This is a genomic window from Psychrobacter sp. Ps3, assembly GCF_022129275.1.
In the GTDB taxonomy this organism is placed as follows: domain Bacteria; phylum Pseudomonadota; class Gammaproteobacteria; order Pseudomonadales; family Moraxellaceae; genus Psychrobacter; species Psychrobacter submarinus.
Genome location: NZ_JADQAL010000016.1, coordinates 1 through 57,671, shown reverse-complemented (window position 1 = coordinate 57,671; position 57,671 = coordinate 1). Strand labels below are relative to the sequence as shown.

At 45.5% G+C, this 57,671-nt stretch carries 49 protein-coding genes and 1 tRNA gene (1 of these 50 running past the window's edge); 28 read left to right on the top strand and 22 right to left on the bottom strand.

Annotated features, from left to right (window positions below; all coding sequences use genetic code 11):
• The 8 genes from I3248_RS06930 to I3248_RS06895 form a co-directional block, all read left to right on the top strand.
• A protein-coding gene (locus I3248_RS06930) for a hypothetical protein (protein WP_238063079.1) crosses the window boundary here: on the top strand, positions 1-1,518 show its 3' portion. It extends 165 nt beyond the left edge of the window; the window shows 1,518 of its 1,683 coding nt (coding positions 166-1,683); its start codon lies beyond the left edge, outside the window; the stop codon is at positions 1,516-1,518.
• Positions 1,519-1,537: 19 nt separating this feature from the next.
• Positions 1,538-2,548 (top strand): NAD(+) diphosphatase, encoded by a 1,011-nt coding sequence (gene nudC / locus I3248_RS06925; RefSeq protein ID WP_201602250.1) that lies wholly within the window; start codon positions 1,538-1,540, stop codon positions 2,546-2,548.
• Positions 2,549-2,644: 96 nt separating this feature from the next.
• Complete coding sequence (locus tag I3248_RS06920) at positions 2,645-3,520, top strand: RnfABCDGE type electron transport complex subunit B (RefSeq protein WP_238063078.1); 876 nt, start codon at positions 2,645-2,647, stop codon at positions 3,518-3,520.
• 54 nt (positions 3,521-3,574) lie between these two features.
• Positions 3,575-4,270, top strand: coding sequence for an endonuclease III (nth, locus tag I3248_RS06915; RefSeq protein ID WP_201602245.1), 696 nt, complete (start codon positions 3,575-3,577; stop codon positions 4,268-4,270).
• 22 nt (positions 4,271-4,292) lie between these two features.
• On the top strand, positions 4,293-4,889 hold the full coding sequence (locus tag I3248_RS06910) for a DJ-1/PfpI family protein (RefSeq protein WP_238063077.1): 597 nt from the start codon (positions 4,293-4,295) through the stop codon (positions 4,887-4,889).
• 184 nt (positions 4,890-5,073) lie between these two features.
• Positions 5,074-6,240, top strand: coding sequence for a methionine adenosyltransferase (gene metK / locus I3248_RS06905; protein WP_025645793.1), 1,167 nt, complete (start codon positions 5,074-5,076; stop codon positions 6,238-6,240).
• Positions 6,241-6,343: 103 nt separating this feature from the next.
• Positions 6,344-6,700 (top strand): DUF3144 domain-containing protein, encoded by a 357-nt coding sequence (locus tag I3248_RS06900; RefSeq protein WP_025645791.1) that lies wholly within the window; start codon positions 6,344-6,346, stop codon positions 6,698-6,700.
• Positions 6,701-7,075: 375 nt separating this feature from the next.
• Entirely contained in the window at positions 7,076-7,411 is a 336-nt protein-coding gene (locus I3248_RS06895; protein WP_238063076.1) for a hypothetical protein, read from the top strand.
• A 143-nt stretch (positions 7,412-7,554) separates the two neighbouring features.
• Here I3248_RS06895 and I3248_RS06890 read toward each other — a convergent pair whose 3' ends face one another.
• From I3248_RS06890 to I3248_RS06840, 11 genes are all read right to left on the bottom strand, one after another.
• A complete protein-coding gene (locus I3248_RS06890; protein ID WP_201557733.1) occupies positions 7,555-9,216 on the bottom strand; it encodes a BCCT family transporter in 1,662 nt (553 codons plus the stop codon).
• Between the two features lie 266 nt (positions 9,217-9,482).
• Positions 9,483-11,132 carry a BCCT family transporter gene (locus tag I3248_RS06885; RefSeq protein WP_201557741.1) on the bottom strand — a complete coding sequence of 550 codons (1,650 nt, stop codon included), beginning with the start codon at positions 11,130-11,132 and terminating at the stop codon, positions 9,483-9,485.
• Between the two features lie 196 nt (positions 11,133-11,328).
• Positions 11,329-12,561 carry a PQQ-dependent sugar dehydrogenase gene (locus I3248_RS06880; protein WP_238063083.1) on the bottom strand — a complete coding sequence of 411 codons (1,233 nt, stop codon included), beginning with the start codon at positions 12,559-12,561 and terminating at the stop codon, positions 11,329-11,331.
• 177 nt (positions 12,562-12,738) lie between these two features.
• The gene (clpB, locus tag I3248_RS06875) at positions 12,739-15,336 is read right to left on the bottom strand and encodes an ATP-dependent chaperone ClpB (RefSeq protein WP_238063075.1); all 2,598 of its coding nucleotides are present in this window, start codon (positions 15,334-15,336) and stop codon (positions 12,739-12,741) included.
• A gap of 303 nt (positions 15,337-15,639) precedes the next feature.
• Positions 15,640-16,209 carry a L,D-transpeptidase family protein gene (locus I3248_RS06870; protein ID WP_238063074.1) on the bottom strand — a complete coding sequence of 190 codons (570 nt, stop codon included), beginning with the start codon at positions 16,207-16,209 and terminating at the stop codon, positions 15,640-15,642.
• A 96-nt stretch (positions 16,210-16,305) separates the two neighbouring features.
• Complete coding sequence (locus I3248_RS06865; protein WP_238063073.1) at positions 16,306-17,091, bottom strand: SDR family NAD(P)-dependent oxidoreductase; 786 nt, start codon at positions 17,089-17,091, stop codon at positions 16,306-16,308.
• Between the two features lie 173 nt (positions 17,092-17,264).
• A complete protein-coding gene (locus tag I3248_RS06860) occupies positions 17,265-18,395 on the bottom strand; it encodes a DNA topoisomerase IB (protein WP_238063072.1) in 1,131 nt (376 codons plus the stop codon).
• A 204-nt stretch (positions 18,396-18,599) separates the two neighbouring features.
• Positions 18,600-18,884 carry a pyrimidine/purine nucleoside phosphorylase gene (locus I3248_RS06855; RefSeq protein WP_238063071.1) on the bottom strand — a complete coding sequence of 95 codons (285 nt, stop codon included), beginning with the start codon at positions 18,882-18,884 and terminating at the stop codon, positions 18,600-18,602.
• A 246-nt stretch (positions 18,885-19,130) separates the two neighbouring features.
• Positions 19,131-20,226 (bottom strand): peptide chain release factor 2 gene (gene prfB, locus I3248_RS06850; RefSeq protein WP_198013319.1). Its coding sequence is split into 2 segments (ribosomal slippage): positions 19,131-20,153 and positions 20,155-20,226, totalling 1,095 coding nucleotides; the frame shifts between segments, so codons are not numbered across the junction.
• Between the two features lie 177 nt (positions 20,227-20,403).
• Positions 20,404-21,111, bottom strand: coding sequence for an HAD family hydrolase (locus I3248_RS06845; protein WP_025645769.1), 708 nt, complete (start codon positions 21,109-21,111; stop codon positions 20,404-20,406).
• 95 nt (positions 21,112-21,206) lie between these two features.
• Entirely contained in the window at positions 21,207-21,743 is a 537-nt protein-coding gene (locus I3248_RS06840) for a gamma carbonic anhydrase family protein (RefSeq protein ID WP_201602224.1), read from the bottom strand.
• Between the two features lie 486 nt (positions 21,744-22,229).
• Here I3248_RS06840 and I3248_RS06835 point away from each other — a divergent pair, with 486 nt between their 5' ends.
• The 11 genes from I3248_RS06835 (at position 22,230) to I3248_RS06785 (ending at position 36,196) form a co-directional block, all read left to right on the top strand.
• A complete protein-coding gene (locus I3248_RS06835) occupies positions 22,230-22,781 on the top strand; it encodes a phosphatase PAP2 family protein (protein ID WP_238063070.1) in 552 nt (183 codons plus the stop codon).
• 271 nt (positions 22,782-23,052) lie between these two features.
• On the top strand, positions 23,053-24,300 hold the full coding sequence (carA, locus tag I3248_RS06830) for a glutamine-hydrolyzing carbamoyl-phosphate synthase small subunit (protein WP_201600802.1): 1,248 nt from the start codon (positions 23,053-23,055) through the stop codon (positions 24,298-24,300).
• Positions 24,300-25,454, top strand: coding sequence for an AAA family ATPase (locus tag I3248_RS06825; RefSeq protein WP_238063069.1), 1,155 nt, complete (start codon positions 24,300-24,302; stop codon positions 25,452-25,454). The genes carA and I3248_RS06825 overlap by 1 nt, the downstream gene beginning before the upstream one ends.
• Positions 25,447-25,872 (top strand): PIN domain-containing protein, encoded by a 426-nt coding sequence (locus I3248_RS06820; RefSeq protein WP_201600806.1) that lies wholly within the window; start codon positions 25,447-25,449, stop codon positions 25,870-25,872. Before I3248_RS06825 ends, I3248_RS06820 begins: the two co-directional genes overlap by 8 nt.
• Positions 25,873-29,127, top strand: a complete 3,255-nt coding sequence (carB, locus tag I3248_RS06815; protein ID WP_238063068.1) for a carbamoyl-phosphate synthase large subunit — start codon at positions 25,873-25,875, stop codon at positions 29,125-29,127.
• Between the two features lie 330 nt (positions 29,128-29,457).
• On the top strand, positions 29,458-29,934 hold the full coding sequence (gene greA / locus I3248_RS06810) for a transcription elongation factor GreA (protein ID WP_025645760.1): 477 nt from the start codon (positions 29,458-29,460) through the stop codon (positions 29,932-29,934).
• 345 nt (positions 29,935-30,279) lie between these two features.
• Positions 30,280-31,367, top strand: a protein-coding gene (locus tag I3248_RS06805; protein ID WP_238063067.1) for an IS3 family transposase whose coding sequence is annotated in 2 segments (ribosomal slippage) — positions 30,280-30,532 and positions 30,532-31,367 — 1,089 coding nt in all. Because the reading frame shifts where the segments join, the coding sequence is not laid out codon by codon here.
• A 40-nt stretch (positions 31,368-31,407) separates the two neighbouring features.
• The gene (locus I3248_RS06800) at positions 31,408-32,220 is read left to right on the top strand and encodes a hypothetical protein (RefSeq protein WP_238063066.1); all 813 of its coding nucleotides are present in this window, start codon (positions 31,408-31,410) and stop codon (positions 32,218-32,220) included.
• A 184-nt stretch (positions 32,221-32,404) separates the two neighbouring features.
• Positions 32,405-33,673 (top strand): putative DNA modification/repair radical SAM protein, encoded by a 1,269-nt coding sequence (locus tag I3248_RS06795; protein WP_238063065.1) that lies wholly within the window; start codon positions 32,405-32,407, stop codon positions 33,671-33,673.
• 200 nt (positions 33,674-33,873) lie between these two features.
• Positions 33,874-34,746 carry a TIGR03915 family putative DNA repair protein gene (locus tag I3248_RS06790; protein ID WP_238063064.1) on the top strand — a complete coding sequence of 291 codons (873 nt, stop codon included), beginning with the start codon at positions 33,874-33,876 and terminating at the stop codon, positions 34,744-34,746.
• A gap of 160 nt (positions 34,747-34,906) precedes the next feature.
• Entirely contained in the window at positions 34,907-36,196 is a 1,290-nt protein-coding gene (locus tag I3248_RS06785) for a glycosyltransferase (RefSeq protein WP_238063063.1), read from the top strand.
• Positions 36,197-36,377: 181 nt separating this feature from the next.
• Here I3248_RS06785 and I3248_RS06780 read toward each other — a convergent pair whose 3' ends face one another.
• Together I3248_RS06780 and I3248_RS06775 are read right to left on the bottom strand one after the other, a co-directional pair.
• Positions 36,378-37,841: an NAD-dependent succinate-semialdehyde dehydrogenase gene (locus I3248_RS06780; protein ID WP_238063062.1), complete on the bottom strand. Its 1,464-nt coding sequence runs from the start codon at positions 37,839-37,841 to the stop codon at positions 36,378-36,380.
• 418 nt (positions 37,842-38,259) lie between these two features.
• Positions 38,260-39,483 (bottom strand): acyl-CoA dehydrogenase, encoded by a 1,224-nt coding sequence (locus I3248_RS06775; RefSeq protein ID WP_238063061.1) that lies wholly within the window; start codon positions 39,481-39,483, stop codon positions 38,260-38,262.
• A gap of 286 nt (positions 39,484-39,769) precedes the next feature.
• Between I3248_RS06775 and I3248_RS06770 the strand changes: the two genes are divergently transcribed.
• Positions 39,770-41,530, top strand: coding sequence for an FMN-binding glutamate synthase family protein (locus I3248_RS06770; protein ID WP_238063060.1), 1,761 nt, complete (start codon positions 39,770-39,772; stop codon positions 41,528-41,530).
• Entirely contained in the window at positions 41,530-42,357 is an 828-nt protein-coding gene (locus tag I3248_RS06765; protein WP_238063059.1) for a phosphodiester glycosidase family protein, read from the top strand. The genes I3248_RS06770 and I3248_RS06765 overlap by 1 nt, the downstream gene beginning before the upstream one ends.
• Before the next feature lie 49 nt (positions 42,358-42,406).
• On the opposite strand, the gene I3248_RS06760 is transcribed toward I3248_RS06765, so the two are convergent.
• Entirely contained in the window at positions 42,407-42,778 is a 372-nt protein-coding gene (locus tag I3248_RS06760; RefSeq protein WP_238063058.1) for a hypothetical protein, read from the bottom strand.
• A gap of 170 nt (positions 42,779-42,948) precedes the next feature.
• On the opposite strand from I3248_RS06760, the gene ychF reads away from it, so the two are divergent.
• The 4 genes from ychF to I3248_RS06740 all read left to right on the top strand — a co-directional run bounded on the left by ychF (position 42,949) and on the right by I3248_RS06740 (position 46,951).
• Positions 42,949-44,040: a redox-regulated ATPase YchF gene (ychF, locus tag I3248_RS06755; protein ID WP_201600830.1), complete on the top strand. Its 1,092-nt coding sequence runs from the start codon at positions 42,949-42,951 to the stop codon at positions 44,038-44,040.
• A gap of 203 nt (positions 44,041-44,243) precedes the next feature.
• A complete protein-coding gene (locus tag I3248_RS06750; protein WP_238063057.1) occupies positions 44,244-44,681 on the top strand; it encodes an MliC family protein in 438 nt (145 codons plus the stop codon).
• Between the two features lie 65 nt (positions 44,682-44,746).
• Positions 44,747-46,162: a deoxyguanosinetriphosphate triphosphohydrolase gene (locus I3248_RS06745; protein ID WP_238063056.1), complete on the top strand. Its 1,416-nt coding sequence runs from the start codon at positions 44,747-44,749 to the stop codon at positions 46,160-46,162.
• A gap of 108 nt (positions 46,163-46,270) precedes the next feature.
• On the top strand, positions 46,271-46,951 hold the full coding sequence (locus I3248_RS06740; RefSeq protein ID WP_201557785.1) for a TetR family transcriptional regulator: 681 nt from the start codon (positions 46,271-46,273) through the stop codon (positions 46,949-46,951).
• Positions 46,952-46,984: 33 nt separating this feature from the next.
• Here the strand turns inward: I3248_RS06740 and gspK are convergent, their stop codons facing one another.
• The 8 genes from gspK to tsaA form a co-directional block, all read right to left on the bottom strand.
• A complete protein-coding gene (gene gspK / locus I3248_RS06735) occupies positions 46,985-48,034 on the bottom strand; it encodes a type II secretion system minor pseudopilin GspK (protein ID WP_238063055.1) in 1,050 nt (349 codons plus the stop codon).
• Positions 48,035-48,037: 3 nt separating this feature from the next.
• Positions 48,038-48,853, bottom strand: coding sequence for a prepilin-type N-terminal cleavage/methylation domain-containing protein (locus I3248_RS06730; protein ID WP_238063054.1), 816 nt, complete (start codon positions 48,851-48,853; stop codon positions 48,038-48,040).
• Complete coding sequence (gene gspI, locus I3248_RS06725) at positions 48,850-49,404, bottom strand: type II secretion system minor pseudopilin GspI (protein ID WP_238063053.1); 555 nt, start codon at positions 49,402-49,404, stop codon at positions 48,850-48,852. The genes I3248_RS06730 and gspI overlap by 4 nt, the downstream gene beginning before the upstream one ends.
• 3 nt (positions 49,405-49,407) lie before the next feature.
• Positions 49,408-50,067 (bottom strand): prepilin-type N-terminal cleavage/methylation domain-containing protein, encoded by a 660-nt coding sequence (locus I3248_RS06720; protein WP_238063052.1) that lies wholly within the window; start codon positions 50,065-50,067, stop codon positions 49,408-49,410.
• A 66-nt stretch (positions 50,068-50,133) separates the two neighbouring features.
• Positions 50,134-50,823 (bottom strand): TetR/AcrR family transcriptional regulator, encoded by a 690-nt coding sequence (locus I3248_RS06715; RefSeq protein ID WP_025645725.1) that lies wholly within the window; start codon positions 50,821-50,823, stop codon positions 50,134-50,136.
• A gap of 312 nt (positions 50,824-51,135) precedes the next feature.
• A complete protein-coding gene (locus I3248_RS06710; protein WP_238063051.1) occupies positions 51,136-51,924 on the bottom strand; it encodes a TatD family hydrolase in 789 nt (262 codons plus the stop codon).
• A 111-nt stretch (positions 51,925-52,035) separates the two neighbouring features.
• Positions 52,036-53,814, bottom strand: coding sequence for a GspE/PulE family protein (locus I3248_RS06705; RefSeq protein ID WP_201557799.1), 1,779 nt, complete (start codon positions 53,812-53,814; stop codon positions 52,036-52,038).
• A gap of 35 nt (positions 53,815-53,849) precedes the next feature.
• The gene (tsaA, locus tag I3248_RS06700) at positions 53,850-54,641 is read right to left on the bottom strand and encodes a tRNA (N6-threonylcarbamoyladenosine(37)-N6)-methyltransferase TrmO (RefSeq protein ID WP_238063050.1); all 792 of its coding nucleotides are present in this window, start codon (positions 54,639-54,641) and stop codon (positions 53,850-53,852) included.
• A gap of 217 nt (positions 54,642-54,858) precedes the next feature.
• Between tsaA and I3248_RS06695 the strand changes: the two genes are divergently transcribed.
• The 3 genes from I3248_RS06695 to I3248_RS06685 all read left to right on the top strand — a co-directional run bounded on the left by I3248_RS06695 (position 54,859) and on the right by I3248_RS06685 (position 57,312).
• A complete protein-coding gene (locus I3248_RS06695) occupies positions 54,859-55,632 on the top strand; it encodes a ferredoxin--NADP reductase (RefSeq protein ID WP_025645717.1) in 774 nt (257 codons plus the stop codon).
• Positions 55,633-55,766: 134 nt separating this feature from the next.
• A tRNA-Leu gene (locus tag I3248_RS06690) sits at positions 55,767-55,853 on the top strand.
• 181 nt (positions 55,854-56,034) lie between these two features.
• On the top strand, positions 56,035-57,312 hold the full coding sequence (locus I3248_RS06685) for a tyrosine-type recombinase/integrase (protein WP_238063049.1): 1,278 nt from the start codon (positions 56,035-56,037) through the stop codon (positions 57,310-57,312).
• Positions 57,313-57,671: the final 359 nt, after the last annotated feature.

Genomic DNA, 57,671 nt, shown 5'->3' with positions numbered 1-57,671 from the left:
CTCGAATCAGTCGAAGTCCTAACCCAGTTATCGCGTATTTTTGAGCTGATATCGCTTAAAGGCGGTCAAGTATTAAGCTTAGCGATCGCCCAAGGCTTACAGCAGCTGCATGACAGTCAAGACAATACCAATATCGCGTTGATTATGGATCTCTCAGAGGCGATAATGACCTTAGATCGTTATGTTGAATTCGTGCTATTGACTGAGACCGTAGAGCCAAGCTTATTACTGCCTATTATCCATAAGCTACAAGCTTATGGCGATGAAGCACCTATTGATACTGACTACTTTGCCGACTTTGGCCGTAGCAGCGTGATCATCGCAAACCCTGAAGAGAATTTTCAATCCTTGGATACACTCGGGCTTGATAGTCATTTATTAACCAACGTTTATCGTAACGGTCTTAGCATTTTATTGGCTAATACAGATTGTAATATCTCGACCCGTGAAGCTAAGAAACTCGAAGCAATGAGCGCTGCCTGTGCTTATATCGCAGGCCACAGTAACAGCTTATTTTGGCAAGCTGCTGCAGCAGCAATAGTCGATATTGAAACTCAGCTTCCTTTGTCTCTAAGCCAAAAACATACCTTAATCTACTTAGAGCAGCAGTTTAATAGCTATCTGCCAGTGATGGATATTCGTTTTGCTGATCTGGTCAGCTTCGCTTGTAGCCGTGATAATGAGCAAGCGCAAAAGCTGCGTGAGCAGTACGCCAATAACCAGCTTGAGTCATCACAGCGCGAACAGATGAAACGCTTTTTGTTTGGCCCCAACCGCGCCATCACTGACATCTCAAACGAGCTCATCCAAGAAAAGATCAACCTCATCAAAGAGCAAGTGGATAGCTACGCACGCAGCAATACTGTCACCGCTACCCCTATCGAGCCTACTGATATCGCAACCAAAATAGCTAAGTTGAGCTCTGCCCTGCACCTATTAGGTCTAAGCGACACCGCAGCTCTGCTCACTAATACAGCTAACGCAGTTGCTAAGTGGGACGACCCAAAACCTGAAGATTTTGACGAGCTGCTGTTAGCGCTCATGTCGGCCGAAAATGCTTCGATTACAATGGCAAAAATGCATACGCCTGGCGCGACTAACTTATCGCTGAATAACCAGCGAATCTCCTTGCATCAGCTTGATACGGCCTATGATGTTTTAGTACAAGAGAGCCGTAGTAACATCACAAAAGCCGAGCACGCCATCACCACTTATATCACTGCAGATGACGCGCATCTGTCCATGTTAGATGGGTTTCCAGAGATGATCTGCCAGGTCGCAGGAGCGCTACGTTTCTTAGAATTACCTGCTTTGGCAAATATGTTTAGTCAATTGGCAAGCTTCACCCAGACCTGTCTAACAAACGCACAGCCTCTAAGCGAGCAAACCCTCAGTCACATGGCGGATGTACTCATGTCCGTGGATTATCGCCTAGATGGTTTTGAGAATAATCGTCCCGTAAATAAACGCTCGCTAGATGTCGGTCAGCATAGCTTAAGCCAACTACTAGCCGCCTAAAGATTTTGGATAGATGTCAATGAGTGCTGCTTTTATAATCGAAAAAGATACTGTCTTATGTCGCAGGACGCCTAAAGGTTGGCAGCCCTTATCTATCGACTTCTCGGCTGATTCAGACCGCAACCTACCCCCTTATCAGTTAGGCTGTGTCGAACTGTTAGAGAGCTTAGCGCCAAGCCATTGGCAGCAAAGTGCACATTGGCAAAGAGACAGCAGCAATAGCAGCATAAGTGATGAAGCTGTTCATCCAGCGAATAATGCTCCGGCCGCGTATGCTATCAGCTATCACTATGCAAAAACCAATCAACTCACGCTACCGACTATCCGCGATGATATTGAGTCCATCTCAGCGGCAATCAACCAAACTGACATTCAAGCAAATGATGCTGATGACAATGGCGCTATAAACGCTTTTATCTCTTATCGGCAGCTGCTCACTCAGATTCCAGTAGCGCTCGCCGATCAGATCAGTCAGGCCATGCAGCTGCTGCGATGGCAAGCGGATACTCAGTTTTGTAGTCGCTGTGGTGCGGCGGTCCGTGCAGCGGACTCTGGCGAGCGGGCGATGGTATGCAGCGTTTGCCGCTTACGCCAGTATCCGCGAGTACAGCCATGTGTGATTACGGCCATTACTCGCCCAAATCCTAAGTCCGGCGAGATGCAAATACTATTAGCGCATCATCACCGCTATGGTCAGACCACTCTGCCATTACAATATGGTTTGATTGCAGGCTTTGTAGAAGTTGGGGAAAGCTTAGAGCATGCAGTGGTAAGAGAAGTGTTTGAAGAAGTCGGTATTCGCTTATCAGACATTCGCTACGTCAGCAGTCAGCCTTGGCCGTTTCCTTCTAACTTAATGCTCGGCTTTCGGGCCAGTTATGACAGTGGCGATCTTGTACTGCAAGAAGATGAGCTGTCGCACGCAGACTTTTTTGATTTATCAAACCTGCCAAAGATACCCTTCAAAGGCAGCATTGCTTACGACCTCATTGCTCAAATTGCTGAAGAGCAAGGGGTTACGCTTGCATAAAAGTCTATTTTGACTGCTAGTCATTATCTATATTATTTAACCTCTACTATTTATTCTGTATTATTTATTACATGCCCGTTTTAAGGCCAGTACTCCATGTCTGACAATCATACTCACCCTTTACCGACTCGCCTAGCTGATCTGCCGCTATTATTCGATACTCGAGCGTTAGAGTCGCTACCAAAGGCGACGCAAATTAAAATCGCTCAGATCGATGCTTGCTTACCACAGACCCAATGCGGGCTTTGTGACCATCCGGATGGCTGCCTGCCTTATGCAAGAGCGATCGCCGTCGATGACGAACCTCATAACAAATGCGTGCCTGGCGGACAGCCGGTCACCGATGCGATTGCCCAAATTCTGGTAGATAGCGATAGCAGTCATAGCTCTATTAGTAGCGGCAGTGCCGACACTCCTGTCATGGCCGAGCCCTCCAAGTGGCCGATAGATGACACGACGATGCGCCCAACCGAAGTGCGTGCCATCATCCGTGAAGACGATTGTATCGGCTGTACTAAGTGTATCCCTGCCTGCCCGGTCGATGCTATCGTCGGTACCGGTAAGCATATGCATACGATCTTTACCGATCTGTGTACTGGCTGCGAGCTATGTCTAGCGCCTTGTCCTGTCGACTGCATTGATCTAGTGACAGTGCATCGCGAGCTGACAGCTGCCGAGCGCGAACAAGAACAAGACGATCTGCGCCAGCGTTATCATACTCATCTAAGGCGGGTCACCAAACAGCTGGCCGATAGTAGTAATGCCAAGCCCGTCGTCAGCATGGTAGAGGCTAAGCTCAATAATGCCGCGAGCCAAGCTCTCGATATCAGCGAGCAACAAGCCAAAAATACTATTGCGGCAGCAAAACTACGCAGCAAAATCAAAAAGCTAGAAAAGCAGCTAAGCGTACGTCCCAATGCCGCTAAGCAAAGCGAGCTTAGCGCCTTACAAGAAGAGCTTGCCACCCTTTAATGGACGCTATAACGAACCACGTGATAAAAATCAGTCAAACTAAGACATCATCTTATGAGTAAAACCGTTAAACATAAAACCGCTAATACGCCGCCATCGAGACTGATGCCTAAGCGCAATGTGCGGCCATTCTTTGAAAAGCTGGCGGCAACGATAGATGAGCCCGTCACTGAGCTGCACTTCAACAGTAACTTTGAGCTGCTTATCGCCGTTATTCTCTCCGCGCAAGCCACTGACGTCAGCGTCAATATTGCGACAAATCAGCTTTATCCTGTCGCTAATACGCCCGAAGCCATTTATGCTTTGGGTGAGGAAGGACTCAAACCTTATATTCAGAACATTGGTCTTTATAATTCAAAAGCTAAAAACGTGATAAAGACTTGCCGCGACTTGATTGATAAGTTTGACAGTCAAGTGCCTGATAATCGTAAAGACCTTGAGTCATTGGCAGGCGTCGGCCGCAAGACTGCTAATGTGGTGCTTAATACGGCATTTGGTCAGCCCACTATGGCGGTCGATACCCATATCTTTCGGGTCGGTAATCGTACTGGCCTTGCAACTGGCAAAAATGTGCTCATCGTTGAGCAAAAGCTAGTCGCGCGTATTCCAGAAGATATGCTAGTAGATGCCCATCATTATCTGATCTTACACGGACGCTATACTTGTCAAGCGCGCACACCGAAATGCGGTGCTTGTCCGGTGTATGAGGAATGTATGTTTAAGGATAAAGCTAAATTTTTGGAGTTATGACCTTTTATATTGAGTCAATTCAATGCAAACAATAACTGCACTCTTATTTGATAACTTTGAAACCTTAGACCTATTTGGTCCTATTCAAATGTTTGGGAGCTTACCTGAGCATTACCGGATTCAATATAGTTCACTGTTAGGTGGTGTTATTAGTAATAATCATGGCATTGCTATACAAACGACGGCCATTGCTGAATTGGACTATTCAACGGTTATCTTATTAATCGTAGGCGGCATGGGTACGCGGCAAAAAATTAGTGATAGTGAGTTTTTACAGGCTTTAGTCTCATTGAGCACTCACGCTGATTGGGTGCTCAGCGTCTGTACCGGCAGCGCACTATTAGCCAAAGCAGGTGTGTTGGACAATAGAAAAGCCACTTCTAATAAACTAGCTTTGCAATGGGCAAGCACGCAATCTGAGGAAGTACACTGGGTCCAAGAATCGCGCTGGGTAGTTGACGGAAAGTTTTATACTTCCTCAGGAGTCAGCGCAGGAATAGATATGGCGCTCGGGTTTATTGCCGATAGACATGGTATAAAAACTGCTCAAAGGATCGCTAACTATACTGAGTATCACTGGCAACAAGATAGTAAACTTGATAGCTTTTATGAGCCTTGATATCAAACAACAGCATCCTAACTATTATAACTAAAGCTCTATCCTATTCGTAAAGACGCTCTAGAGTTTTAGAGCAAATCACGGTAAGATATGGTAATTTTTTTGACTCATTTTTCTATTTTTATAACCTTTAATAAATACTGACTCGTTTTTATAACAGTCCCTGCCATTAAGCGATCCCATTATGCGTGAATACAGTTTATTTACCTCAGAGTCTGTCAGCGAAGGCCATCCTGATAAAATGGCTGACCAAATCTCTGATGCCTTACTCGATGCCATTTTGCGTGAAGATCTGCACGCGCGCGTCGCTTGTGAGACTTTAGTCAAAACAGGCGCGGTCGTATTAGCTGGTGAAATCTCTACTACAGCTAACATTGATATCGAGCGTATCGTTCGTGATACGGTCAATGGTATCGGTTATCATCATTCGGACTTAGGTTTTGATGGTGAGACTTGCGCGGTTATCAACATGATCGGCAAGCAGTCGCCTGAGATTGCCCAAGGCGTCGATCGTAGTAGCCCAGAAGAGCAAGGCGCTGGCGATCAAGGTCTAATGTTTGGTTATGCCAGTAACGAGACGGATGTATTGATGCCCGCTCCTATCGAGTATGCCCACCGCTTGATGCAGCGTCAGTCTGAGCTGCGCCGTGCAGGCGAGCTACCATGGCTCCGACCTGATGCCAAAGCACAAGTAACACTCAACTATGATGGCAATCGCCCTGTCGCTATTGATGCGGTAGTACTATCGACTCAGCATGATCCTAGTATCTCACAAGCGGACTTGCAAGAGGCTATCATGGAGAACATCATCAAGCATGTGCTACCAGCTGATCTGCTGCATAAAGGCACGCGCTATCACATCAACCCAACCGGTAAGTTTGTGATTGGCGGGCCTGTCGGCGACGCGGGTCTAACCGGCCGCAAAATCATCGTTGATACTTATGGCGGTATGGCTCGTCATGGCGGCGGGGCTTTTAGTGGTAAAGACCCCTCTAAAGTCGATCGTAGTGCCGCTTATGCGGTGCGATACGTCGCCAAAAACATTGTCGCAGCTGGCATTGCTGATCGCTGCGAAGTGCAGGTCAGCTACGCTATTGGTGTGGCAGAGCCGACTTCTATTTCTATCAACACCTTTGGCACCAACAAAATCGATAATGACGAGATTATTCGCCTGATTCGTAAGCATTTTGACTTACGTCCTTATGGCATCACGCGTATGCTCAATCTGCTGCAGCCCATGTATCAGCAAACTTCAACCTTTGGTCATTTCGGTCGTCCTGGGTCTGAGACCGCATTTACTTGGGAAAAAACTGATAAGGCTGAGATACTCAAAGCCGATGCCGGTCTGTAGTCCGAAAAGCAAGATTACTATCTATTCTATAAAATTTAGACTATTGAAATAACATACTATTTAACTCATTTACTTAACGGAGTCTTTTATGTCTGACGCCAATATGCCAAACGATACTACCAATACAGACAATATCGAAAACAATGTCGAGATCACTCCTGAGATGCAGTCTTTTTATCAGCGCGCTGATGAGATTATCGGCGTTGCTAATAGCCAACTCGGCGAAAAGGCACACTCAGGCCAAGTCGGCGCTTCCCTACTTTATGCTGCCGCGCGTTACAGCGCTTCGGTCGCCTCTATTGGCTTTGTAAAAGGGGAGGATTTTGCCAAAGAAAAAGAGGACATTATCGAGTTTTATACCAAGCAGTACCGCCAAATGCTCAGCGACAATCTTACTGACTACGCACAAAACTTCGATAACTATGTGCAGCTTAATAAAAACGATACAGTAGGCGAATAAACAAATTCTTAGCGTTTGCCTAGCTTGTAAGTTGCATTAAAGTCTTATGCTCATTAGTATCTCCCTATTAAACCCTAAGCTTAATCATAAGCTTAGGGTTTTTTATTGGTATAGCCGTATGGTCAATGCCTACAAATCAGCTGTAGGCTACGAGCGTGCGTCTAAAATAAACTAAAAGGAGTAAGGCACGCCAGTCAAACTTATATCAGTGATACCCTCAAGCCTATGTAATAGCCTGAGATTTTCGCCAACGATAACAACTTAGTGGCTGACTGATGATAAATAAGCTACTATGAATTTAGACTTTGTCACTAATCAAGGTGACTAGATCGATTACAGCACATAATCAAACAATACTGATAAGGAGATACCACTATGAACCCTGTACTCAAATCATGGAGACTAAGCTCTTTATTACTAGGGTTGTCAGCTATTATGGCGTTAGCTGGCTGTAGTAATATTCCAAGTGTCAATACCCTAGACGATGCGGCTATTCATACCGTGGAATATGGCAAGCAGATACCTAGTGACAACCCTTTTAACAAATGTCCCCCTTATAACCCTGAGCAAACCATGTGTACCATGCAGTACGATCCAGTATGTGTCAAAACAAAGACCGACTCAGGATTCAACTATCGTACCGCGGGTAATGCTTGCTCCGCATGTGGCACAGCCACTGCAATCGGTTATACCAAAGGACAATGTTCATAAACCAAAGCTTATAAACCAATGCTCATATTCAATGATTACGAATGTTTACCCGCTATCACCCATAAAAAAGCCCTAGCTTAATATATAAGCTAGGGCTTTTCTTACGAATGGTCATTTTTCTACAAAGTCAGATTGAACCTGTCTTACTTATCTTTGGGCTCTACGATTAAGTCAGGAGGCCCTGTTAACAGATCTTCATCACGGAACTCGTTAGCTGAGTTGTGTTCAGCAGACTCCTCAGTAGTGAACCACTGCTTATTACGATACAGAATCAGACGATCTCGGCTCAAACCACGCAGTAGTGAATACATCATAATCATAATCACGATAGCAAATGGGAAGCCTGAAACAATCGATGCCGCTTGCAGAGCCCCTAAACCGCCAGCTGCTAAGAGTACCGCTGCGATAACGCCTTCAGTACCTGCCCAGAATAGACGCTGAATCTTAGGCGGATTGGTATCACCACCAGAGGTCAACATATCGATAACGAAACTTGCAGAATCTGACGAGGTCACGAACCAAAGCACGATCATAATCACGATGAGTAGGTTGACCGCTGCAGTTAATGGATACGATTCCATTAGCTTAAAGATTGCGCTGCCAGTATCGGCTTTGACTGCCTCGATAAGACCAGGACTTGCCACACTTGGATCAGCTGCAGCCATCAGCTCCATGTGTACTGCTGAGCCACCAAAAGCGGTGAACCATAAGAAAAGAATAGTAATGGGGATTAATAACACACCCAAAATAAACTCGCGAATCGTACGGCCACGTGAGATACGAGCGACGAATACACCAACAAAAGGTGACCAGCTAATCCACCATGCCCAGTAGAAGATAGTCCAAGATGACTGCCAGTTATCTTGGCCTTCATAAGACTCAGTCCAAAGACCTAAAGGAATCACTTGATGCAAGTAGTTACCAACGTTTTCAACGAAACTATTAAAGATAAACTGCGTCGGACCTAAGATAATCACAAAGCTGAGCAAGATGACTGTGAATAAGATATTCAGATCACTTAAGCGCTTGATACCTTTATCTAAACCCAAAAACAGCGACATGCCTGCCAATACAGTAATAATAGCAATCAAAATGATTTGTGTAGTGATATTATTAGGTACACCAAATAGCGTATCTAGACCTGAGTTGATCTGTAACACCCCTAAGCCAAGCGTCGTCACCACCCCAAACATCGTCCCAAATACGGCAAGTGTATCTACCGTATGACCCATAGGTCCATAGATTTTTTTGCCGAGTAAAGGATACAGGGTTGAGCGAATGGCCAAAGGTAGGCCGACACGATAATGGAAATAAGCCAACGCCAAAGCGACGATACCGTAGATGGCCCAAACATGGAACCCATAATGCAAAAATGAGATATTCATCGCAAGCTTAGCGGCTTCAACACTCTCAGGCGTGCCTAATGGCGGTGCCATAAAGTGATATAACGGCTCAGCAGTACCCCAATACAGCAAACCAATACCGATACCTGCTGAGAAGAGCATACCAATCCATGAGACTAGATTATACTCGGGCCTCTCAGTTTGATGACCTAGTCTGATATCGCCATAACGGCTAAATATCATATAGATACTCATGACTAAGGCTAGATTCACCACTACGATAAAGAACCAGCCAAAGCGCAACGAGACAAACGCTTTTGCCTCATTAAACACCACTTCAGCTTGCTCATTAAAAAAAGCGCCGAAGATAATAAAGACCAAAATCAAAATAGCTGAGGTCAAGAACACAGGTTTACTTACCCGTGGAAAAGGGCCTAAGCGGCCAACTTTTACATGATCCATAGCGTGTCCAAAAGTTAAAATTGCGTCACCTTATCAAGATATAGGGTGATTATCAAATGCAATATTAAAAATACAGTGGTTAATATGCAAAAATAATTTAGAGAGAATCAAGGATATTTTGCTATAGCGAATCGAACTTTGAGCCTTAAAAGCTATTATCAATACAATCGCTTAGGCTATTTTAGCTTTTATCATGGATATAAAAAAAGCCTCAATCTGTTTAAAGATTGAGACTAATAATAAAGTTTAACGTACTTAACTGAAGATTAATCGCCTTTGACGATCTTTGGCGGTCCTTTGAGTAGATGCTCATCGGTAAACTCATCAGCGGTATTATGATCGATAGACTCATCAGTAATAAAACGCTGCTGCGCACGATAAAGGATCAAGCGATCACGGCCAAGACCACGCCACAGCGCGTACATCATGGCAAAAATGACAATGGCAAAGGGTAGCCCTGCAACAATCGCTGCTGCTTGCAGAGCGCCAAGACCACCTGCTGCGAGCAAGATTGCGGCAATAAAGCCTTCTGCCGTCGCCCAAAATAGACGTTGAATCTTTGGTGGATTAGTATCGCCGCCTGCGGTTAGCATGTCAATGACAAAGCTTGCAGAATCAGACGAGGTGACAAACCACAAGACAATCATGATGACGATCAACAAGGTAATAGGCTTAGCGAATGGATAATACTCAACCAACTTAAAGATTGCGCTACCTGTGTCTGCTTGTACTGCCTCTATCAGCCCAGGGCTTACTAGAGCAGGATCAAGCGCTGCTAACAGCTCCATATGGATAGCTACGCCGCCAAAGGCTGTGAACCAAAAGAACAAAATAGTCATCGGTATCAGTAGCACACCTAAAGTGAACTCACGAATGGTACGACCACGAGAGATACGAGCAATAAACACCCCAACAAATGGTGCCCAGCTTACCCACCATGCCCAATAAAATATCGTCCAGCCACTTTGCCAATCGGTACCACTATACGACTCGCCCCAAAAACTAAGTGGAACGACTGCCGCCAGATAATTACCAATGTTTTCAAAGAAGCTATCAAAGATAAATAGTGTTGGACCCAAAATAACTATAAAGGCTAGCAGAAGGCCGGTGAGACCCATATTGAGATCGCTCAAACGCTTGATGCCTTTATCAAGACCAAGCATTAAAGATCCGCAAGCCAGCAGAGTAATAAAGGCGATAATGACAAACTGAACAGCAAGACTATTCGTAAGACCAAATAGGTTTTCAAGTCCTGAATTGATCTGCATGACTCCTAAACCTAGCGAGGTCACAACGCCAAACATCGTACCAAAGACGGCTAAAATATCGACCGTATGTCCCCAGCGCCCATAAATCTTTTGACCCAATATAGGGTACAAAGTTGAGCGAATGGACAGCGGTAATCCGCGTCTAAAATGAAAATAGGCCAAAGATAACGCGACGATAGTATAGATAGCCCAAGCATGTAAGCCCCAATGCAAAAACGAGATATTCATCGCCTGCTTAGCGGCCTCCATGGTCTCAGGCTCAGCCATTGGCGGCGCCATGTAATGGTATAATGGCTCAGCCGTACCCCAATACACTAGACCGATACCGATACCTGCTGAGAACAGCATACCAATCCAAGACCCCAGACTGTACTGCGGCCGCTCGGTTTGCTGACCCAAACGTATATCGCCGTAGCGACTTGCTATAAGATAAATACAAAAGACTAAAGCCACGTTCATAAGTAAAATGAAGAACCAGCCAAAATTAGTCGTAATAAAGCTTTGCAGATAACTAAAAAGCGCACCAGCAGTCTCAGTGAAAAATGCGCCAAAAACAATAAAACCAATAATAAGAATACTCGATGTGATGAAGACGGGCTTGTTTACCCTAGGAAAAGGGCCAAGCCTTTCAACCTTTACATGATCCATTCGTTAAATAACCTTAAATTTTTTGGGAGTTTACCTTATCAAGATAACGCGCAACTATCAATTATAAACCAAGTACTTACAAGTCTTTATTGAATAGAAACAAAGTTATAAGTCATCAATTAAAAAACATTGTTTCACTATTAGTAAAACTACTGCCATGTTATGACCATAGCATTATGATTAATTGACATTGGTTTTACTGTGGTAATAAATGTAGCAATCTGCCGTTATCGCCATCTTCCAGTAGCCATACCTGACCATCTACGCTTAATACATTTCGTATTCTTGCGCCCATATCATAGCGATAGCGCTCACTGGCATTACCTACCGCGTCCATATCGACCACGATAAGCGCTTTAGAGGATAAGCCACTCATTAAAGCATTGCCTTGCCATGCTGGAAAGTCATTTTGACTGCCTGAGGTGTAAATACTCAAAGACGATGGTGAAATAACAGGCGTCCAGCTCACTTTAGGAGGAGTAAATTCAGGACGAGTATCATGGTCGGGTATGTCTGTGCCAGAATAGTTACGACCGTTTGAAACCACAGGCCAGCCATAGTTATTGCCCTTGACGATTAAATTATACTCATCACCGCCACGCGGTCCCATCTCATTGCTCCACAATCTGCCCGACTCATCAAACGCCATACCGAGTACATTTCGATGACCCGTACTCCAAAACTGGGCGCTAATGTCATTATTGTTGGCATAAGGATTGTCACTAGGGACAGTCCCGTCAGGATGCAAGCGGATAATTTTGCCAAGATTTAAGCTCATATCTTGCGCAGGCTGTTTTTCTTGACGATCGCCTGAGCTGATATAAAGGTAACGCCCATCAGGTGAGAACAATAAGCGATGACTATAATGCCCTTGCCCATCGATTTTTTTGTTTTGCTGCCAGATAGTGCTGATGTTTTGCAAACTTGGCTTCTCGGTATCTAAACCGCTGAGCGTCGCTTTGATAACCTTTGCCCCATATTTATTACTATCAGCACCACTGCCCGCTTCGGCATGACTGATATAAATAGCATTACTTGCCCTAAAATCTGGCGCTAAAGTCACATCTCCTAAGCCGCCTTGTCCGCCATAAGCCACCTCTGGCACACCTGCGACTTGGGTTTTGACTCCCGTCTGCGTATCGACCACAAATAGCTCGCCCGACTTTTGCGTGACTAGCAACTCAAGCGCGTCATTTCCTGTTTTTGGTAGTGCAGTCATCGCCCATGGCTCATTAAAGGTTGCGATCACTTGGGTAGTAAAGCTAGGCTTGCTGTCTTCTGTTTGCTCGCTAGTACTAATGTCAACGTCTTGTGTATTGGCTACAGGAGTGGCTGATTCTGAGCAGGCCGCAGTGCTAAATAGTAGAGCGGCTACCATTAGCGGTAAACTAACTTTCTTGTTTTTACTCATCTTGCTGTCGATTGGCATAGCGTTCATCCTTTAATATCTTTAATCTCATTTTTATTTATCGCTGACATCTGTCTTCTAATATAGCAAGCCTCATGTAACTTCGCCCAGAAATTATGCAACAAAAAACCCTTTATCTACTATGGCAGATAAAGGGTTAGTGTTACTTAGAGATTGGCTCTCAATCTAAAATGACTATTAGCTCATTCTAAGCTTATTAAAAGTCAATCTATCATCTTGATCGACATCGACTTTGATGATATCACCTGCGACAAAGTCACCAGCCAATAGCTTTAATGACAATGGATTTTCGATCTCTTGCTGGATCGCACGTTTTAGCGGACGTGCGCCATACACCGGATCGTAACCAACAGCGACTAGTTTGTGCATCGCATCGGCTGACAGCTCGATATCCATCTCACGCTCTTGGAGACGCTGACGTAGACGCTGCAACTGAATGTCAGCAATACCAGCCATCTGCGACATGCCAAGCGGATGGAATACCACAATCTCATCGATACGGTTGACAAACTCTGGGCGGAAATGCTGTCCGACCGAATCCATCACCTCAGACTTGATGTCTTCATAGCTCTCGCCGACCATCTCTTGGATTTTGTGAGAGCCTAAGTTACTCGTCATCACAATCACCGTGTTTTTGAAGTCAACCACGCGGCCTTGTGAGTCGGTCAAACGTCCATCGTCTAACACTTGCAAGAGGATATTAAACACATCAGGATGCGCTTTTTCGACCTCATCAAACAGTATCACGCTATAAGGCTTACGGCGTACCGCTTCGGTCAAGGTGCCGCCTTCTTCATAACCGACATAGCCTGGAGGCGCACCCACTAAGCGGCTGACGCTGTGTTTCTCCATATACTCACTCATGTCGATACGGATGATGGCATCCTCACTATCAAACAAGAAGTTGGCCAGTGATTTGGTCAGCTCAGTTTTACCAACCCCCGTAGGCCCTAAAAATAAGAACGAACCCGATGGGCGGTTGGGATCAGACAACCCAGCTCGGCTACGGCGCACAGCGTTGGCGACTGCTTCGACTGCTTCATCTTGACCGATGACGCGCTCATGCAGCTTGTCTTCCATCGCCAACATCTTGTCACGCTCGCCTTGCAACATTTTGCTGACAGGAATTCCCGTCGCGGCTGCCACCACCTCTGCGATTTCGTTGTCCGTGACTTTATTACGCAGCAGTTTGGCACCGCCATTATCACCTGCCAGCTCTTTTTGCTCGGCCAAATCAGACTCTGTGATACGGCGCTCAAGCTGTGGAATCGTCTCGTACTGCAGCTTACTCATGGTCTCATAGTCGCCTTCGCGGCTGGCTTTGTCATAAGCGATACGCGCTTTGTCCAGCTCGTCTTTTAGCTGCTGAGAGCCTTTAACCAGCGCTTTTTCCGCTTGCCAAATCTCATTGAGATCGGCGTACTCTTTTTCTAGCTCCTCGATTTGGCTATCAAGCACTTTACGCTCTGCTTGTGCGCCGGCATCTTCTTCGTTTTTGAGTACTTCGCGCTGCATTTTTAGCTGAATCAGACGGCTATCGAGCTTACCGAGTGCTTCAGGCTTACTGTCCATCTCCATGCGCAGGCGACTGGCTGCTTCATCGATTAAATCAATCGCTTTATCAGGCAGCTTGCGATCGGTGATATAACGATGGCTCATGCGCGCTGCGGCAATGATTGCGCTGTCTTGGATATCGACACCATGATGCAGCTCATAACGCTCTTTTAGACCACGCAAAATCGCAATGGTGTCTTCAACCGTTGGCTCATCGACCAATACTTTTTGGAAACGGCGCTCAAGGGCGGCATCTTTTTCGATAAATTGACGATACTCATCTAACGTCGTCGCGCCGACGCAGTGTAGCTCACCGCGCGCCAGTGCAGGCTTTAGCATATTGCCTGCATCCATCGCGCCCTCTGACTTACCCGCGCCGACCATGGTATGCAGCTCATCGATAAACAAGATGACGTTACCTTCTTGCTTGGCAAGGTCGCTAAGCACGCCTTTGAGACGTTCTTCGAACTCACCGCGGAACTTAGCACCGGCAATCAATGCACCTAAATCCAAGGACAACACTTCCTTACGGCGTAGACCTTCTGGCACATCGCCATTGATGATTTTTTGTGCTAGGCCTTCGACGATGGCTGTCTTACCGACACCTGGCTCACCAATGAGCACAGGGTTATTTTTGGTGCGGCGCGAGAGCACCTGAATGGTACGGCGAATCTCTTCGTCACGGCCAATGACAGGGTCTAGCTTACCCAGCTCAGCCTGCTCAGTTAAGTTGATAGTATATTTGTTTAGCGCATCACGCTGATCTTCGGCATTTTGATTGTCCACCGTTTCGTCTCCACGTAATTTTTCGATCACAGCCTTTAACTGACTGGCTGTCACGCCTGCACTTTCAAATATTTTTTTGGTTTCGCCTTGCTCCGCCAGTGCCAATAGCACCCATTCAGTGGCAATGAAATCATCGCCTTCTTTTTGTGCTTGGCGATCCGCTAAGTTCAAAATCTTCACCGAGTTTGGGTTTAGATTGACATCGCCTGTTGGGTCGCTAATAGTTGCTTGATTATCGAGTGCTTTGGCCACGCCATTTTTTAGCGCCGGAATGGATGCGCCGGCCTGCTGACAGATCGCGATGTTTGACTCATCTTGTAGCAGTACGGCAAGCAGATGCACAGGGTCTATGCCTGTGTGATCACGTCCTAACGCTAAGCTTTGCGCTTCTTGTATTGCAGATTGCAACTTTTGGGTAAATTTCTCAAATCTCATATTGTTATCCTTTGATAATTTATCATAGCAACAGGCTTTTATAAGTATTAGGTTAGCCCGTTTGCCTTTGGTTGCTATCTATATAAGGTATAGTGACAGTCAATTCAAGCGAAAAACAATAAAAAACCTTACTATTAGCAATGATATAAAGACTAGTTTATTAATAAGTATTTATCAGTGCTATTTCAAGAATTTTTAAAGAAAAATAAGTACCTAAATAAGAGTTTATTGCTAATAAAAAAGCGCTTGCCCTATCCAGAACAAACGCTATAACTGGCTCATGAGACGATAAAAAACGCTAAGCTATTCTACAATTTCAATCGGCATTCCTGCTTTGTATACGCTCATAATCTCATCCATCTCATCATTAGTCACCGCAATACAGCCATCCGTCCAATCACGCTGCTGCGTAATAGCCGCCAGATGACCAAGGCCGTTTTTTTGTCCATGAATCATAATATCACCGCCCGCACTGACCCCGCGTTTTTTGGCTTGGGCTTTATCAGCGGCGTTAGGATAACTGACGTGGATGGAGCGATAGTAGTTAGAGTTTTCGTTTTTATAATCAAGAATATAACTCCCTGTCGGTGTGCGCTCGTCGCCTTCTTGGCGCTTATGTCCCACTGGGCTATCCCCTAAAGCAATGTGATAAGTTTTGATTACTCGATCGCCACTTAATAGCTTTAATACCCGCTCGGACTTATCGACATAAACTTTATCGATAGTGACATCTGTATGGATAGCTTGATTGTGCTTGCTGCTATTTTTGGCCAAGGCCAGCGCGCTCACACTTATCATACTAACGACTATCAGCATCAGAATAGCCAAAGAGAAGGGTTTGGTTTTGCGAGATGATAATCGAGAAAATGACATAGAAATTGCTTCTTATTAAGTGAGCTTAGTCACAAGATAACAGATCTCTATGTCAAGGTTTGTGCAGAAGTTATGAATAGAAAAAGAGCTAAGCTATCAGACCATACGAATCGCGCCATCTAAGCGTATCACTTCACCATTAAGATAGGCATTATCGATAATATGCATCGCCAACTTAGCAAACTCCTCAGGAGCGCCTAAACGTTTTGGATAAGGGACAGCTGCCTCTAGTTGTTCGCGGGCCTTTTCTGGGATACTGTGCATCATCGGCGTCGCAAACACCCCTGGCGCTATCGTCATAACGCGAATACCATGACGCGTCAGCTCACGCGCTAGTGGCAACATCATACCAACCACGCCCGCTTTCGATGACGCATAACTGGCCTGCCCGACTTGCCCATCGAAAGCTGCAATAGACGCTGTATTAATAATAATACCGTTATCGGCATTTTGCGCACTATCAGCGTTGGTATTGGCGGCGACACGCTTAGCAATACTAGCTGCCACCAAACGTGCGACATTAAACGAGCCGACTTGATTGATAGTAACGCCGCGTGTGAACGCCTCTAGATCCGCTGGGTTATTGTCACGGTCGAGTAGCTTTTGTACCACAGCGATGCCCGCGCAGTTGATAGAGCCTTGCAGACTACCAAAGTCCGTCTCAGCGGTAGCGACTGCCGCTTGTACGTCATCGCCGCTGGTGACATCACAGCGCACAAAGCGAACGCTATCGCCAAGCTCACGGGCTAAAGCTGTCCCCGCCTCTTCATTGAGGTCCGCGATGACTACTTTTCCGCCTTGCGCAGTGATAGCGCGAACCACGGCTTCGCCTAACCCTGAAGCGCCGCCAGTGACTAAAAAACTGTTTCCCTGTATTTGCATGATATCTCCCTTATCGTTTGTAGGTGATGACCCTTAGTGTATGTCTTCTTAGTGTATATATTATCGATTATATATACGATGCGCTTACATCGTTAAGATAGGAATAAATAAACTATCTTAACGATATAAAAGATAACAGCTTTATCTAAGAAGTCTTAGAGCTATTCATCTACTCATGAGTTATCCAAAAAACGAAGCAGCGCTTTTTCCTCTAAGCTCTGATACTCTCTAGTTCGTCCGCGCCGGGCTTGTTTATAATTTTCATAAAACTCGCCTGCCAAGAACTTCTCAATGATAATAGGATTAATGTAGGAGCTACGGCAGACGCTTGGCGTATTGCCTAACTCTTCAGCGACATCTTTGACCATCTCAGTGACTAACGTTTGCCGCAGCTTACTGTCAGGGGCGCTGGCTAAAATGGCTTCGCCGTTTCCGTTTTGTAGCTCATCATATAAATAACTGGCGGCCAGCACACTGGCCATCCAAGTGCGAAAGTCTTTTGCGCTGTAGAGCCTACTTGTGCAGTCCGAGGCGGCGTTATTATCCTCACACAGATGCAGGCGTAGATATTCATTGACATCAGAGCTATCAACCACGCGTTTGTCGCCATTGTCATCTAAATATTTAAAAATCTGATAGCCAGGCAGCTCAGAGCAAGACTGTACGATGTCTATCAAGCGCTCGTCTTGTAGCTCGATATGATGCGCTTTGGCACTTTTACCAACGAAATCGAAGGCCAAGCCATTCTCTGTTTCACTCACATGCTTACTACGTAAAGTACTAAGGCCGTAGCTTTTATTGAGCTTAGCATAGCGACTATTACCGATACGAATGAGAGTCGTCTCTAGCAACTTCACCACTGCCGCAAGCACATTATCATGCGATAAAGTCTCAGCTTCTAAATCTTTTTCGACTTGCGCGCGCAGATTAGGCAGAGCGCTCGCAAAGCCAATCATCGCCTCAAATTTGGCACGATCACGCACACTATCCCATAGCTCATGATACAAATACTGCTTACGCGCCTTGCCATCGCGCCCTGTCGATTGGAGATGACCGTTTTCATGTTGGCATATCCACACCTCAGACCACATCGGCGGAATGACTAAAGCCTCAAAACGTTGGCGCAGTTTTTTATCTTTGACCGTATTGCCTGCTGCATCTCGATAGGTAAAGCCGCGACCATGACGGCGGCGGGTAAAACCCGGCTCATCATCGCTGACATAGCGCAGGTTTGCTTGCTTGGCTAGGCGCTCATAATCATGACGAAGATCTAGAGCCGCCTGTACTTGAGCCTTATTCACCATAAACCAAAACCCTTGTAATTCATTATTTTAAAAGTAAACTGTTGATGATTTAGAATAATAAATTAAAGCGCTGTTTACTGTTAAATTGACGCAGAGAATATGTAGAGCTGTGTAAAGGTAGAATGATTAAAAAATAAAAAAACCAAGCATTAAGCTTGGCATTTTATGGCACTGAAATTATTGCTAACGTTGTCGCTAATAATGCTATTTACCGTAAGTACATAAATAAGCGCTTTCGACTTCGACTTTAACGTTGAACTTTTTATCCGCTTCAATCGTAAATTGCTCGCCCGCCGCAAAAGTCTGCCAATTATCATTATCTGGCAGCTTGACAGTGAGTGCCCCGCTCACGACACTCATCGTCTCAAATTCGCTAGTACTAAATTCGTATTCGCCTATCTCCATCACACCAACAGTGGCAGGAAGAGTAGCGGTTTGAAAGGCGATGGACGCCACTTTATTATCAAAATATTGATTAACGCTTGGCATAGATATTCCTTAAATGGATGAGCTTTCATTAAATACTGTTTGCATTTAATAGTTGGAGGCTGGTACTTTAAGTTGAGCAGTTATTGTTCAAAATCAACTAATAACGAAATTCTATTTAAAGAATTTCACTTGCAAAGCTAAAATTGCAGGGCAATTTTTAAACGCTTCTCAGGGCTAAAGCACCAGCCTACGTCAAGATATATAATTTTATTAAAATACTTTAAAAACTTACTTTGAGAATTAAAATCACAGCCCTGCTTTGAGACTCGCTTCGATAAATTGATCCAAATCGCCGTCGAGTACGGCGCCGGTATTAAAGGTCTCAACGCCAGTACGCAAATCTTTGATCCGCGAGTCATCGAGCACGTAAGAGCGAATTTGACTGCCCCAACCGACGTCAGACTTATTATCTTCTACCGCTTGTTGGCTCTCCATGCGTTTTTGCATCTCAAGCTCATAGAGCTTAGCGCGTAGCATTTTCATTGCGGTGGCTTTATTGCCATGTTGGCTACGCTCGTTTTGGCAAGTGACCACTACGCCGCTTGGCTCATGGGTGATACGTACTGCCGAGTCTGTGGTATTGACGTGCTGACCGCCAGCACCTGATGAGCGATAAGTGTCAATCCGCAGATCAGCAGGATTGATATCGATATCGATATCATCGTCAATCTCAGGCGACACAAACACAGCCGCAAACGAGGTATGACGACCGTTATTACTATCAAAAGGCGACTTACGCACTAAGCGATGCACGCCAATCTCAGTGCGCAGCCAGCCAAAAGCATAATCGCCTTTGATCTCGATAGTGGCAGACTTAATACCGGCGACACTACCTGAAGATACTTCGATAACCTCAACTTTAAAGCCGTGCGCCTCCGCCCAGCGTGTGTACATGCGCAGTAGCATCTCCGCCCAATCTTGGGCCTCGGTGCCGCCGCTACCCGATTGGATATCCAAATAGCAGTTGTTCGGGTCCATCTCACCGCTGAACATCCGGCGAAACTCCAAATCGGCGACGCGTTTTTCAGCACTATCAAGCTCGCTTTGCACATCTTTGAGCAGGGACTCATCCTCGGCTTCGACCGCGAGCTCTAGCATTGCAGCGGCATCTTCAAGCGTAGTCTCAAGCGATACCACTATCTCGATGACGCTATCGAGCTGACTTTTTTCTTTGCTAATTTTGGTGGCACGTTCCGGATCGTTCCACAGCTCCGGACTCTCCATCTCTAAATTGACTTCCTCTAAGCGCTCTTGCTTACCATCGAAGTCAAAGATACCTCCGCAGGTCCTGTCCACGCGTCGATAAGTCTTTGATTTGCTCTTGATATGGGTTAATTTCCATCAGTGTTCCTGTATGTATTAAATAATAGTGTCTTTGTAGGCTGGGTTTTTAACCCAGCTTCAGGACTTTGTAAATTCAAAATGCTGGGTTAAAAACCTAGCCTACGCCAAAAATAATAATTATTAAAAGCGATGTTGTTGACTACTCATCGCAATAGCACTGCTAAATGATGATAAACTAAATCGACCAATCCTCAACCGCCCAGCGATTCGCCAATGCATGGGCATGCAAAGCCTTATCAGGCGATACGCAAACGGCAATATCTGCCCATTCTAATAACGGAATGTCGTTTTTAGAATCAGAGTAGGCATAAGTTTTGGTAAAGTGGATACCATCTTGCTGCTTTTTATCAAGCCATTTATCCAGATGATAAATCTTACCTTCTTGAAAGTTAGGCTTATCGGTTAATTTACCGGTGTAGCGCTCATCGACGATTTCAAGCGGCGTCGATAGTACGTTTGCCTCGGTGATGCCAAAACGCTGAGCGATAGCAGACACCACAAAGTTATTGGTCGCTGAGATAATCACCACCTCATGACCAAGCTCCACGTGCTCACACAACACCTCCATCGCTTTTGGGCGAATATGCGGCTCAATCTCTGTTTTTATATAGTCTTCACGTAACTTATCAAGCCTGTCCATCGGTAAAGAGCTCAAAAACTGTGCGACAAACTCGTTGTACTCAGTCGCATCGAGGGTACCTTCTATATAGTCATTATAAAACTTTTGATTGGCAGTGCGATACTGCGCCTCATCGACAAGGCCGTGCTTGACGATATACTCGCCCCATAAATAATCGCTATCGACATCGAGCAAAGTATGGTCTAAATCAAATAACGCTAAGGTGCGCGCATTGGCAGGGGCTGGTGTAGAAGTGTTATTCATAAAACATACTCGCTGAGGATAAAAGGAGCGTCCTAAAATAAGGACGCTTACTTACTATTCTTACTATTTAAGCTATCGGTTTTCTTATTATAAAACTATTCAGGCGCTTGGATCTCGGTCAGACCTGTTTTGAACTTTTGACAGCGATCTGCGTAGTGCATGGCGGATAGCTTGAGCATCGCGGCCTGCTCATCAGTCAAAGTTTTGACCACTTTGGCCGGTGCGCCCATCACTAGTGAATTATCCGGAATCTCTTTACCTTCAGTGACTAAGGCTTTAGCGCCGATAATACAGTTTTTACCGATTTTGGCTTTATTAAGTACTACTGCGCCGATGCCAATTAAGCTGTTATCACCGATCTCACACCCATGTAGCATCGCTAAATGCCCAATCGTCACATAATCGCCAATTTTGACTTCGATACCCGCATCAGTGTGAATCACGCTGTTTTCTTGCACATTGCTGTAGTCGCCGATATGAATACGCTCATTGTCACCGCGAATCACTGCGCCAAACCAAACGCTGGCTTGATGACCTAAATATACATCGCCAATGACTCGCGCCGTATCGGCAACCCAGCCATTAAAAGGGACGGCAAACTCAGGTTTTTTGTCTAAATACTGATAAATCATAACTATCCTTGTTTATTAAATAAGGGGCACACTACAGCGGCCCTATTATTATTGTCAAAACATTAAAAAACTAATAGAGAATATTAGGGCGTGTTGAACATTCGACCATGGCACTGACAGAGACTATTTTTTAGGCGATTTGCAGATAAAAATGGTAAGTTTAGTCGTTCTAAGCGTCTATTTTTATCAATAAAGCGGCAAAAAAGAGTCCTGTCCCTGCGGGCTGATGCTAAAATCGCCCTGGTCGTTGTGACTGTTTAAATAAAATCAGCTAGCCAATGCAATAAGCATTACCTGCAATTTTAACGACGACTAGAACACAGCTTTGATAAACTAGTAGCGATCAGCAGTGCGCATTTGTGAATGTTCAACACGCCCTATAGGTTTTGTGGATTGATTGTCTTAAAATAAGGCCACGCAACCCTCACTGACGATGCAAATCATACCACTTTGAGAGTCACAGTAAACCCTTTTAGGAAGATGACTATGAATAGCAAATACTCCCTACCTCTATTAATGCTCGTCAGCGGCACGCTAGCTGTAAGCCCTAGTTACGCTGACGACAGCTCTAGTATCGAAAAGGCAGGCAGCGTGGTTGCTGTTGCGATCCCTGCTATCGCTTATGGTAGCACTTATTATAAGGATGACAAAGAAGGACGCCAGCAGTTTTATCGAGGGTTTGGCACTACTGTTGCTACAACTTACGCGCTAAAAGCGGTGATAGATAAGGAGCGCCCTAACGGTGAGGGCGATAACTCTTTTCCCTCTAGTCATGCTTCAGCCGCTTTTCAGGGGGCAAGCTTTATTCATCGGCGCTATGGCCTTGAGTATAGCATTCCAGCTTATTTAGGCGCAGGCTTTGTCGCTTATAGTCGCTTAGACGCCGATGAGCACGATGCAGTAGATGTGCTCGCTGGCGCAGCTTTGGGCATGGTGAGCAGCTGGTACTTCACCACTACCTATAATGATCTGTTAATCGTTGCGCCTAATTTATCGCCTGATTATTATGGCTTAAGCGTTAATTATCAATTTAAGTAATTTACTTGCACAATAAGACTAGCTCTCATTATCAAAGTTTAGTACAATGCTCAAAATCTGTGCCTAAGCGAGTGGACATGATGTAAGTTACTCTTCACCCCTATGTGAATTAAGTATCTTTTCATCTATTTGTCTTCTCGCTTTTTTGTGGGAAAATTTCAGCGATAATCGGTTTTATAACGCTTTGAATTGGTATAAATTATCGATTATCCGCTGAAGTGACAACCACAAATATAGTAGCGCATTCATCATCAATAGCGGAGGCAAATCCTTGAATTCATCGACAACAACACAAGCAATTTTGGCATTAGCAGATGGGACGATTTTTCGAGGTGTCAGTATTGGTAGTACAGGTCATAGGGTCGGTGAAGTGGTCTTCAATACCGCAATGACAGGCTACCAAGAAATCCTAACTGATCCAAGCTACGCGCGCCAATTAGTTACCCTCACCTATCCTCATATTGGCAATACTGGTACCAACGCTGAGGACAGTGAATCTGGCAACACCCAAAGTCATGATAAAGTCTGGGCAGAGGGTCTTATCATTCGCGATGCCACTTTAACCACTTCAAATTTCCGTAGCTCTGAATCACTAAGCGATTATCTAAAACGTAACGATACTGTGGCTATTGCTGAGATTGATACCCGTCAGCTGACGCGTTTACTGCGCGAGCAAGGCGCCCAAAACGGCTGTATCATGACCGCCTCAACTGGCACTGAGATTAGCGACTCAGACGTACAACAAGCCATTAAGCTTGCGCAAGAGTTTACCGGTCTCAAAGGCATGGATTTGGCAAAAGAAGCCACCCATCCAGAAGGTTTTGAATGGACGGCGGGCACTTGGGAATTATCCGATACGCTACTCAATCGTGATGCACCCGGTAGCCATGACAGCGGTACGGGCGGATTCTTCAAGCAACTTGGCACGCACATCGAGCACAAATACGATGTCGTCGCTTATGACTTTGGTACTAAGACCAACATCTTACGTATGCTGGTGGATCGCGGCTGCAAGGTTACTGTGGTTCCTGCACAAACGCCGATCGAAGAGGTGCTAGCGATGAATCCTGACGGTATCTTCTTATCTAATGGCCCAGGCGATCCGGCGGCTTGTGATTACGCTATTGACAGCGTGCGTCATATCATTGAAGAGACCGATATCCCTACCTTCGGGATTTGCCTCGGCCATCAGCTAGTTGGACTGGCTAGCGGCGCGAATACGGTTAAGATGAAGACCGGGCATCATGGTGCCAATCATCCAGTACAAGATTTGGGCACTAGCGCGGTGATGATTACCAGTCAAAACCATGGTTTCGCAATCGATGAAGATACCTTGCCGGATAATGTCAAATCAACGCATCGCTCATTATTCGATGGTACTAACCAAGGCATTGAGCTGACCAACAAGCCAGTCTTTAGCTTCCAGGGTCACCCAGAAGCGAGTCCTGGCCCTCATGACGCGGCTGAGTTGTTTGATAAGTTTGCAGCTATGATGGAAAAGGCTAAGGCGGCTGTCTAATGGCAAATGAACTGACGCAGAAATGGACAATTAAAGACTTAAAAGGCGTTGGCGACGTTGAACTATCACTTGATGATAGTAAACGGGCCTTTGTATTCTTTGGTAGTAATGGTATCGGTAAGACTAAAACATTAGAAGCTTTGTTTTTTTTCTTATTAGCAAAGACACATAACTTTATCACTAGCACCAATTTTGCATATGAAGAAAAAATAGCTTTTTCAATTACCAGTCAGGCTCAATCGCTCTCTTTTAAGGAAGCCACAGGAGGCTCTGCTTATCCTGATAGAGTTTTTCTAAGTCGACTGACTGAACAGGTTAAGAATAAAAAATTTGATGCTATTGCTCATTTGGGAGCAAAACAGCGAGGTTCAGCTGTTAAATCCTCGCAAAGCCATGCAAAATCCATTGGTAGCTCCAAAGTTCGTAGAAACGATTATTTTAAATTGATTGAGAACGCTATAAACAATGACTCATTGTCTGAACTAGGTATGAGTGAAAATATTCATCAATGGTTTATAGAGCGTGCTCAATCTGTTAATCCTTATCAAAAATCTGAGGATAATCGACAGGTCGATATAGATACAGTACTTAATGCTTTAAATACTTTAGATAATCGCATCGGTAAAACGCTTAATGTGGACGGTGATGATAATGTTTATTTAACTATTGAGGGGCAAGAGACCGAGCTAAACGAGTTAAGCTCTGGCTTTATCTCAGTAGTTAAGATTATCCAAGCGATTGTCTCGGCCTACTCTGCTTTTACTAATAAGCAAGACCTACTTAATGTCAAAGGTGTCGTACTTATTGATGAAATCGAAAGCCACTTGCACGTAGAGTGGCAAACTAGAATCATACCAACGCTAAAAGATCTATTTCCAAATACTACCTTTTATATTGCAACGCATTCGCCTTTAGTCTTATCGCAATTAGACGAAGGTGAAGCTTATTTGCTAAAGCTAGAAGAAGACGGTGTTGTTCGTTCTCACGTAATCGACTCTCCAAATAAGCGTATTTTAGCCAATGTGTTACGCGACGCTTTCGGTATCGACCTAAATGAGCTTAAAAGAGAATCTATGGAAGACAGTAGCCAAGATTTGGCGAAATATCGCTTATTAAAGCTACTTAGAAATCCAGCAGGTGACGATAGTGAGTAAATATGTTCTTCTAGATGCTAATTTACTTATCGGTGCTTTTGATCACGATGCCACAAACTCTAAACATATTGAATCCAAACAAATTGTCGAAGATTTACTATTAGACGATAAGGTAAAAATCGCTATTACGCCACTTATTCGTTATGAAGTACTGCGTGGTGTGCGCCGTGTGCCGACAGAACAAATGGTGGAGATTTTAAATGATTTTGAAGAGTTTGAAATTACCGATGTAGAAGGTAACAGAGCCTCTGACATCTATCGTTTAGCCCTAGTAAAACAACAGAAATTAGATAAACGTAGTTTTGATGTTTTTCATTATGTAGTCGCTGAAATACGTGATTTAGAATGGATGAGTCAAGACAATGATTTGAGTAAAATTGCAATCCTTGCCAAACCTATTATTGAAGGACACATCTAAATGCCAAAACGTACCGACATAAAAAGCATTCTTATCATTGGCGCAGGCCCTATCGTTATCGGTCAAGCATGCGAGTTTGACTACTCAGGCGCACAGGCGTGTAAAGCCCTACGCGAAGAAGGCTACCGCGTTATCTTAGTCAACTCAAATCCTGCCACTATCATGACCGATCCTGTCATGGCGGACGCCACTTACATCGAGCCAATTACTTGGCAGACAGTCGAGCAAATTATCGATAAAGAGCGCCCTGATGCGATTTTGCCAACGATGGGCGGTCAAACGGCGCTCAACTGTGCGCTTGAGCTAGATCGTAACGGCGTGTTAGAGAAATACGGCTGTGAGCTGATTGGCGCAACCAAAGATGCCATCGAGATGGCAGAAGACCGCGATTTATTTGACAAGGCGATGAAGCGTATCGGCCTTGAGTGTCCGCGCGCAGAGATTGCCGAAACCATGGAAGAGGCGTTTGCAACTCAAGAAAAAATGGGCTATCCGTGTATCATTCGTCCCTCTTATACGATGGGCGGCTCCGGCGGCGGTATCGCTTATAACCGCGAAGAGTTCATCGAGATATGTGAGCGCGGCTTTGACTTGTCCCCGACCCATCAGCTACTTATCGATGAATCACTGATCGGTTGGAAAGAGTACGAGACTGAAGTCGTGCGTGATAAAAACGACAACTGCATCATCATCTGTACCATTGAAAACTTCGATCCGATGGGCGTGCATACCGGCGACTCTATCACGGTCGCGCCGGCGCAAACCTTGACTGATAAAGAATATCAAATCATGCGCAATGCCTCACTAGCGGTACTACGTGAGATTGGGGTAGAAACTGGCGGCTCAAACGTGCAGTTCGGTATTAATCCAAAAAATGGCCGCATGGTTGTGATTGAGATGAACCCGCGTGTCTCGCGCTCCTCAGCGCTAGCCTCAAAAGCGACGGGCTTCCCGATTGCCAAAATCGCTGCCAAACTAGCGGTCGGTTATACCTTGGACGAGCTACAAAACGACATCACCGGCGGCGCCACTCCTGCCAGCTTCGAGCCGACGCTTGATTATGTCGTCACTAAGATACCGCGCTTTAACTTTGAGAAGTTCACGCAAGCCGACAATATCTTGTCGACGCAGATGAAATCGGTCGGTGAAGTGATGGCTATCGGCCGTAACTTCCAAGAGTCTATGCAAAAAGCACTACGCGGCCTCGAGACTGGCGCTGATGGTTTTGATGAGCAAATCGACTTAGCGGCAGTGAAACCAGAAAAAGCGCGTAGCGAGATTATCAATCGCTTAACCGTGCCGACGCCCGATCGCATCTTTTATATCGGCGATGCCTTTCGTATCGGTATGAGCGTGGAAGAGGTGTTCAAATTCACTAACGTCGATCCTTGGTTCTTGGTACAAATCGAAGATATTATCAATACTGAAGAAAACGTAAAAGCGCTTGGCTTTGGCGACTTAAATGAGAACAATCTGCGCCAGTTTAAACGCAAAGGCTTGTCAGATCTACGTTTGGCTAAACTGCTTGGCATCTCACAAAAGCAGCTACGCGCTAAGCGTTGGGACTTAAATATCCATCCCGTCTATAAGCGTGTCGATACCGCAGCGGCAGAGTTTGCTACGAGTACCGCTTATATGTACTCAAGTTATGACAGCGAATGTGAGGCTAAGCCCACTGACAACAAAAAAATCATGGTCATCGGCGGTGGCCCGAACCGAATCGGTCAAGGTATTGAGTTTGATTATTGCTGCGTCCATGCGGCTCTTGCGATGCGCGAAGATGGCTATGAGACTATCATGGTCAACTGTAACCCTGAAACGGTCTCTACCGACTATGATACCTCCGACCGTCTCTACTTTGAGTCCATCACTCTAGAAGATGTGCTAGAGATCGTCCGTATCGAGCAGCCTGACGGCGTTATCGTGCAGTTCGGTGGCCAAACGCCATTGAAACTGGCCCGCGCTTTAGAGGAAGCTGGCGTGAAGATCATCGGTACTAGCCCTGACGCTATCGACCGCGCTGAAGACCGTGAGCGCTTCCAGCACATGATTCAGCAATTGAACCTCACCCAACCGTCGAACGCACTAGCCACTAGTCTTGAGGATGGCCTAATTAAAGCCAAAGACGTCGGCTATCCGCTTGTGGTACGCCCGTCTTATGTACTCGGCGGCCGCGCAATGGAGATCGTCTATAACGAAGAGGAGCTCAAGCATTACCTGCGCACCGCCGTACAAGCGTCCAATGAAGCGCCAGTACTACTCGATCGCTTCTTAGATGATGCCGTCGAAGTCGATGTCGATTGCGTCTGTGATGGCACAGATGTAGTGATCGGCGGTATCATGCAGCATATCGAACAGGCGGGCGTGCACTCTGGCGACTCGGCTTGTTCACTGCCGCCTTACTCACTGTCAGATGAGCTGTGTGATGTGATGCGCGAGCAAACCATAGCGATGGCAAAAGAGCTTGGCGTTGTGGGTCTGATGAACGTACAGTTTGCGGTCAAAGGCGAGACCGTTTATATCCTTGAGGTCAATCCCCGCGCCGCGCGTACCGTACCTTTTGTCTCAAAATGTATTGGTACATCGCTTGCGCAAGTGGCCGCACGCTGCATGGCAGGTACGTCACTCAAAGACCAAGGTTTCACACACGAGATCAAACCTGATTTTTATGCGGTAAAAGAGTCGGTATTCCCGTTTGCTAAGTTCCCAGGCGTCGACCCCATCCTTAGCCCTGAGATGAAGTCAACTGGTGAAGTCATGGGCGTTGGCAAAACCTTTGGTGAAGCTTTTTACAAAGCGGTTATCGGTAGTAATGAGCGTCTGCCAGGTCTACCGACTGAAGGTGAAACCAAAACTGTCTTTATCTCAGTGCGCGATAGCGACAAAGAACAAATCGTTGCAGTCGCTCGTCAGCTACAAGACTACGGCTTTGAGATAGTCGCGACCACTGGCACGCAAGCGGTATTGGCTGATAATGGTATCGACTGTAAGCAAATCAATAAAGTCACCGAAGGTCGCCCGCATATCGTTGATGCGGTCAAAAACGGCAAGATTGATTTGATTATCAATACCACCGAAGGCAAACAAGCGCAAGAGGATTCGTTCTCTATCCGCCGTAACGCGCTACTAGGCAAAGTCTTTTATGTCACGACCTTAGGCGCCGCCGAAGCCGTTTGTAAGTCTTACGCAATCGACTTGCCTTTCGATGTTTATAAATTGCAAGACTTACATGCAAGAGCTAAGCCTGTCGCTTAGTAGCACTCGCGGTCTGTATTGATATTCTATTGACTTGGCAGCTTAAATTCAGTAGATTAGACCTATCGTAAAGCATGTTTTAAAAGTTTATAAATCCTATTCGGCTTAAAAAAGCATAGTAGCATCACTGCTACTATGCTTTTTATTGTGCTTTGAGCAAGTCAATCAGCGTCTGTTAAACTTTTATTACTTAGCTTTTGTTAGCTGGCTTTAATTACATAGATTTATCCCCATAATCTTTATATACTCTCTCACACTCATTGCAACAACATAGCACCATCTCACTATTCACTAGGAGATGGTGTGCTGTTATTGGTTTAAGGAAAAAACATGCAACGTTATCCTATGACTCCCCAAGGTCACGCCGCTTTAGAGGCCGAGCTTAAACAATTAAAAACCATCGATCGTCCGCGTATTACCGCCGACATCGCTGAAGCCCGCGAGCATGGTGACCTAAAAGAAAACGCTGAATACCATGCCGCTCGTGAGCAACAAGGGTTTTGTGAAGCGCGTATCCGTGACATCGAAGCGAAGCTTAGCGCCGCGCAAGTCATCGACCCTGCTACCCTGAACAAAGAAGGCCGAGTGGTGTTTGGTGTCACCGTTGTTATCGAAAACGTCGATACGGAAGAAGAAAAGCAGTATCAAATCGTCGGTGATGATGAAGCGGACTTTAAAGCGGGTAAAATCTCCGTCAACTCGCCTATCGCGCGCGGCTTGATTGGTAAGTTTGAAGGCGATGAAGCCCGTATCGAGACGCCAAAAGGTATGGTTGAGTATGAGGTGATGAAGGTTATTTATAACTAATCAAGCTCAGCCCTAGCTTTCTATCAATACCTCAATGGATTAAGTTTCCTTAATCCATTGAGGTATTTTTATGCGTATTATTGCCTGCCTTAGCTCAGTAAATATTCATTGATGTACTTTTGGCAAATTACACAATGCTACTATTTAACTTCCTTATGTTTAGCAGATAATCAGTTAACTTTTGAGCCAATCACGGACTGTCTACTTTATTATAAGGAATTTATGATGACTACGAACACTATTACGAATAAAACGGTTTTTGCAGCTACAATGGTAATCCCCCCAATAAATAAGAACACTTACAAATAGAGATTAACTGCTAAAATACACCAGCAGGAGAATCCTATGAAAAAGACACGCTTTAGCGACAACCAAATCGTCAACATCCTAAAACAAGCCGAACAAGGCGTCCCTATTACCGAGCTCTGCCGTGAGCATAACATCAGCCAAAGCACCTTCTACAACTGGCGATCTAAATATGGTGGTATGGACGCCACACTTATCAGCCGTCTTAAAGAGCTTGAAGTTGAAAATGCCCGCTTAAAGAAGATGTACGCTGATGAATGTCTTAAATCCGACATCCTACAGGATGCCATGACAAAAAAGTGGTAGCGCCCCAAAGGCGCCGGCAGATGGCTTGTCACTATATTGAAGATCGTGGTATTAGCATACGCCGTGCTTGCCGTATCTTTAACATCAGCGTCACCTGTTATTATCACAAGTTGGTGGCAACAGATGAGAACCAGCAAATAGCAGACTTACTTATTAAACTGACCGATGAGAACAAGAACTGGGGCTTTGGCTTGTGCTTTTTAGCCTTGCGTAATGTGCTAGGACTGCCGTACAACCATAAGCGGGTATATCGCATCTACTGCGAGCTTGAACTCAACCTTAGAATCAAGCCTAAGCGTCGCATTAAACGTGCTAAACCAATACCATTAGCAGTACCTGATAGGATTAACCAAAGCTGGAGCATGGACTTTATGCACGACAGCTTAACTGATGGCCGCGGCTTTAGACTGTTCAATGTCATTGATGATTACAACCGTGAGGCACTCACCGTTGAAGTCGACTTCTCGCTACCGGTGCAAAGGGTCATACGCAGTCTTAATCAGCTTATTGAGTACCGAGGCAAACCTGTGCAGATAAGATGCGATAACGGCCCTGAATACATCAGCAATGCGCTCAAAGACTGGGCTGAACAGCAAGGTATCATCTTAAGCTATATTGAACCTGGCAATCCACAGCAAAATGCGTATGTAGAGCGCTTTAACAGAACCATGAGATATGATTGGTTAAATCAGGAGCTGTTTGATAATCTAGAGCAGGTACGCGCACAAGCAGAAAACTGGTTATACCATTATAATCATAAGCGCCCAAACATGGGCAATGGCGGTTTTACACCGATACAGAAACTCAATCAGGCAGCTTAATTCTATTTATTAGGTGTCTTAAGTTTGGGAGGGTTACCCAATGACCAGCTTCGTGCTGTTCTCTTTTAGCGCCAATGCCGCTTCTGAGATTATTATCAATCAACCTGCGACTGGCAGTACTACTGTCGTTGAGCAATATTCTGATGGCAATACGGCGACTATTACCGCCACCCCCAACGGCATCTCTATGCGAAATGGCATGCCCTACTCAGTGACGCAAGTGACTAATGTGCCGCGTTATACAGTTAGTCAAGGATCATCGACTGTCGTTGCTAGAGGTCCGATAACCAGTCAAGTCACTCAGCAAATCGGTAATACGCCAATGACGACAGTGACTACTCCCATCCATACTGCTGCCCAAGTGATGACGCCAGTGACAACAGCTGCTGTCGTTAATAATCAAATCGTGACAAACCCAGTCGTTACCAGTCAGACGGTGACCACTTTAGATACCCTACAACTGAACCCCACTTTTAGCACTCCTGGTGTCGTCAATGCTCATACTAAAGTGATGAAAATCCTAAAAGACAGTAGTGGCCGTGATGTCGCGGTCCCTGCTAATAGCATTAAGCCTGGTGATATCATCGAATATCAGACCACTTATGTGAATAATAGCAATCAGCCTATCAATGATGTGAATGCTATGGTTGCTTTGCCAAGTGGCGTAAGAGTGGTGTCGTTAAACAGTCCACTACCGACCTTAGCGACTACTGGCGGCGATAGCTATCAAACGATTCAACAAGTCGGTAATACTGTGACGGTGCAAGAGAATTATTCAGCTCTCAAGTGGAACTTGGCAAACCTGCCTGCTAATACGCCACAAACAGTCGTGATACGCGCTAAGGTGCAATAGTTTTATACTTAATCAATATTTAACCTCTTTATCTAAAGACGATAAGCCTTGATTCATTAAGGCTTATTCTATGTCATAGGCGACAACAGTTGTCGCATACTATTGATAATTTGCTATTAAATACAATGACTTAACGCCAAATTTGATAAAATAGCACTCTACTAATGAATGGGTACTATAACTTATGGCAACCATCAATTATGACAGGCTACAAGGAAAGCTCAATATCTTAGCGGATGCGGCTAAATATGATGTCTCTTGCTCCTCCTCCGCTGGCACCCGTAAAAACCAAGGCGGCGGCCTCGGTGATGCCTCAGCGACAGGTATTTGTCACAGCTACACAGAAGACGGCCGCTGCGTCAGCTTGCTCAAAATCCTACTGACCAACCACTGTATCTATGATTGCGCGTACTGCACCTCGCGTAAAAGCAATGACACGCCGCGCGCGGCATTTACGGTTGAAGAAGTGGTTGATTTGACCATGCAGTTTTATCGCCGCAACTATATCGAAGGGCTATTTCTAAGCTCAGGTATCTTTAAAAGTGGCGACTACACGATGGAGCGACTGGTGGAAGTGGCAAAGATACTGCGCACTCGCGAGCGTTTCAATGGTTATATTCATCTAAAAACTATTCCTGGCGCTTCAAAAGAGCTATTGTTAAAGGCAGGACTCTATGCAGACCGTCTGAGCGTCAACATCGAGATTCCGACTAAGTCAGGGCTCGCATTGCTTGCGCCTGAGAAGTCACATGATGAGCTAAAAGCGCCGATGGAAACGGTTAAAGAAGAGATTATCACTATCCGTGAGAGCCGTAAAACCCATAAAAAAGCGCCCAAGTTCACCCCAGCGGGCCAGACTAGTCAGATGATCGTCGGCGCTAGTAACGAGACCGATTTGCAAGTGATTCAGTTATCGAGCCACTTCTATAAACAGTATGACCTCAAGCGCGTCTACTACTCAGGTTATGTGCCGATGCTGTCTGATAATCGACTGCCTGCTATCGGTACGCCGGTACCTATGGTGCGTGAGAACCGCCTCTATCAAGCGGACTGGTTAATGCGTTTTTATGGTTTTGGCGCGCATGAGATCGTTGAGCCTGACTCGCCGTTTTTGGATTTGGACTGTGATCCAAAGCTCGCTTGGGCAATTCGTCATCGTGAGCATTTCCCCGTCAACATTCAGACAGCAAGCTATGAGATGATCGTGCGTATCCCCGGTATCGGCACTAGAACCGCACGAAAGATTATCAAAGCGCGCAAGTTCAATCAGCTGACTCTAGAGCATCTCAAAAAGATGGGCGCTGCGGTCAATCGCGCCAAGTACTTTATCGCGACCACAGGTAAGAATGAGCATCTCTCGCATTTGACTCGCAATAACTTTCGCCAATATGTGCTCGCGCAAACGCAAACTAAGTACAAAGATCAGCGCAGTGGTCAGATGGCGTTATTTTAAAAGGTTGGTTTAATTTAGTATGCGTAGGCTGTGGCTTTAGCCCAGCAAAAGTTATGTAGGATTATTATCGCAGATAATAAAAATAGTTTATGAAATAAGTAGTCAATTTTGTACTAGGTTTAAAAATCAAAAGCGCTGGGCTAAAGCGCCAGCCTACGGTAATAGCTAGCTACCTCAATCTAAATCACTGTGAGGGAATAATGTCAGTACTTAGTATCAATCAGACTTACTCTGTCGGTCATCTAACGCCGAATATCTTACTTTACGAGCCAAGCTTTGAGGGTTGGCTTAGCGCTGTCTATCAGGTGTATGAGCGTAAGCTGCAATATGATCAATCCTTGCAATTGATCGCTGAGGATCAGTATGTACCCTCACTAATAAGCAGTGCCGCTCACGTCACAACTGACGATGAGCAAGCTCAGCGCGTGCTTGTTAAGCTCAATAAACTGCTTGGGCGCTCAGGGATGCGCCAGATCCTTTGGGGGTTTTTATCAGAAAAGCATAACATCGGTACTACCCTATTTCATATCGTCAAATATGCTATTGATCATCCTAAACGCCAAGTGTTAGAGGATTTGGGACGTTTAGAGGTGTTGGAGCTTGCGCAAACGGTGAAGTCCGTACACCGAGAAAAGCACCGTATGGAGGCTTTTGTACGCTTTGAGCACACCACCGATGATATTTATTTTGCACGTGTTGAGCCTGATTTTAATGTATTGCCTATTATTGGCGAGCATTTTCGTCAGCGCTATCAAGATCAGCACTGGGCGATATACGACTTAGCGCGCGGTTATGGCATTTATTATGACAAAAGTCAGAGTACGCTCTCACATCCTGCTGAGCTACAAACCATCACTAATCTTGATGAGGCAGTGCTACGTAATCCTGCTAGCATCCATAGCGTGGATGAGCAGCGTTATCAGCGCTTTTGGCAAGGCTACTTTACCAACGTCAATATCAAAGAGCGTAAAAACACCCGTCTCCATAGACAGCACATGCCGCAGCGCTACTGGAAATATTTAAGCGAAAAACAAATACTGCCCAACGCTGATTACCTTGAGAAAAAAAGATAGCAAAAATCGTCAGACCACCTTTGCACCTACTTACAAACCTTAAGCGCTTTTATCATCCGTACTCTCGCTGTAAGGTTGAGTTTTACTCTTTTTTAACTGACAATAGCAGCTTACCTTTTTAATATTTTAAATCTTAACTTAAAGAGTGCTTGCCGCTATTATGATCGTTATGCGCTTACTATCTTCCTTAAAACACGATGAGTCCGAACGCGGAATCTTTCATCTTGGGCGCGCTTTGGTCAAAAACGGCCACACCTCTATTATCGTTTCTAGCGCGGATGAAGATAACGAACTGGTCAAGCGTCTAGAGCGTGATGGTAACTTATACCATCAGCTGCATATGAATAAAAAATCTTGGCGGTCTTTACTGCAAGTAGTACCGCTGCGTCATCTGATCGAAAAGTATAATCCAGATATCATTCATGTCCACTCTAGAACGCCGGCTTGGATACTACATTTGGCGCTTAAACGCGCCAAAGTGAAGCGCCGCCCGAAGCTTGTGTCTACTATGTATGGGTTTTATCCTATTAATAAGTACTCGCAGGCCTTGTTGGATGTGGATACTATCATCACCGTTTCTGACAGTGTCACTAACTATTTGATCAAAGGCATCCGCCGTGAGGAGCTTGGTCCTAGGCACATTAAGCGTATTTATCGCGGGGTCGATACGCGCCGTTATCCCTATCGGCACAACCCTTCTGTCTACTGGCTACGCCGTACCTTCGCTGAATACCCTGAGCTTGAGCACAAAAAATGGCTAGTGTTTCCGACGGTTATCGGTAACGAATATGGGCAAGAGTGGCTTATCGATATCTTAGGTAATCTACAAGAGCAATTTCCTAACATTCATGTCATCATCATGGACGAAGATTACCGTGAAGGCGATGTGGTGCATGAAGACTTTCGTCAGCGCAGTAACACGTTAGGCTTAAGCGAGCGTATTACTTATGTCGGCAGTAAGCGTAACGATATGCGTGAGTGGCTGTCAGCGGCGAATATCGTCATGGCGCTCGCCAATCAGCCCGAATCTATCGGTATCAATGCCCTACAAGCGATCCATTTAGGTACACCGGTCATCGGTTGGGATCAAGCTGCCTTTAGTGAAATTCTGCAGCCCCTCTATCCGCAAGGCCTCGTCAAAAAATATAATGCTAAAGCGCTTTGTAAAGTAGTCAGAAGTCAGCTTGAGAGTGTCACGCGCCCTGAGATGACCAATAAATTCACTATGCGCAAAATGATTACCGAGACTCTAGGTGTTTATCAGATGTTATATGAGGATGCATTGGCAGAAGAGCAGACAAAATTAAATAAGCAATCCGATAAAAAACTAACCAAAACGCTTAAATCTGCAGCGCAATCTTTGAACAAACCCTCTGATCATCTGACTGAACAGCAGCCAGTGAAAAAACGCTCTGCCAAAGATTCCATATCATTAACCAAGAAAAGCTGAGTCAAATCTAAAACATATCTAAAACATATCTAAGTTACCAGAGCTTTCATGTTTTATTATAAAAAGAGCCCAACCTTAAAAAGTTAAGCTCTTTTTTCCAACGTACTGGTATTTATACAGATACGCTCATCGTCTTATAAATACATAGCGACTCCCAAGCACTCTACGAGCTTGAGCAATGTTAGCTCACAGCGCTGCACCAGTATTTAATCGAGACATATTCTTCAATACCGTATTTTGAACCTTCTCGGCCAAAGCCAGATTGCTTGATACCGCCAAAAGGCGCTACTTCGGTTGAGATAAGGCCAGTATTATGACCGACGATGCCGTATTCTAATGCTTCGGTAACGCGCCATGAACGCGCATAGTCACGACTATAAAAGTAAGCCGCTAAACCAAAGATGGTATCATTGGCTTTTTGAATGGCTTCGGCTTCCTCTTCAAAAGTAAATATCGTGGCAATAGGTCCAAATATCTCTTCTTGAGCAATATCCATCTCGGAGGTGATATTCGTCACTACCGTTGGGTTAAAGCTTAATCTCGAAGCATCGTTTTTATCGCCGCCCGTCACCACTTTAGCGCCTTTATCGAGCGCATCTTGCAGCAGGGTTTGTACTTTTTCTAAGCCGTCCTCATTAATAAGCGGACCAATATCAACGTCTTCATCCATGCCATTACCGACTTTGAGCGCGGCGACTTTTTTGGTAAAGATATCTAAAAACTTATCTCTTACGCTCGCCTGTACATAGATTCGGTTGGCACAGACACAAGTTTGACCGGCGTTACGGAATTTTGAGGCGATTAGGCCATCAGCAGCGGCTTCTAAGTCGGCATCATCAAAGACAATAAATGGTGCGTTACCGCCAAGCTCTAAAGAGAGTTTTTTGATCGTCGGCGCGCACTGTGCCATAAGCGTACGCCCAACTTCAGTAGAACCTGTAAATGAGAGCTTTTTCACACGATTGTCGCTGGTCAAAACCTCGCCTATCATTGAGGATTTACCCGTGACTATCTGAATCACACCAGCTGGAATACCGGCCTGCTCAGCTAATACCCCAAGCGCTAATGCGGAAAAAGGAGTTTGCGTAGCGGGCTTGATAACCACTATACAGCCTGCCGCGAGAGCCGGTCCAACTTTGCGCGTGATCATCGCCGCCGGAAAGTTCCAAGGAGTAATAATGGCGCATACGCCTACCGGCTGCTTGATAATCACATGACGCAATGAGGTTTTGGTCGCCGGTATAACGTCACCATACACGCGCTTGCCTTCCTCAGCAAACCAGCGGATAAAGCTATTGGCATAAGCCATCTCGCCGCGCGACTCTGTCAAAGGTTTACCTTGTTCAGCAGTCATAAGCACAGCGAGATCTTCTTGGTTGTCATCAATCAGATCCGCCCACTTCTGTAGCAGCTCACCGCGCTCTTGGGCTGTTTTGGCGGCCCACGACGCTTGTACCTTGTCAGCATAAGCTACGGTGTCGATGACGTCTTGCTCTGTGAGACTAGGGATAGTGCCTATGGTTTGCCCATTAAAAGGGTTAGTGACCTCGATGGTCGCACCATCACTTGAGTCTTGCCAGCTATCTTTGATTAAGCATTGTTGTTTGAGCAGCTTTGGATTAGAAAGGGTTAAAGTATCAGACATTATTATTTTCCTTATTCTTAATTATATAGGATGTATCGATAGCCGTACGCCGATGTGTTTTTATTTATAGAAGCACATTTTATATACTGCTTTGATATGTCGGTGTAGTCGCTTGTATTTGCATCACTGTGATAGCGTATACCTTTGCAGTTGTAAACGGACTCCCTCATTATAAGAAGATGAGGAGAATATTTACAACGGCCACTAACACTTCTATTACTAATACTAGTATCAGCTATAAAACTCATACTAGGCTACCCTTTATGACCTCCCTATTTCTCATAGCATTCTCATAACCTTCTTAATATTCATTGTTACTTCTTGTTGTACTTTTAAATTCAAAATAAAAACGCACGCTAGAGTTAAGCGTTTAATAGCCAACCCCTAGCGTGCGTTAGTGTAAATCGATTAAGATAATTTAAAAGAAAGCCTGAATACCCGTTTGCGCGCGGCCTAAAATTAGCGCATGTATATCGTGGGTACCTTCATAAGTATTGACTGCTTCTAGGTTCATGACATGACGAATAATATGGTACTCGTCCGAGATACCATTACCGCCGTGCATATCACGGGCGCTGCGAGCGATATCGAGCGCTTTGCCGCAGTTGTTACGCTTAATGAGCGATATCATCTCAGGCGCTGCATTGTGTTCATCTAATAAGCGACCAACGCGAAGAGCGGCTTGCAGCCCAAGAGTAATCTCGGTCTGCATATTCGCTAGCTTGAGCTGAACCAGCTGCGTGGCGGCTAGCGGACGACCAAACTGTTTACGATCTAGAGTGTATTGACGGGCCGCTTTCCAGCAAAATTCTGCCGCGCCCATAGAACCCCAAGCGATACCATAACGCGCTTTATTTAAGCAACCAAAAGGGCCTTTTAAACCGCGAATATCAGGAAAAGCATTCGCTTCGGGTACGAATACCTTATCCATGACAATCTCACCGGTGATAGAAGCGCGTAGTGAAAACTTGCCTTCAATCTTCGGCGCGGATAGACCTTTCATGCCTTTGTCTAGGATGAATCCGCGAATTTCATCTTCATCATTTTTGGCCCAAACGACAAATACATCAGCGATCGGGCTATTGGTTATCCACATTTTATTGCCCGTCAGCTCATAACCGCCATCGACACTGCGCGCACGTGTGGCCATCGAAGCAGGGTCAGATCCAGAATCTGGCTCGGTCAAACCAAAACAGCCTACATATTCGCCTGAGGCCAGTTTTGGTAGATACCTCTCTCGCTGCTCTTCAGTACCGTACTCATAGATAGGATGCATCACGAGGCTCGACTGTACGCTCATCGCCGAGCGATAACCTGAGTCCACCGCTTCGACCTCACGCGCTAGTAGACCATAAGCGACATGCGACAAGCCGGCACAGCCGTAGCCTTCGATAGTCACGCCAAGCAAGCCCATCTCCCCCATTTGCCGCATGATATTGCGATCAAAGCTCTCGTTACGATTGGCAGCAACGATACCAGGCATCAGCTCTTTTTGAAAAAACTGCCGCGCGCTATCACTGACCATGCGCTCTTCATCGGTCAGCTGGTCGCGCAATAAAAAAGGATCTTCCCAATCAAAGCTTGGGCTGGACTGCTTAACATTGTGCGTAGTACTGTGCGTAACATTGGTAGGTGCTTGCATATTGCTTTCCTTGGCTTTATAGCATAATTTGTGACGGGTTAGCTTATGATATATGGAATAAACAGTAAATCATAACGGTTCGTTTCATTTTAGTAGATAACAGCCGCTAGTCAAAAGCTGTGTTTAAAAGATGATAAAATCTTAATCACCAAAATGTTTGATGATGTCTGGTCTTTGAAATAGCACACCGTTACGCAACTCTCATTTAGCCGTGATATTATAGACGTATAATATTTCTACACCTGCCTTTGAGCGGTTATTCATTGTCATACTGCTGAGTCGTCCCATGCCCCAATCTCGTACCAACCTAAACGCTGAACCCAAAGGAAGCCTTCCCTACCTTATCGGCGTATTGTTACGCTATAGTACCTTTGCCGCTGCTGCCTTTTTGTTTTTGGCAGGACTACTGCTGACCAATTGGTGGCTGATTATCATCGGCGGCCTGCTAGTGGCTTTAGGTATCTATGATATTATGCAATCCAAGCACGCCATCTTAACCAACTACCCAGTTGCCGGTCACGTCCGCTACGTCTTAGAGGATTTTCGGCCTGAGATTCGCCAATATCTATTAGAGAACGATAAGGAACAAGTGCCTTTTTCGCGCCAGCAGCGAGCGCTCGTGTATCAGCGCGCTAAAAACGTTAGCGACACCAATGCCTTTGGTACTTTAGATAATTTATATGCCCAAGGCAAAGAGTGGTTCTTACAATCTGCCCTCAGTCATCCGCTAGAAAAACAAGACTTTCGCATTACGGTTGGCGGCGAGCGCTGCATACAGCCTCATGATATGTCAGTATTTAATATCTCAGCGATGAGCTTTGGTAGTCTCTCTGCCAACGCCATTATGGCGCTTAATCAAGGCGCTAAGATTGGCGGCTTCACGCACGATACCGGTGAGGGTGCTATCAGCCCTTATCATCGCAAGTTTGGTGGTGACTTGATTTGGGAGCTTGGCACTGGCTACTTTGGTTGCCGTACTGCCGAAGGCAATTTTGATGCGCAGTCTTTTGCCGAAAAGGCAGTCGACAGCCAAGTGAAGATGATTGAGATTAAGCTATCGCAGGGCGCGAAACCTGGCAAAGGCGGCGTACTGCCAGCCGAAAAAATCACCCAAGAGATTGCCGATACCCGGCAAGTACTTACAGGGCAAGATTGTGTTTCGCCCTCTTCGCATAGCGCTTTTAGTACGCCGCGAGAGCTAGTCGCGTTTTGGCAACAACTGCGCGACTTATCAGGCGGTAAGCCTGTTGGGTTTAAGCTGTGCATCGGTCAGCCATGGCAGTTTATGGCGATTGTCAAAGCCATGATGGAAACCGACAACTATCCTGATTTCATTGTCATCGATGGCGCTGAAGGCGGCACGGGAGCGGCGCCTGTTGAGTTTATGGACAGTGTCGGCATGCCGCTTATTGATGGCTTCTTATTCGTGCATAACACCTTAGTTGGTGCCGGTATCCGTGAGAAAATCAAGCTTGGCGTCAGTGGTAAGATTGTCTCAGGCTTTGATATTGCGCGTATGCTAGCGCTAGGTGCAGATTGGTGTAACTCCGCGCGCGGCTTTATGTTTGCTGTGGGCTGTATCCAGTCGCGCTCATGTCATACCAACACTTGCCCTGTCGGCGTGGCTACCCAAGACCCGTATCGTCAAAAAGCACTAGATGTCCCTAGCAAAGCAGAGCGCGTTGCCAGCTTCCACAAAAACACGCTGAAGTCCTTATCGAGTATCGTTGGCGCGGTAGGGCTTGAGCATCCAAGCCAGTTGCAGCCTTATCATATCGCTCGCCGCCTTGATGATGGGCAAATCAAGCTCTTATCGAAGTTCTTTTACTTTGCTGATGAAGGTGCGCTACTCGATCATAGCGCCCGCGCTGATGTCTTCAATCAGATGTGGGTGATGGCTGATGCTGATACTTTCTTACCAGATAATGATGCGCTCATCGCTTACAATAAAGACTCGCGTGATAAGGGTAAAAACACAAAGCTCAAGCACGAAAAAACGCTCGAAGATGTGACTGAAAACATGAATACCAATCTAAAAGAACAGTAATGTCTCTTAGCCTATCGACTACTCTGAATCGCCAGATACTGCAGCTTAGCGCAGCTTTCTTTTCAGCGGCAGCTTTGAGTGCTTGTCAGCCTTCTAGTACAGATAAGCCTGATAAAACAGCGCAGGTTTGGTCCTGTACAACTGAGCAAACTCCTTTTAGTTATAGTGCTTGTCGCATCGACAGCCAAGCACTAACCGGAGATCGTTATCAGCTAAAGCTGTTTTGGCAAGATGCTAATAAACAGACGCTACTGACTTTTGACAAACTTATTGACAGCCTACCGAGTACCCAGTCACTAAGCCTTGCGGTGAATGCAGGCATGTATAACGACAGCTACGCGCCCATTGGCTATACGGTCATCGAGGGCGAAGAAAAACGGGCGCTAAACCTAAAAAAAGGCGGCGGTAATTTTCATCTGCTTCCTAATGGCGTGCTATGGTGGGATAAATCAGGCAAAATACAAATTACTGAGAGTCAGGCTTTAGATGACTTAATCAAAGACGATAGAGCCCAGCCTTGGTATGCCACGCAGTCAGGCCCGATGCTGGTAATCGATAATGAAATCCATCCTAAATTCAACCCTGACAGCCAGTCTTTAAAGTTTCGTAATGGCGTAGGCGTCTGTAGCGATGGCAGTATGCAGCTGGTCAATAGCGAGAAGCCCGTGAGCTTTTATCAGTTTGCTGAGCTATTCAAAGAGGATCTGCACTGCCCTAATGCGCTATTCTTGGATGGTGGTATTGCCTCAGCGCTTTACGCGCCTAGCATCGACAAGCATGATAAAAAACAGATGGGCGTGATGATTGGCTTGGTTGATACTCAGTAAATACGTCAAATCTGAGTTATGAGCTAGATATAAAGCCTTACCTATTTGCTTAGCCATTAGTTTTTTGTACTTGGCATATCTCAGATATCAGCTTATGCCAGTCTTGCTTTAAGCAAAACTTATAAAATCTGATTTTTAGCGCGGTTTTTTTGCGGTATAAGCGGCTGGTTTGCCATTTAAGCAGATGCTGCTCTATACTGGAGACGATATACGCTTCGCTAAAGCCTTTGTGATTACTTGGACTCAATACCAATAAGTTGCTCATACATACAGGCGCAACTTCATAAAACAAAATGCGCTCCACCTCACTAATAGGCAGATGGGCTACTCGTTTGGCGATATACTCATAGCTTATCTCGTTATCGACAAACAAATCGGATAACGTCATCCACGCCACTTTTTTACCGCTAACCTTACTCATAGAACTTCTTTACGATCGCATGACATACCATGCCTTAGCTTAAAATTAGCACATCTGTCTGCCCCTTAGTAGCTAATAGTGGCTAATTTTTGCTACAATAGCGCCAATTTTTATGCTAAACAGCAGCACCTTACAAATTACTGATTTTATTAACGTATTGAGAGACCATTATGGGTTTTAACTGCGGTATTGTCGGCCTACCCAATGTAGGCAAATCCACTTTATTTAATGCTTTGACCAAAGCGGGAATCGCCGCTGAGAACTTTCCCTTTTGTACCAAAGATCCCAACACAGGTATCGTGCCGGTACCCGACCCACGTCTCAAAAAGCTTGCCGATATCGTCAATCCTGAGCGCGTATTGCCAACGACGATGGAGTTTGTCGATATTGCCGGACTCGTCGCGGGCGCGTCAAAAGGCGAAGGCATGGGTAATCAGTTCTTAGCCAACATTCGTGAGACTGACGCTATCGCCCACGTGGTACGCTGCTTCGATGATGATAACGTGGTGCATGTCGACGGCCGCGTCAGCCCAATCGACGATATCGAAACCATCAATACCGAGCTGGCTTTAGCTGACCTCGAAGCCGTTGAGCGCGCTATATTGAACCTTTCCAAAAAAGCCAAAGGCGGCGATAAAGATGCCACTGCAATGCTTGAGGTATTCAAAAAGATTGAGCCCCTACTTGCAGAAGGCCGAGCGGCGCGCGCAGCCAACTTAGATGATGATGAGAAAAAACTGATTAGAAGCTATGGTCTTATTACCCTTAAGCCTACTATGTATATCGCTAACGTCAGTGAAGATGGCTTTGAGAATAACCCTTACTTGGACGCGGTGCGTGACTACGCTACGGGTGAAGACTCTATCGTCATCGCGCTTTGTAACCAAATCGAAGCGGAGATTGCCCAATTAGATGAAGAAGATAAAAAAGACTTCCTAGCTGAGATGGATATGGAAGAGGCAGGTCTTGATCAAGTGATTCGCGGCGGTTATGATCTGCTTGATATGCAGACTTACTTTACCGCTGGGGTCAAAGAAGTTCGTGCGTGGACGGTCGCTATTGGCGCGACAGCACCGCAAGCGGCTGGCGTGATCCATACGGACTTTGAGCGCGGCTTTATCCGTGCTGAAGTTATCGCTTATGACGACTTTATCGAGTATAACGGTGAAAAAGGCGCAGCTGCAGCCGGTAAGTCGCGCCTAGAAGGCAAAACATACATCGTGCAAGATGGCGATGTCATGCATTTTAGATTTAACGTTTAATCTCATACGGTAATCACTGTTTATTGAGCATTACACACTACTCATTCAGCCGGTGTTGGTACTTTATCAGCATCGGCTTTCTTTTATTTATTTTTTGTTATATTATAACATATCTTATTTCTGATATATTTTGAAATTTCTATATAAATAAGGATTTTATGGTTACTAAATTTGCGGGTTTTGTACTTGTAGGAAGTGTCGCAATGGGGTCGTTACTGGGTTGTCAACCTAATACAGATACAGTCGATTCTGAAGCAGTCACCGAAGAGCATGCTGAGCCTAGTCAAGAAGAACACGATCATGACGATCATAACGGACACGATCATGATGATCACGAAGGACATGATCACGCCAGTGCAGGCACACCGTTTGTTTGTGAGCCTACCACTACTATTAGAGTTTCTTATAATAATGATAGTACACCACAAACGGCCAGCCTACTCATTGATGGTCTCGAATACGATTTAAATGCTAGAGAAAGCACTGACAAAACAGTCTATATGAGCGATATAGGCCTAGATGATACTCATGGCATTATATGGCAAGTAGATGGAGATAAGGCAACTTTGCGCAATAAGACACTAGATGGCAATGTGGCGATAGAAAAAGAAGATGTGATCTTTAATTGCCAAAAATCTTAGTTGCTGGCTGTACCGAGGGTACTATTTTGTTATGCTAAAGGCTCCCTTGGTTCGGATATGTCACTATGCTAGGTACGCCAACTTCTTTATCGTCTCCTACCGCACAATGGTCTCACCTTCTCAACTCTCAACGTCTTGGTTCTACAAAAAAATTCGTTACTCATGGAGTTACCCGTTCCCAGTTCCATAAAGATTACGACAGATTGGTGTTTTCACACTCGTTTCGGCAGCTTAATCAAAAAACGCAGGTGCATCCTTTAACCAATCAGCTTGGCATCCACACGCGCTTGACCCATTCGCTAGAGGTGTCCTGTATCGGGCGCTCTCTTGGGATGATGTCTGCCGAAAAGCTCCATGAAAAGCTCGCTGGCGGCCTGCCTATTGGAGTGTCGTCGGCTGATGTTGGGGTGATAGTGCAAGCCGCTTGTCTGGCTCATGATATTGGCAATCCGCCTTTTGGTCATGCTGGCGAGTACGCCATACGTGATTGGTTTATTCATGCTGAGCGCCGCTCGGTACTAGAGCATTTAAGCGCCGAAGAGCGGTTAGATCTATTAGCTTATGAAGGTAACGCACAAGGCTTTCGGCTACTGGTGCGTAATGAGCATCATCCTGATAAAGGCGGTATGCGCTTAACTTGCGCCACGCTCGGCGCTTTTATGAAGTACCCTTGGCAAGCCAGCCATAGCAATATCATAGATTGTGATAATAGCTACCCCGTAGATAAAGTACAGAAATTTGGCAGTTTTGTCAGTGAAGCGCACCAGTTAGAGGAGCTCGCAACTTGCTTGCAGCTGCCACGCTCACAACTGCACGATGGCTTTGCGCGTCATCCGCTCGCTTATTTGTTAGAGGCCGCTGACGATATCTGCTACGCCTTGATAGACTTAGAGGATGGCATCCAGCTTAATATGCTAAATTTCAATGAAGTTGCAGAAATATTTTATCAGCTCATTGGTGAGCGCCCTGCTGCTATCACTTTACCAGCAAAGCTATCGGTCAGCCAGCAGTTGGCCTCTTTGCGAGCGCGCGCTATGATGCGGCTCGTCAATACAGTGACGGATACCTTTGTAGATAATAGCGAGGCGATGCTAGCTGGCGAGCTGACTGGTAGTCTATTCGCCCACTGTGATGCAGAAGTGCAAAGCGGTATTACTCAGGCTAAGCTATTGGCTCGCGAGCGCATTTTTAATCATCCAAGTAAGGTGCGGATGGAGCTGATGGCCAATCAATGCTTACAGCGATTGCTCGACGCTTTTATGCCGCTTGCTTGGACTGTATCGAATCATGCATCAATGCCCTTTGAGCAGCAGCGCCTGCTTAGCCTACTACAGCCGCATCTGAGCGAGCAACAGCGCCAGTTGTCTGACAATATTTATCACAACATACTGATTATTTTGGACTTTATTACCGGCATGAATGATCATGAAGCTTATCGGTTAGCGCAAGAGTTACAAGGTCACTGGGGCACGATGGTATAAGGTGTTTTTAGGCTATAATAAAAACCTAGTACAAGTGTTCTGATTTTATTCGTATTTTCATCTTTAAATCGGTATGATAAACAACAACTCAGCCACAATAGATATCTTATGAGCAGCCGCGAACAAAAAAAACTTCAAACCAGACGGGCTTTTTTTAATGCCGTTTTAGATCTGTGCATGACTGGGCAATCTTTTAGCTCGATTAGTCTGCGCCAAATCACTCGTGAAGTGGGCGTAGTGCCCACCGCATTCTATCGGCATTTCGATGATATGGAATCGCTCGGTCAAGCTTTGGTGATTGAGGAGCTTGGCGGTACGATGGCTACTTTAAGTGAAGGCTTGCATATCGGCAAGACTCGCAGCTTTGAGCGCCAGATCGCCAAGAGTATTCAGCTGTTCTTACAGATGGTCAGCGAGCAGCCCTACTATTGGCAGTTTTTAGTCAGTGAACGCTTTGGCGGCTCGGAGGCGGTGCGCAACACCATCGATAAACTATTAAAGCTGCATATACAGAGCTTATCAGAAGATTTAGCACTACAGCCGGCTTTTAGTCATATCAACGACTATGACCGTCTTCTGCTGGCTGATGCTGGTATCAACATGTTCTTTTCTTGGATTATTGATTGGTTAGAGCTGACTTATTCTGAGGATCATGACGATGAAGCCGATTTGGATGAGATTGAGCGCAAAAAGCAACAGATGCAGCACAACTGTACTCGTCAAGCCCAGATGCTCTTTTATGGCGCTTATAATTGGAAATCTACCGAAGAGACTTTGCTTGATGAATAACGTCTACAATTCTTCAAGGATAAAACTAGCTTATTAAAAGTTAGGCGCAAAGGCCCAAAGCCGCTGCGACACTACTCTAACGGTCTTTGCGGATGTCTTATTAGAGCCGTCATTGTTGTTATTAGCAGCAACATTGTCAGTATTATTACCCTCAGAAGTATCGATTTTACTAACTAGCACTGTGGCAAATCTTTGTCGCGCTGCGCCTAAGTTAGCGCTATCGGTGGCAGTAATCAGCGCCGTAAAAGCTTGGCTATCGACAGCCAATAATGGCGTCAAAAGCTGACGCTGCTCAGTGCTGACCGCATTTAAAGGCGGCTGTTGCCAGATATTATCGAATGACTCGATTACTTGTTGCTTTTGCAAACGCTCTAACCCTTGCATCTGCTGCGCGCTGACATCCTCGACCAAAGCAGCCAGCACCTCAGGGTGAGCGGTATTGATATTGATCGGTAGATAATAAGGCACCGCAGTCAGATAAGGGCGCAAAGTCGCTAAATCCTCCGCGCTCATATTAGGCAGATCTTGCAGCTGATCAACACTGACGAACGGCTGATTGGGTAAAGCGGCGCTTAAGCCAGCGCCTTGTTGAGCATAAACTACGCCCTCCTCTCCGCCATCCTTATAGACTTCCCTATCCCCATCTTGCCAATCTAGAGCGGTGATAGCGATTTGTGTATCTAGATTGAGCTGAGTCAATAGCCGCTGAAAAACACCCAACGCGGCAACGTCTACTGTTCCGTCGTGATAAAGATTATTGATATTAAAGCGGGCGGCCTCATCGCGCAGCTCCATAGTCACGGTGTGCGACCCTAAAGGATAAGGTGGCAGCGGCTGCGCCCAAATATCTTGCAAACTATCGGTGTCATTGAGCATACTATCTGCTCGAATCAAAGTGACTGCCAGTTGCTGCGCGGCATCAATATCTTGTAGTAGTTGATTCTGATTGAATAATAAGCCGCTGCGACGAATGACAATCTTTTGACTAGCGAGCATAGCTCCTGCCACCACAGTGATACTGACCACCAATAACAGGATAGTCAATAAAGCCACGCCGCGTTGAGATCTGATTGCTATCGTCATAAGTCAGTTATTATTGCCAGTGTTGTTATTATCATTATTGCTATTACTACTGCTCAGCGCATTATCAGTCACAGGTAGAGGCTGCGGCGCTAACGCCCATTGCCAAGTAATCGGCATGTCCTGATAGGTAAAGCTAACAGCGATACCTTGCGGCAATAACTGAACGGTGTTTGCTGAGCTTGACTGCGTTACACCGTTGACTCTGTTATTAAGACTACTGCTATTCGCACTATTTTTATTGTTATTGGGAAAGGTATTAGCAGGCTCAGGCAGTAATGCTTGCCAGTTGGCAGCGGTTACGCCTTCGAGTAATACGCTATCTAAGCTCACATTTTGGCTCGTATTATCTCTGCCGCTTTGAATACGAGTATACTGACGGCGAATCAAACGCTCGTCAGCAAAAATATAATCGACATGCTGCAAACTTGGGCTAGTTTGATAACGGGGGTCTGGATCAGCGAAACGCACAAAGCTTATCTGCTCGCTATCTAGACGCATAAACGGCTCAGGCATCTGTACTGACGCAGTATCGTCAGTATTATTGCTCTGATTGTTATTATCGTTGTTGTTGCCATTAGAGTCGTTAAGCTCACCTGCAGTTTGAGCATTAGGTGCTTGATAAGCAATAATCTGTCCCATATCCTGCTGCAGCTGCAAATAGGCGTACTGCAACGCTGCCAAATTATCCGCCTGCAATTGCGCCCTATCGCGCGCACGATTGACGCTATCGAATACTTGCCAGCCTGCCACCGCAAGCATCGCAAATATCGCCATAGCGACCATCAGCTCCAGCAAAGTAAAGCCGCGCTGCGCACTCATGACGAGCCACCATCATCGCTGCTATCCAAACCAAAGAAGGCAGCACCACTACTTGCTGTCTCAGGGTTACTGACTATCACTGTGATGTCCGTGACGACCGAACGCGGCTCGCCATTGAGTATTGGCGCCACCTCAATAGTTACCTCTTTTAAAGCTGGGCTCAAAGTGTCGGCCACGCTCATCTGTACTTGCCAATCCCGTCCTTGCTCATTGACCCTTTGGCTGCGATTGGCAGTCAGCCAAGTCTGCTGAATACGTAAGTCAGCCGCAGCGTTTTGAGCAACGAAATGCGCTAAGGTTCGCGTTTTTAGGATATCGACTGAAGACAGATAAGCGCTACTAGCACGGCTAGCCGCGACGGCGACGACGGCTAAGATAGCGAGCGCTACCATCACCTCAATCAAGGTAAAACCGCGTTCTGATCGGCGCACGTTTATCACTGAAGGGCTGTTAAAGGAGTAGCAAGGCTTATATGACGTATCAGGCACTTTTACAGAAGGCGGTTTATCTGTTTTTAGACTTAAGCGCGTAAATCTTTTGGTGAAGTTCATACGCTATAACCCTTGCCCTATCATTATACTGCCATCCGGCATGATGGTAATCACCTCACCCACTAGCCGCGACTGATAACGCACTTCTATAGTGACAGGACTGGCTTGACCGGTCCCAAACCAGAGGGCTTGCGGCACCGCTTGTCCAGTAAACCACGGCTGTAGCGCCTGCGCTTTGGTGCCGCCATTGCTCGCGCTCGTATTACTAGCCTCTAAGCTTTGAATCACTAAACTGACGCCTGCAGGCATCTGCGGCAAAACAATCTCTGGCTCTAGCTCCCAGCTTGGGGTCGCTACGGCCTCTTTTGGATCCGCAGACATGGCTGAGAGCTCCATAGCGTTTTTGGGGGTAGTATCGATAGCACCACTAGCGCCAAGGTTGCCAGTAGCTTGATAGGCTATATAGGGATTGGAGAGACTGACGATCGCAGGGCTGATCTGTCCTTGTTTATCCGCTTGCAAGCTAAGCCCCATCGGCTGCATACGCTCAGCGGATAATAAGCGAACGTAGCTGAGTGAATCGGTTAAATGCTCATAAAAAGCTAAGTGTTTACGCGATTCACTGCTGCCAACAGACAAGCTAATCATACCGGCAAAGATGGATAAAATGACCACCACCACTATAATTTCTACCAAAGTAAAGCCAGTCTGCGCGTGTTTCATGATAGAAGGCAAACCTTAATCATTGATCATTAGCAATCAACAGCATTGCTCGCTGATGATTAGCTATTAATACTGAGTATTGCGGTGCTCTGCTGATTCTGTTTCGATTTGCTCGACGAGATCCTGCATGTCTTCATCATTGAGACTCTCATCAGCAGTATGCGCCGGATAGTGTCCAGGAAGATCTAGCATCTGCTGAACGAGCGCGTAGCGTAGCGTATCACGGCGACCCAGATAGCGCTGATAAAAGCTAGAATTCAGCAGTCCTGCCCCGCCTTGCCCCATCGCCCAAATCGTACACAGATAGTCGCGTGTGGTCATGCTGCTGTGCTGCTCTTTGAGATATGCACTGACGATATCGATCAGACGCTTCATACGCTGACGACGGATATCATAAAGCTCGGCAAATAAACGATTAAGCCCAGTCACTGAAGCGGCTAGACGCTCTTCAATCTGGTTGAGTAGCATCGCTTTTTGCGGGTTAAGTAGCTGCTGAAAAATCATCCGCGCTACTCCTGCTGAGGCGCAATCATCGACGCGGTTGATCTCAAATAGCTGCTCTTCGTAGCGAATAATAATGCGCAGATATAGCTCATCTTTACTAGAAAAATGCTTGTATAGGGTACCTTTGGCTAAATCAAGCTGATCGGCTAGGCTGTCTAAAGTAATATCACCATCGCCTGACTCAAGTAGCAACTGCTCAGCCATCGCTAAGATATTCTCTTCTCTTACTTTGAACTGGTGCTGACGACTCATAACTTCTCCTAAACTTGGTGAAATTAAGCATACAGTTATAGTTCAGCGCATCGTACGATTAACAACTCAGCTCTAAAGAGTCGCTAGTGAGGGGCAACTATAACAAGTAGCTATGCTTAGTAGTCAGTCATCGATTATCTTTGTCTCATAACAGCGGCTGGGCAAGGATACTCATTACCCAGCACTACTGGCAAATGCTTTTATTAAAAGAGATAAGAGAACGCTCAATGCTATAACAAACAAGATTTGAGTGCTCAAAGTTGAGCCATACGCCTTATTTATAAATGACTGACTGGTCATAGCATAACGACTTTAATGATATTGTTCTAGTAAATTTTCAAAGTTTTTTGCAGTTAATTGGCCGACCTCTTCGCTACTGCAGCCATACATATCAGCGATAAAGCTGGCGACATAGGGCACATAGGCCGGCTCATTGGGGCGTCCGCGTTTGGGTACCGGTGCTAAATAAGGGCTATCGGTTTCGATGAGTATCCGATCTTTGGGCATATTTTTTGCAGCTTCTTGAATCGTTTGGGCACTCTTAAAGCTGACAATACCCGAAAACGAGATGTAAAACCCTAGATCTAGCGCGCGCTTGGCAGTATTCCAATCTTCAGTGAAGCAGTGAATAATACCGTGCTCTGCGCCTTCAGACTTCAATATATCGATAGTGTCTTCTTTTGCATCACGCATGTGCACCACTAGCGGTTTTTTGAGCTGTTGACTGGCATGGATATGACGCGCCAAACTGTCCTGCTGCGCAAGCTTATTTTCGGTGGACCAATAGTAGTCCAGTCCTGTCTCGCCGATGGCCCAAACTTGCTCTTCTTTAGCCGTTTCCATCAGCCGCTCTACGCTCGCCGATTGCAAGACACCGATGTCTTCGCAAGGATGGATACCCACGCTCATACCTAGACGCAGCTCATCGTCGCTGTAGCGGCTGACGATATCAGCGATCTCATCATATTCGGCAAAATCGCACATAATCGCCATCGCTCGAGTGACATTAGCTTCTTTCATAGCGGCAATGGCACCCGAAAGCTGACCGTCATATTTAGTCAAATCGAGACGGTTGAGATGGCAATGAGTGTCAGTAAACATAAATACTCTCTTTATAATCATTCAGCGAATAGTTTACTATTCATTGCTGTTAAGACAGCGTTTTTCAAGGTTTCGTTTATGAGCTACCAAGTCTATTTTTTTCTAAATACACTATAACGGCACCACTCGCATCACCTCTTCTATTGTGGTCAGGCCTTCAGAGATACGCTTAGCACCAGACAGTCTTAGCGGCTGCACGCCTTCGCGGTACGCTTGCTGCTTAAGACTGTCTAGATTGACATCCGCCGCAACTAGCTTTTTGAGCTCGTTCGATAGCGGCATAATCTCATACAGGCCGATACGTCCTTGATAGCCAGTATGGCGGCAGTGCTCACAGCCTTTTGCCATATAGATCTGCGGCGGTAGTGTAGCGCGCCACGGCTGTACTAGCTCCTGCCACTGCAGCGCCATCTCACTATCGTCACTAAGTGCTTGTGCCTGTTTGCAATGCGGACACAGCGTTCTGATGAGTCGCTGCGCCATCACTCCTAGTATGGTGGCTGAGGTCAAAAATGGCTGCACGCCTAAATCATGCAAGCGCGGCAATGAGCTGGGTGCATCGTTCGTGTGCAAAGTTGAAAGCACTAAATGCCCAGTAAGCGAGGCTTGCACCGCCATGTTCGCGGTTTCAGAATCACGTATTTCTCCAACCATAACGATATCAGGGTCTTGACGCATGAGCGAGCGAATCCCATCGGCAAAATGCAAATCTATCGCGGGGTTCACCTGCATCTGATTGAAATCAGGCTCAATCATCTCAATAGGATCTTCGATGGTGCAAACATTGACCTCATCAGTGGCGAGCTGTTTGAGCGTACTATATAAAGTAGTCGTCTTACCAGAGCCGGTCGGCCCAGTGACCAAGATAATACCGTTTGGATGGCTAGTTAATTCGTGCCACATCTCGAGCTGCTTACCGGAGAGGCCCAACTGTGCAAACGAGCGCACAAGCACTTCTGGATCAAAAACACGCATGACTAGCTTTTCGCCAAAAGCCGTCGGCAAAGTCGATAAACGCAGCTCTGTCTCTAGGCCTTTATGAGTACGCGTCTTTAGCCGGCCATCTTGCGGTTTACGCTTTTCGGCGACGTTAAGCCGCCCTAAGATTTTAATCCGCGCGATCACTGCCATCAAAATCGCAATGGGCATCTCATACACAGTATGCAGCACGCCATCGATACGAAAGCGCACTTTACCCGTCTCGCGGCGCGGCTCTAAATGGATATCACTAGCACGCTGCTCAAAGGCATATAGCAGTAGCCAATCAACGACTTTGACGATATGTTGATCATTAGCATCGGGATTGGCATTATCGCCTAACTGTAGCAAGGCCTCAACGTTAGTGACGTCGGCGGCGGCGCGTTTATGGACGCTATTAGCGCCTGCGATCGCTTGGGTGACTTGATAAAACTCTTGGCGATAGCGGTTGATCTGATCTGGGCTGATATAGACGCTGCGATAGCTTTTATTACCAATTATTTTTTCGATATTGCTATGCCAGTCGCTATAAAAAGGCTGATCAGTGCCGATGACGATCTCATCAGCCGCCACCTCAATAGGCAAAATGTGCTGCGAGCGTGCATACTCAAACGACATCAGCTGTGTCACTGCTGGCACGTCCGTCTTTAAGGGGTCGATACGCACTAAAGACATATGAGCTTTAGCAGCCAGCCACTGATTGAGCCAAGCCAGTGTCAGCTTAGTATCGCCCTCTTTATCGTGCCCGTTAACTAACCCAAACTCGCTAATTGTAATTAGGGGGTGCTGAGACTTATCACGGCGACTGGTCATTACTAGATTATAACCGCGCTGATCGATCACCCTATCTGCTAGCAGCTCATCGAGACACCAGCGCAAATCTACTAGTAAAGAATAATCCGGAACCGACATAGTTATCTTCTTTTATGAGTCATTATTTAATGCTACTACACCACCTCGACCACTGAGCTAATCTGCAACTCCCCCGTCGCCACTTGGCAAAAGCTGACATCGACTGTCTTGTAGCGCATGGTAAAGCTCGTATTAATCTCATTACGGCGGTAAGCGGGCCGAGGATCCTGCGCAATCAAAGCTTTTATTAACGGCAAATCTGTCGCCACTAAACGCTGCTGTATATCCTCAATAACGGACTTGCTGCTTATAGGTACGCGGCTTTTTATATCACTGTCGACCAAGACTGCAAACTGCTCCTGAGCATTAACCGTCATAGTAACCGCTGACGGGGTCGGCGCTGCTGGCGCAAATCCACTCGTAGCATGCTCAATACTATCACTATAAGCGATATAAGGCTTAATATCGATAATAGGCGTAGCATCGATTATATCGGCACCGCTGATAATCAGTATCACTCGGCCTGCGACCACATCAATGCGTTCAAGCTTGACGACAGACAGACCCATCTGCGAGGGCCGATACATACTGCGGCTAGCAAAAACGCCGATCTTTTGATTGCCGCCGAGTCTTGGCGGCCTGACTTGCGGTCGAAAGGATTGGCTATTATAAGTGTCTTTATTATGATGAAACTGCCAGCTGAGCCACAGATGACTGAAACCCTCCAGGCCGACAAATGCTGCAGGCGTATCAAAAGGTGCGATCATCTCAATAGCACTCATTAGCGCGACTAGATTGGGCTGTCTTGGCGCCCCAAATTTCTGCGATAATGGCGCACGATGATAGCCAATGATAGGCGACATGTGGGTCTGTATTTGCTTACTCATGAGTTATTCCAAAACCAAAAACGCGCGGTCGTCAGAGACGCTCTATCAATCATACAAAAATAATCACTAACGATATTCCATTTTATCATGGTCAGTACGCATAACATGGCGGATTTTTATTTTGAAATTTGTTATGATGTGCCCCATTGTATATTGAGAATAACTTGCATCTGGCAGCTTGCCACTTGATGCGTTTATCGATTAATTAGAGGGCTTTATGTCAAAACTCCGCACAGAAACGGTCACAGACGTTCACCACTGGAACGATTCGCTCTTCTCTATCAAGACCACTCGCGACGATGGTCTACGTTTTCGTAACGGTGAGTTTGCGATGATTGGTATCTTAGTTGATGGTAGACCGCTACTGCGAGCTTACTCGATTGCTAGTCCTAATTATGAAGACCATTTAGAGTTCTTTTCGATCAAAGTACAAGACGGCCCACTAACCTCACGCCTGCAGCATATCAAAGTTGGCGATGAGCTACTCGTCAGTAAAAAGCCGACTGGCACGCTAGTCTTAGACGACCTACTGCCCGGTAAGAACCTCTACATGCTGGCGACTGGTACTGGCCTTGCCCCTTTCTTAGCCTTATCACGCGACCCTGAAGTTTACGAGCGTTTTGACAAGATTGTCCTCGTGCATGGCGTGCGTAACGTCGAAGATTTAGCGTACCGTGAGATGTTCGAAAATGAGCTGCCCAACGATGAAATCTTCGGCGACTGGTACAAAGAGAAGTTTGTTTATTACCCAACGACGACGCGCGAAGAGTTTAGAAATATGGGCCGTATCACCGACTTGATGGAATCAGGCAAACTGTTTGAAGATGTCGGATTGCCACAAATGAATAAGGACGATGACCGTGTATTGATTTGCGGTAGCATGCCGTTCAACGCTGATGTCTCTAGAATATTAGATGGTTTTGGTCTTACCGTGTCGCCACGTATGGGCGTGCAAGCCGATTACGTTATTGAGCGTGCCTTTGTAGGCTAGGAAATACAGAGTAGAAATCTGCGCAATCAAGATAAATAATTCTTGACGGTGATAATTAGGCTGTTATAATACGCCACCTATACAGCGCAATCTGTAGCCCAATATAATAAAGCGCCTTGCTTTATACCTAACATGCCAGTGTGATGGAATTGGTAGACATGACGGATTCAAAATCCGTTGCCTTTAAAAGCGTGTCGGTTCGAGTCCGACCACTGGTACCATATACGAAACCCTTACAGTCTATGGATTGTGAGGGTTTTTTATTGCGTGAATTATTTATAAATTATTCGAGTAATAATAGTATCAAATAAAATTTTGATACTATCTTGATACTTTGATGCATCTGTTATTTAACGTATTATAGTATTATTAACACGATAAATAATGCGGTACGGATGAGATATGAAAGTTAAGCTTAGTAAGAAGTTTGTTGATTCAGTAGCATACACCTCAAGCGGCACAGATATTTACATGGATGAAGTATTAACAGGCTTCGCACTTCGTGTGGGTAAACAATCTAAGCGATACACACTTCACAAACGCATTAACGGTAAGCTCTATCGTGACGAAGTTGAAGAAACACACCTTATCACTTTGACTGAAGCTCGTGAAAAAGCCAGCACAATGATGGTCAACATAAAGAAGGGACTTGATGTATATGATAGCTATCACGCTACTCCAAAAATAAAAGATACACCAGATTTTAACGTGCCAACACTAAATGAAGCTTATATCTACTTTAAATCTATGAAACCTAATCTTGCCAGCCGTACTGTTGAGACTTACGACCAACAGATACTTGGTCGCCTTGATGATTGGCTTGAAGTGTCTTTAAACGATATAACTAAAACTATGATAAGTGAAAAACATAAGCAAATAAGTAAGTCTAGTCCAGCTCAGGCAAATGCCACTATGCGAGCTCTTCGATCAGTATGGAATTATTGTCAAGATAGCTTCTTAGATGATGATGAAGAGTACATAATAAAGGACCAACCCATTCGAATACTGAATGCCAAAAATGATTGGAACAAAATTAAACCTCGTACTCACCATGTTGAGGAGGAATATTTGGGAGTATATTTTAAAACTTTGATAGAGCACCGAGACGGTAGTTCATTTAAACAAGCACCTTATAGTAATAACGCTCGCGATATTTTATTGCTTTTTATGTTTGCTGGTGTTCGTTTAAATGAAGCGCAATCACTAAGATGGGAAGATGTAGACCTTGACGCTGCTCGCATTGTCTTTAAAGCCACTAAAAATGGTTCTGATTACCATATGCCAACTGGAAAAATACTTCAAGCCATACTCAGTGAACGATTTAGATTGAGCTATGGAGAGCATTGGGTATTTCCGAGTGATTTGCAGAGAAATGATGACCATGTCAAGGATTTGAGCGGTAGTTACCGTACGATATCAAATAAGGCTAGCATGCATATTACCCCTCACGATTTACGCCGTACATTTGGCACTGTCGCCAATAGTCTCAATGTAAGCTACCCTGTGCTCAAGAGACTGCTAAATCATCGTGAGGCTAAATCTAGTGATGATGTGACATTACAATACATACAAGTATCACAGCGACAATTGCGTGAAGCTTTAGACGAGATTGAAGATTCTTATTGCAAGCGTATTGGAATGACTCAAGATGAGGTAATTAAGAGCCTCTTGCAGACATAACTTCATATAATTTTTTAAAGTTCTGTACAACTAACTAATCGATAGAACATATAACGACATTTTGATTAGGAGATATATTATGGGTATTAAGCTTGAACTGAGTATGACACAGAATATTAGAGACGAAAGAATCTGTGTCGACTATTGGGCATATGATCATAAGGAGGATTATCTTGAACATGTACGAATGCTATGTCATAAATATAGAATCAGCTCAAATCTATTGTTTGAGACGATTTGAACCGCCCCGACTATATCGGAGACTTGATTGCTTGAGTCAGGCAGCTTTGTCTGACTCAATAAAACTATCATAGTATCGTCTCTCAAACTCAAAAGGCGACACATAGCCAATCGTACTA

What these genes read in the sequence shown, in the direction of transcription:
- nudC (WP_201602250.1), top strand. Translation starts at nt 1,538, where the DNA reads ATGAGTGCTGCTTTTATAATCGAAAAAGATACTGTCTTATGTCGCAGG.
- I3248_RS06920 (WP_238063078.1), top strand. Translation starts at nt 2,645, where the DNA reads ATGTCTGACAATCATACTCACCCTTTACCGACTCGCCTAGCTGATCTG.
- nth (WP_201602245.1), top strand. Translation starts at nt 3,575, where the DNA reads ATGAGTAAAACCGTTAAACATAAAACCGCTAATACGCCGCCATCGAGA.
- I3248_RS06910 (WP_238063077.1), top strand. Translation starts at nt 4,293, where the DNA reads ATGCAAACAATAACTGCACTCTTATTTGATAACTTTGAAACCTTAGAC.
- metK (WP_025645793.1), top strand. Translation starts at nt 5,074, where the DNA reads ATGCGTGAATACAGTTTATTTACCTCAGAGTCTGTCAGCGAAGGCCAT.
- I3248_RS06900 (WP_025645791.1), top strand. Translation starts at nt 6,344, where the DNA reads ATGCCAAACGATACTACCAATACAGACAATATCGAAAACAATGTCGAG.
- I3248_RS06895 (WP_238063076.1), top strand. Translation starts at nt 7,076, where the DNA reads ATGAACCCTGTACTCAAATCATGGAGACTAAGCTCTTTATTACTAGGG.
- I3248_RS06890 (WP_201557733.1), bottom strand. Translation starts at nt 9,216, where the DNA reads ATGGATCATGTAAAAGTTGGCCGCTTAGGCCCTTTTCCACGGGTAAGT.
- I3248_RS06885 (WP_201557741.1), bottom strand. Translation starts at nt 11,132, where the DNA reads ATGGATCATGTAAAGGTTGAAAGGCTTGGCCCTTTTCCTAGGGTAAAC.
- I3248_RS06880 (WP_238063083.1), bottom strand. Translation starts at nt 12,561, where the DNA reads ATGCCAATCGACAGCAAGATGAGTAAAAACAAGAAAGTTAGTTTACCG.
- clpB (WP_238063075.1), bottom strand. Translation starts at nt 15,336, where the DNA reads ATGAGATTTGAGAAATTTACCCAAAAGTTGCAATCTGCAATACAAGAA.
- I3248_RS06870 (WP_238063074.1), bottom strand. Translation starts at nt 16,209, where the DNA reads ATGTCATTTTCTCGATTATCATCTCGCAAAACCAAACCCTTCTCTTTG.
- I3248_RS06865 (WP_238063073.1), bottom strand. Translation starts at nt 17,091, where the DNA reads ATGCAAATACAGGGAAACAGTTTTTTAGTCACTGGCGGCGCTTCAGGG.
- I3248_RS06860 (WP_238063072.1), bottom strand. Translation starts at nt 18,395, where the DNA reads ATGGTGAATAAGGCTCAAGTACAGGCGGCTCTAGATCTTCGTCATGAT.
- I3248_RS06855 (WP_238063071.1), bottom strand. Translation starts at nt 18,884, where the DNA reads ATGCCAAGCGTTAATCAATATTTTGATAATAAAGTGGCGTCCATCGCC.
- I3248_RS06845 (WP_025645769.1), bottom strand. Translation starts at nt 21,111, where the DNA reads ATGAATAACACTTCTACACCAGCCCCTGCCAATGCGCGCACCTTAGCG.
- I3248_RS06840 (WP_201602224.1), bottom strand. Translation starts at nt 21,743, where the DNA reads ATGATTTATCAGTATTTAGACAAAAAACCTGAGTTTGCCGTCCCTTTT.
- I3248_RS06835 (WP_238063070.1), top strand. Translation starts at nt 22,230, where the DNA reads ATGAATAGCAAATACTCCCTACCTCTATTAATGCTCGTCAGCGGCACG.
- I3248_RS06825 (WP_238063069.1), top strand. Translation starts at nt 24,300, where the DNA reads ATGGCAAATGAACTGACGCAGAAATGGACAATTAAAGACTTAAAAGGC.
- carB (WP_238063068.1), top strand. Translation starts at nt 25,873, where the DNA reads ATGCCAAAACGTACCGACATAAAAAGCATTCTTATCATTGGCGCAGGC.
- greA (WP_025645760.1), top strand. Translation starts at nt 29,458, where the DNA reads ATGCAACGTTATCCTATGACTCCCCAAGGTCACGCCGCTTTAGAGGCC.
- I3248_RS06800 (WP_238063066.1), top strand. Translation starts at nt 31,408, where the DNA reads ATGACCAGCTTCGTGCTGTTCTCTTTTAGCGCCAATGCCGCTTCTGAG.
- I3248_RS06795 (WP_238063065.1), top strand. Translation starts at nt 32,405, where the DNA reads ATGGCAACCATCAATTATGACAGGCTACAAGGAAAGCTCAATATCTTA.
- I3248_RS06790 (WP_238063064.1), top strand. Translation starts at nt 33,874, where the DNA reads ATGTCAGTACTTAGTATCAATCAGACTTACTCTGTCGGTCATCTAACG.
- I3248_RS06785 (WP_238063063.1), top strand. Translation starts at nt 34,907, where the DNA reads ATGATCGTTATGCGCTTACTATCTTCCTTAAAACACGATGAGTCCGAA.
- I3248_RS06780 (WP_238063062.1), bottom strand. Translation starts at nt 37,841, where the DNA reads ATGTCTGATACTTTAACCCTTTCTAATCCAAAGCTGCTCAAACAACAA.
- I3248_RS06775 (WP_238063061.1), bottom strand. Translation starts at nt 39,483, where the DNA reads ATGCAAGCACCTACCAATGTTACGCACAGTACTACGCACAATGTTAAG.
- I3248_RS06770 (WP_238063060.1), top strand. Translation starts at nt 39,770, where the DNA reads ATGCCCCAATCTCGTACCAACCTAAACGCTGAACCCAAAGGAAGCCTT.
- I3248_RS06765 (WP_238063059.1), top strand. Translation starts at nt 41,530, where the DNA reads ATGTCTCTTAGCCTATCGACTACTCTGAATCGCCAGATACTGCAGCTT.
- I3248_RS06760 (WP_238063058.1), bottom strand. Translation starts at nt 42,778, where the DNA reads ATGAGTAAGGTTAGCGGTAAAAAAGTGGCGTGGATGACGTTATCCGAT.
- ychF (WP_201600830.1), top strand. Translation starts at nt 42,949, where the DNA reads ATGGGTTTTAACTGCGGTATTGTCGGCCTACCCAATGTAGGCAAATCC.
- I3248_RS06750 (WP_238063057.1), top strand. Translation starts at nt 44,244, where the DNA reads ATGGGGTCGTTACTGGGTTGTCAACCTAATACAGATACAGTCGATTCT.
- I3248_RS06745 (WP_238063056.1), top strand. Translation starts at nt 44,747, where the DNA reads ATGCTAGGTACGCCAACTTCTTTATCGTCTCCTACCGCACAATGGTCT.
- I3248_RS06740 (WP_201557785.1), top strand. Translation starts at nt 46,271, where the DNA reads ATGAGCAGCCGCGAACAAAAAAAACTTCAAACCAGACGGGCTTTTTTT.
- gspK (WP_238063055.1), bottom strand. Translation starts at nt 48,034, where the DNA reads ATGACGATAGCAATCAGATCTCAACGCGGCGTGGCTTTATTGACTATC.
- I3248_RS06730 (WP_238063054.1), bottom strand. Translation starts at nt 48,853, where the DNA reads ATGAGTGCGCAGCGCGGCTTTACTTTGCTGGAGCTGATGGTCGCTATG.
- gspI (WP_238063053.1), bottom strand. Translation starts at nt 49,404, where the DNA reads ATGAACTTCACCAAAAGATTTACGCGCTTAAGTCTAAAAACAGATAAA.
- I3248_RS06720 (WP_238063052.1), bottom strand. Translation starts at nt 50,067, where the DNA reads ATGAAACACGCGCAGACTGGCTTTACTTTGGTAGAAATTATAGTGGTG.
- I3248_RS06715 (WP_025645725.1), bottom strand. Translation starts at nt 50,823, where the DNA reads ATGAGTCGTCAGCACCAGTTCAAAGTAAGAGAAGAGAATATCTTAGCG.
- I3248_RS06710 (WP_238063051.1), bottom strand. Translation starts at nt 51,924, where the DNA reads ATGTTTACTGACACTCATTGCCATCTCAACCGTCTCGATTTGACTAAA.
- I3248_RS06705 (WP_201557799.1), bottom strand. Translation starts at nt 53,814, where the DNA reads ATGTCGGTTCCGGATTATTCTTTACTAGTAGATTTGCGCTGGTGTCTC.
- tsaA (WP_238063050.1), bottom strand. Translation starts at nt 54,641, where the DNA reads ATGAGTAAGCAAATACAGACCCACATGTCGCCTATCATTGGCTATCAT.
- I3248_RS06695 (WP_025645717.1), top strand. Translation starts at nt 54,859, where the DNA reads ATGTCAAAACTCCGCACAGAAACGGTCACAGACGTTCACCACTGGAAC.
- I3248_RS06685 (WP_238063049.1), top strand. Translation starts at nt 56,035, where the DNA reads ATGAAAGTTAAGCTTAGTAAGAAGTTTGTTGATTCAGTAGCATACACC.